Consider the following 57671-nt stretch of genomic DNA (forward strand, 5'->3'; position numbering starts at 1 on the left):
CAGCGCCCTGAGCCCCCGGAGGGCCTTCCGTCTTATATATTTGCAATTTTCAAGGTTCGTTTGAGCCTGTTTTTTTCGGCCCAGTTTTTCATAGATTACTTGACACTACCCTCTCTTTTGTTCTCTGTTCGCCTACTTGTTATTTTTATCATTCCACGTTATAATTGAATACAAAATGATGTATATGGAGGAAATGATTATCATGAAGAAAATTACCAGTTTTACCATAGACCACCTCAGACTGATTCCGGGGCTCTACGTTTCCAGGAAAGATTTTGCCGGTGACTGCCCTGTGACCACCTTTGACATTCGTATGACCAATCCGAATGAAGAACCGGTTATGAATACGGCTGAAGTTCATACTATTGAACACTTAGGTGCCACCTTCCTTAGAAATCATGAAGTTTATGGAGATCGGACACTTTACTTCGGTCCGATGGGATGCAGGACCGGTTTTTATCTCCTTCTGACCGGCGATTACGAATCCGAAGATATCGTGCCACTGATGAAGGAAATGTTTACCTTTATAGCAGAATATACCGGAGATATACCGGGTTCCTGTGCGAAGGACTGCGGAAATTATCTGGATATGAATCTCAGAATGGCAAATTATCTTGCCAGAAAATACCTCGATGAAGTTCTGAATGATATCACCGAAGAGAGACTGCATTATCCTGCATAAATATGAGATTCTGTCACGATACAGTCCGGTTTCAGATCAAACGGTTCTGCCGGAACCTGTTCCACGATTTGCAGGTCATATGCAGCAGCTATTTTATAAACTGAATCATATCCGGCGAAATACCGGTCGTAGTAACCGCCGCCGTAACCGATTCGGTTCCTGCTGCAGTCAAATGCGACTCCCGGCATAATAACAACTGTCCTGCTGTCATGTTCACGGATAACAGGGCAGTTCTTTTTCGGTTCCGGGATTCCCCATTTACCCGGGATCAGGTCCTTTTCCGACTGGATCCGGGCAAATACCATTTGTGAGCCGATGAGCCTGGGAGCAGCGACATGTTTTCCCATTTTCTGCGCTTTATCCCAGATCAGACCGGTCTCCACCTCATGATTAAAATCAAGATAAAGAAGGATGATCTCTGCCTGTACAAATTGCTCACAGGAAACAATTTTCCGGCAGATTGCTCTACTCTTATCCGCTACTTCATCTTTAGAAAGTGCGGATCTTCTTTTCAAAATTTCTGTCCTAATTTGCTTTTTTGTTTCCATACTTTTCTCCGAGGTTTGTGATTGTTCCATCCTTTTCCTGAATCGAAATATTATTCAGCTGCCCCCGGAGGCTCATTTTAAATGCTTCAATATATTCACGGCGCAGAATCTGCTGTTCTTTTTTTTCTTTTTCCGTCAATCCTTCTGCTTTTGATTTATGATACAGCTCGTTAATACGGGCAATTTTTTTTTCATCCATTTTCTTTTGTTCCTTTCTGTTATGTCATCCGGAGGTCCGGCGAACTTTAGCTGGAATAATTTTCCAGAAATCCATAGAGTTTTTCCGTTCCTTCGATGATCATTCCATTTTTGATTTCATTCTGATACGTATCGGGCAGATCAGAAATCAAAATATTTGTATATTCATAAACCGTTGTTCTATCGTTCATATAGACGACAACGTAACCGTTCAAATCTTTCAGATAGTACAGTTCATCTTTCTGAGCATTTCCCTGTGTACTTACCGTTTTTTCCTGACTGATACTGTTTTCAGTCTGCTCTTTTTCCCCTTCTTCCACAAGTTCCTGAGAATATCGATATTCTGCCCGATATCCGTAAGTGACCACAGCCATAAGAACTAAAGCGATTGTGAAAAGGCCAATACCATATTTTTTCCCCATAAGGACAACTCCTTTTTGTATACAGTATCAACCATTTTCACAGAATTATACAATCTTAGTATGCACTGTCGTTCAATAAATGAAGTTTACGGCAAATGCTGATCAGTGTTGCGCCTTTCGGCATGGATAAAAGTTCATCTTCCGTAAGTCCTCCCATTTTCAGCAGGCACACGGCATAGACAATCACAGCCGTGAACAGTGCAACTAACGTCGCAAATCTTCCGCCAACAAAAATATCGAGTATCAAGTGTGCGAGGTATGCCGCGATTCCCATGATACCGGCTGCGATTCCCGGAATCACAAAGGTTCGCTGGCGTTCCTGAACATATCCGCATGCTTCACGGATATCATGCGAATTCATGATACACATGCTAAGCGAGAAAACGATCTTGCTTACAATCACTGCATAAAGTCCCCACTTAAATACGACCATCATGATAAACAGGGAGACCAGATGAAGGATCAAAGACACCGTTGCATTCTTCACCGGTTTCATCATTCGGTTCAGTCCCTGAAGTACGGCATTTGTAATGGTGGAAAGTGAATAGAAAATCAGCGAGATCGCACCGATCTTCCAGATCATGTTCTGCATCGAATTATCCACGCTCGGCCAGATGAAATTCATGATCGGTTCTCCGAGTACAAAGAATCCAACCGCACTTGGGATTGCAATCAGCATCGTATATCTGGCCGCCATATAAATCCGGTTATGTACCAGTTTGCGCTCATGGCTCTCATACGCACGGACCAGCCCCGGAATCATGGAAGATCCAAGCGCATTTGCGACGGCAAGAGGAACATTGAATAAAGTATAATACTGACCTAATTTACCAAGTAAGGTAACACATTCTTTTTCCGAAAATCCCTGCGCTGTCATAATCTTGTTGAACATGGCACTGTCAACGACATTACTTAAATTATATACGGTCGTACTCAAGATGACAGGTGCGATCGTAAGAAGCAACAACTTGAAGATCGTCTTATAATCCTCAGTGTGCTTTGATCGGTCCATGCGAAGCTGTTTCTTCTGAATAGACTTATAAGCACAATAACTGAATCCCAGAAATACAAGGCCCATCAGAGCACCTGCCACGGTACCAAGGGTACCGCCTGCCGAAGAATATGCAGCCGCCAGAAGTTCGTTGCCCTGGGTCTTTGCTACACTTTCTCCATACTTCAAAAGCATCGCAGCACCGACAACGCTGACTACCGCATTCACGATCTGCTCGAGTATCTGGGAAAGTGCAGTCGGAATCATGGTTCCGAGTCCCTGAAAATATCCTCGCAGTACACCCATGATCGATACGATCAAAAGTCCGGGTGCCAGTACCTTAAGTGCATAGGAACTGAGCTTCGCCCCCATAATATTTGTTGCAATCGTATCTGCCCCTAATAGTACGACCAGTGTGATCAATCCTCCTGCCACAAAGGCAAAAAGCATAGCTGCCTTGAAAACACGATATGCATTTTTTCTTTCTCCTTTTGCCATTCTGGCAGAAACCAGCTTGGAAACAGCGAGCGGTAAGCTGTAGGATGATATTGTAAGAGCAATTGTGTAGACCTGGAAAGCGATATCGTAATATCCCTGTCCATCGAGCCCCATAAAATTCAGCATCGGGATCCGGTATATGAAACCTATGATTTTTGTGATGATACCTGCCGATGCAAGGATGATTCCTTGTGCAAGAAATCCTCCGCCTTTCGATTGTTTCTTTTTTGCCATATAGCACCTCATTTATCTCATTTCCAGATTATCGGGTTATTCCCAGTCCGTCGAGAATTTCCCGCTGTTTCTTCTCCATCACCGCACGTTCCTCTTCTTCCATGTGATCGTACCCCAGTAAATGAAGCATACTGTGCGCGATAAGAAATGCATATTCCCGCTCGACTGTATGTCCGTATTCTTCTGCCTGCTCGACCACTTTCTGTTTGGAAATGACAATGTTTCCAAGCATCAGTTCTCCGGTGTCCGGATCAAAACAACTCTCATCTTCTTCCAGAAATGCAAAATCCGCGGGAGACTCATATGCGATCATCGGGAAAGAGAGTACGTCTGTTGCACGGTCTATATCCCGGAATTCCCGGTTCATCTCACGGATCTCTTCATCCATGGTCAAAAGGAGCTCCACTTCGGATTCATACGGACACTGTTCATAATCCAGGACGGCATCCCCGACTCTTTGGGCGACTTCCTGATAATTGAGATCCAATTCCAGATCTCCTTCATTTTCTAAATAAATTCTCATCTTTCGTACCGTTTCCTTCTGTCCTTGCTTCTCTTTTTCTTAAGTTCCGTTTTCTGTTCATAATCTTCATATGCTTTGACGATCTTCTGTACCAGAGGATGCCGAACAACATCTCGGCTGGTCAACTGACAGATGGAAATTCCATCGATATTCTTTACTACGTTGATTGCCACATCCAGACCGGATGTCTGACCGGATGGAAGATCTTTCTGTGTCGAATCACCGGTAATCACCACTTTGGAGCCAAAACCGATTCGTGTGAGGAACATTTTCATCTGAGCCGGAGTTGTATTCTGTGCCTCATCCAGAATAATAAACGCATTATCCAGTGTTCTTCCACGCATGTAGGCAAGCGGTGCAACTTCGATCAAGCCTTTCTCCGAATTCTTCTGAAAACTCTCCGCACCCATGATCTGGTACAATGCGTCATAAAGTGGACGCAGGTAGGGATCGATCTTACTCTGCAGATCTCCCGGAAGGAAGCCAAGCTTCTCACCAGCTTCGATTGCAGGCCGCGTCAGAATGATCCTGCCCACTTCATTCTGCTTAAATGCGGTGATTGCCATTGCCATCGCAAGATAAGTCTTTCCTGTTCCTGCAGGGCCCAGACCAAAGGTAATCATATCTTCCCGAATGGCATCTACATATTTCTTCTGTCCAAGCGTTTTCGGTTTGATCGGCTTACCCTGAAGTGTATAACAGATTAGATCTTTGTCAATCTCCAGGACACTTTCGGTGCTGTCATCCATTGTCAGTGATAGGGTATAGTCTACATTCTGTTCCTGTATAACATTCCCGCGGCGAGACAATTCTGTAAGCTGGGTAAGTGTCCTCTCTGCACGTTCTACATTACGCTCATCACCAAGAATCTTCACTTTTCCGTCTCGTGCGATTAACGTCACATGTAATGTACGTTCTATCTTTTTGGCAAAAACATCGAACTGTCCGAAGACATTCCGTTCGTGTTCTGCCGGTATCTCGATTTCAGTCTCAAGAATTCCCATATCTCAATTTCCTTCCTGTTGCGTATCTTTAGCATCACTTGATGGCAGCTCCTTTTTTGCAGTCAGGTGTTTCGAGCCAATTGTTTCTGCAAGTGTCAGAGTACCCCTGGCAGATGCACGCGCAGTATCACTGTATATTTTAACATTATTCTCCAAAATTTGAACCCCTTTTTTCTCTAAATTAAGACAGAATTTTTGAAAATCAGCAGACAATTTTTCCTGATACTCTTTTTCCTGATGTTTTTTATTGAGCGGCTGATATTCCTCGATCACATCCATGCCCAAAGTGACAGGAAGCCAGAAATGTTCACCAATACAAAAACGCTTCTCAAGTGTAGTATATGTTTTGTGTGCAAATTCATTCTTTCCGGTTCCCAGTTTGAATAAATACTGATCCGTTTCTATCCAACATACATATTTCTTATTTCCTGTCCTTTTTTTTATCTCATAAGTGATCGGCAGACTGTCTTCATAGGAATATACTGTTTGCGCAGTAATATCAGCATCAGCCTGATGGTACTGATATCCAATGACTTCTTTTGCATCATTAAGAATTTCAACTGTACCACTCACAAGGATATCTCCTTTTTGTACCGAATCTCCCTCGTGAACCATTGGAACACCTTCCCGCGTTATGATTTCAAGAATGATTCCGTCCTTTTCCGCAATAATATCTGCCGGCTGTCCATTTGCACGATCCAGCTCAGAGTCTTCTGTTTCCTCCATGACCCGGTCTGTATTTTCTTTCACACGGATCATGAGACGTGTTCCGGTTACATATGCCGACGCCCAGATTACATTATCGTATTCCTTCCGGATATCCCTAACAATCTGGTCACAGTCTACTTTCGATTTTAACATTCCATGGTAGATTCCTTCTGATTCCAAAAATTCCAGCATGGTCTCGTCTGTCCGCGAAAGATTCCCGTCGATATGGATATTCCATACAAAAAGCGACATGACATAAACAAAGATAATACAGAAGAAGATTCCACCGAAAAACAGCTTCCGTTTTCGGTATTTGTGTAAAAAAAAAGGAAAGCCTGCCCGCTCCATGATCACAACCTTCGTTCTCGTTTTGCGTATAACAGGCTTTAATTCGCGAAATCCACGGACACTGATATTCATTTCGTATGCGTGTCCGCACGGTTTTAAATTCCATAGATAGATTCCATGATAACTGCAGAGATTGATGAAACGCTCCGGCGAATATCCTTCCACCCTGATTCTGAGATATCCGGAAATATATTGTAAAACGGCAATCAGCATACACTTTTCAGCCCTTTCTGCTATAGATACTCAACCTTCTCCACTCGTCCCGTGATTTTCATCTCGTCATTTGTGTAATAAGCAATCTGAAGATTTTTTCCGGTGATCCTAATCTGTCCGCATTTACTCTTTATGCGGATCAGGATATCTGTATACTCCAGAATCCCGCGATAATTCTCAACGTTTACTTCCAACTGCCCTGTCATGGTCACTATGGGGACACCAAGCATAACATCTTTCGGCATATTTGCCGCATCCGCAATTCGATATCCCAGCATTTTCCCATTCTGGTCTGATTCCCGTCTCATAGTTCTGCCATTAACCATTTTGTTGTAAATATATGTTGGTCACTGGCTTTATATATCTGCTTTATTTGAAGTTTTTGAATTTTTCCGGCAGCATTTTTCCTGCTGATGTATGAATTTCAATATATCCCATCTCAGATGCGATGAACCGTACACAATGTTCGCTGTCTTCTGCGGGCTGTACCGGACTTCCTATCGTAATCGTATTCTTTTTCACATTCGTCGAAAATGCATACTCACTTCCAGGTCCAAGCATACAGATCGGATTCCCGTTAAGGAAAAACGAATCCTGACATCCCTCATATCCTCCCTTTTCTGAAATGATATGAATTGTCGCCGGCATTTCCAGACAGTCGGCATCATTGACCGGGTTTTGTTTTACAGCTTCATTCTGCTGCTGGGCATCCCATGGATTCTGCGCCTGATTCCACTGGTTCTGCGCCTGATCCTGGTCGTTTGGCTCTCTGTTTAAACGATAGCCCTGGTTATTCTGAGAAGGATTCCATTGGTTCTGTACCTGATTCCACGGATTGGATGTCTGTGACGTCTGATCCACTTTCGGAGAATTCTTCGCTGCCACATAAGACATGTATCCTCCGATCACTGCTCCGACACAGCCTAAAATAAACGCACCTGTGAAAGGATCATCATTCGGGAACAACAAAGCCATGAGGATCGCCCCTGCGAAGCATCCGGTAAATTCCATTCCGAACCATAGCGCAAGTGTCATAATACGATATTTTCTCGGGCTCTGCCCATTTGCTGCGGCATTCTTACCATTTACACGCCACAGCCATATTAAACAAACAATCTCTAACATATGAATCACTCCTTTTCTTTTCCATTCTTCTGCTTCTCTGTTTTGATTCTGCAGCAGATCTGTTTTTGACCATTTTCTAAAGGTAATTTCTTAACTTCATAATCCCCAAGAGAACGAATAAATGGTGTGAGCTTGGAAAATCCATAATTACGTACATCAAAATCCGGCATCCTCTTGGAAAGCTGATCTCCTAATTTCCCGGTATAAATCCACCCTTCATCATCAGAAAACTTCTCGATGATTGCATTGATCGTTCTTCGTACCCGCTTTAAGTCTTTCTTCTTTCGTTTGCTCTGTGAAGATTTCTGATGAACTTTCTCAGTACTCTTCGCGTCGTCTGCCTTTTCACACATTTCCTCTTCCTGCTGGCTGGCACAGATCAGATCCAGATACTTGAATTGATTGCATGCCGAAATGAAAGGCTGAGGTGTTTTCTCCTCTCCCATTCCGATCACCTGCATACCAGACTCTCTCAGTCTCGAAGCAAGACGGGTGAAATCACTGTCTGACGATACAATACAGAACCCGTCTACATTTCCGGAATACAGAATATCCATCGCATCGATGATCATCGCCGAATCGGTCGAATTCTTGCCGGTAGTATAGCTGTACTGCTGCATCGGTATGATTGAATTCTCCAGAAGTACATTCTTCCATGATGCAAGCCTCGGGCTCGTCCAGTCTCCATAAATTCTCTTATATGTGGCGATACCGCTGTTCGCTGTCTCGTCCAGTATCGTCTTAATATATTTATCTGAAATATTATCCGCATCAATAAGGATTGCGAATCTAAGTTCACTGTCCATCCTGTTATAACCTGCCTTATTCATTTTTTATACTGACATTATTCTATCATTTTCTTTTACCATAGTCACATAAAATCTCTATAAATTTTTATATATAAGAAAAAGAGACATGATTCTATTCCAAAATCATGTCCCCGGCTTAATTTATGATTCTATCTTTCGACATTTTTTCCCACAAGAATTCTACGGCATGCACTGACCGGATACCAGCTGCACCCCTCACAGATGTCCTCCAGCATTTCCGGTGTCATTTTCCTCGTTGTACCCTTTCCCGCTATATGCCTGCGTGCATAATAAATGATGCGGTCTTAATTCCATTGTAATGCCGCTCCCAGTCTTTTATGAATCTGAAGTCCAAGCACAGATGCAAGAACCGCCTTAATAATCGCCGTAGGAATAAACGGAAGAACACAGGCTGAAATTCCTGTCCATACCGGCGCTTTCGCAATGATACAGAACATGATAACGCCAACAACATAATTGGAAACCGTTCCAAGAATCAGCATCAACGTAAACATTCCTTTTTTATCTTTGTGTTCCACTCCGATTCCGATAATAAATGCCATGATTGGGAAGGAAATGATGAATCCGCCTGTCGGTCCGATCAAATTCTGGATTCCACCACTGAATCCCGCAAATACCGGAATTCCCACTGCTCCCATCAGTACATAGACCAGAATGGAAAGTGCACCTTTTTTAGATCCAAGGATGACAGCGGCAAGTGTAATCGCAAAGGTCTGCATCGTCATCGGAACCCCCATCGGCATCGGAATCGAAATCTGTGCCATAACCGCCGTCAGCGCCGCCATGATTGCAATACTGCATATATCCTGAACTGATAATTTTGATTTTTGCATATCAATATGCCTCCATTTCTTTTTGTATGTTCACAGTATATACAAACGCGGGCTGATTGTCAACCTATAATTCTATAAAAGTTAACAATTGCAGAGCGTTAACTAAACTTGAATAAACATCATTTCTTTTTCTGAAGAATGTTCTTCACTATACCGGAACCCCATACCAGAAAATTGCTTCACGACATTCAGATCCTGTGCATGTTCATTCGCGAGAAAAGCGACCATCTGACCTCTTGCCATCTTCGCTTTCGTTCCTTTGGTGATCAATTTATCACCGGAATACTCTGCAAAGACGCATGTGACAAATCGGATATTCGCTTCAACAAATGGTTCCACAGCCTGACTGTATTCTTTTGATGCAAGATTCAGGATGATCGGTTCTATTCCCTCTGATACATCCTCTCTCACTTCATCCGCAATTCTCCGGTAAAGACTGTCTCCCCAGAAATCATATAAATCCTTAGCTCCGTCAATTCCAACTCTTGTCTGCATTTCCAGACGATAGGGGACGACACCGTCAGTTGCATTCAATATTCCATAAAACCCACTTAGAATTTTCAGATTCTTCTTTACATACTCCCACTGCCCGTCCGTAAAGACCTGCGGCGCCATGTTGTTGAATGCAAGTCCATTATACGAAAGGACAGCCGGTGTCAGGCCTTTTCTAAGATCCATATTCTGGTAACGCTGGAAATTCTCTTCCGTAATCTTGTCATTTGCGCGGAAGAGCTTCTTCAATTCTGCCCGGTCAAACTGTTTCATCTGACGGAGAATTCGTTCCGTGCGGTCTAGCATCACAGGGAGTGAGGTGGCTGCCATAAAATCGTGATTCTCTTTCATCTGTTTTGCAGGGGAAATGATAATCTTCATTGGTATGTATACCTGCCTTTATCTTTATCTTTCTTTTGCATTGTAACAGAATTTTGCAAAAAAATCACCACCATTTCCGAGTATAAGCTCTGATATGGTGGTGATTTTTCATTTATGGTTTATTTGTTCAAATAGAATTCCATCGGATAAGTAGGATATGCAATCTCCTCCAGCTGATCCATTGTTACCAGTCCGGACGGTGCACGTAATACAGACGGAATACGATTTACAATTGTTGCACAGGTGTGTTCAACGGTTGCCGGTTTCACAACATGAAATTCTGTATCCGGTTCGCCGGTAATCTTCCAGTCACACATATCTCCATCATCCGGTCCATAGACTTTACCAATGCACTGGGTTTCGATGACCGGTCCCTGGAATGTCTCGGTTGTTACAACTGCAGCCATTCCAATACAGTTTCCTTTCGGAATGGTATCACCCAGCGTAGATGAATACAGATCACTGTCATGGAAATACGGAACGCATTTCTGTGTCTGGCTCTTGATCGTCCATCCCATCTTGGAAGCGAGGGCTTCGTTTGAATTCCATACGTAAGAAGGTTCGATTTCTTCCGGATGAGCGATCTGCTTTTCAAATTCTTCCGGAGTCAGTCCTACTCCATGCGCTTTTGCAAGTGCAAGTCCGTAATCTTCTACATTATAACTTACAGCACCTTCAATTTTCTCAATCTTATGACATCCTCCGGCAACCATGCCTACCATATTTACCCAGAAAATATCTTCCATACCACTTCCTACAAATGTACATCCGTGTTCTTTTGCTGTTACATCAAGAAGATTTGCACGAACCGGATCAGTCGTCCAACAATAAGTAGCTTCCTCACAGGTGGAAATGACACTAATTCCTCTTTCCAGACACTTCATATAATGCGGGAAGCAGTCACTCACCAGACTGAACAAAGTCACAACCGCAATATCCGGATCCGTATTATCGAGCACTTCGTCTGCTTTATCACTGATCAAAACTCCTGTTTTGATTCCAAGTCCTGCATAATCGCCTACGTCCATTCCTACAATAGCCGGATTCGTGTCAATGGCACCTACGATCTGACAGCCTGTTTCGTAAAGATAACGAAGCGTGTATTTACTCATCTTACCACAACCATACTGAACAACTTTAATTTTTTCCATAAGAAAAACCTCCTTTGATTGATTGTTCATCACTTATTAACTTACTTACATGATATCGTCTCATGCAAGGTGAGAGTCAAGGAGGTTTCTAAAATTATTTTATTAATTATTTTTGTACTATTTTGAGAAACTTACAGGAACCTGCAGGCGCAGATACATGGACCTTTTTTCACAATCAAAAACGTTAAACTCTGTAAGCACTTCACAAATATAATCACCTGTAATTTCAAACTGCTCATCTTTACAATGTCTAAGCAGCAGCTCGGCATACTCTTTTTCTGAATCAAACTCATCCAGATAAATGCAGGCATACATATTGTTTTCTATCACTTCTGTCTGATGAATCAATGGAAAATGCTCATCTACAAATACAAAAATCTTATTGGAAATATATTGCTTCCGGATGAAATCTTCTTTTTTCATAAGAGTACCGGCATTGCAATAATAAACCGGCGGGACGTCATGATCGATCAGTTTATGTTTTAATTGCTTGAGAATTTTTTCATATGTATCGATATCATGATCATAGAAATTTACATCCGTATCCATCGAATAGATCCGCCTGGCCGGTATATATTCCAATGTGATCGTTCCCCTGCTTGGAGATTTGCTGTATCTTTCAATACTGCCGATGGCCCGATCGATTGCATCTCGCTGGATTTTCAAATGTTCGATATCCTGTATGGTCTGTTCTCTTTTCCTGATAAGAACCGATTCAATCTTACGCAAATCTTCCGAATCCAGGACTTCCCGGATTTCCTTTAATTCCATCCCCAGTTCTTTCATATACTGAATCATGTCAAAGCGGGCGTTTTGTTTGATATCATAGTATCGGTAATGGGTTTCTGGATCGGTATAGTATGGTTTTAATAGTCCAAGCGAATCATATAATCGGAGTGTCGGGACTGTTGTGTTATTAATGTGGGCCATTTCTCCAATACTAAGATAATTTTCTCTCATAATACAGATGCTCCTTCAAACAAAATACACCGTGTTTTACTGCCTCTAACTCTCATCTTACTACAGAGTTTCAAGATTGTCCAATTGGAATCATTACTCGATCAGACGTGACAGATTCGTAAGCTGGTCATCAGAACAGCAAAGAAGAACAAAACAACATATGCAATCCTGTCCCGCTTTTGATACACCAACGGGTACATTTTAGAAGTTGGCTTATCTCCGGAATATCCTCTTGCTTCCATCGCCATCGCAAGATCAGATGATCTTCTTACTGTTGACATGAATAATGGCATCAGAAGCGTCAGCACATTTTTGCACTTTTTCAAAACAGAGCATTTTTCAAATTCTACACCCCGGGCCGCCTGAGCATCCATAAGAACGTTGATCTCTTCCAGAAGAATCGGAATAAAGCGAAACGCAATCATGACGATCACCGTCATGTCATGCACCGGTATATGAAACTTCTCCAATCCAGAAAGTGCTTTTTCCAGTCCATCTGCCATCTCCTTTGGTGTTGTTGTATAGGATAACAAAGATGCACCCAGAATCATTAATGCGATTCTGGAGGTAAGGCTGATGGCTTTTATGATTCCTTCTTCCGTGATTTGAAAAATCCAGAACTTTGCTACTACATTCCCTGGTGTACAAATCAGGCGAAAGCAGAACGTAAAAATCAGCAGAATTATTATCCCCTTCAGTCCTTTCAGCATAAATGAAAGCGGAACCTTTGAAACGTGATATAATACGAAAACAATTCCAAGATATACCAGGTACAGAAGGGGGTTTTTCACCAGAAAAAGAGTAAGCACATAAACCAGTACCCCCATCAATTTTGTACGGGGATCCATGTTATGGACAACCGAGGTATTTGCATAATACTGTCCGATCGTAATATCTCGTATCATCTGCGCTCTCCTTTCCTTTTTTGAAGCACTTCGAGAATCATTTTTTCAGCCTCATCCACAGTAATAGCCGCATGTTCAATCGGAAAACCGGACAGACGAAGTTTCTCTGTAACATCTGTGATCTGAGGTACACCGATTCCAATGCTTTTCAGATAATCAATCTGGTTGAAAATCTCTCTGACCGTTCCTTGTCTTACAAGCCTGTGATCATGAAGCACAAGCACTCTATCCGCATATTCTGCCACATCCTCCATATGATGAGAAACAAGAACAACTGCAATCTGCCGCTCCTTTTTGATTCTTTCTACCAGCTGGTAAATACTCCTGCGGGTCCCCGGATCCAGTCCGGCAGCAGGCTCATCCATAACAAGAATCTTCGGGTTCATCGCAAGAACACCTGCAATGGCGACACAGCGCTTCTGTCCTCCGGATAATTCAAGAGGACTTACATAGTAATAGTCCGAATCAATTCCAACCAGTTCCAGACTCTCTTTTGCCGATTTTTCCGCATCTTCGTGCGACAATCCCATATTCAGCGGGCCGAAACTGACATCCGCAAGCACCGTGTTTTTAAAAAGCTGTTGTTCGGGATATTGAAAAACAAGACCAACCTCTTTCCTCAATTTAGATAATACATATTTTTTATCGTAAATACTTTGTCCATGAAACAGAATATCTCCAGAATCAGCTTTCAAAAGTCCATTCAAATGTTTGATCAGTGTTGTTTTCCCAGATCCTGAAGAGCCAATCAGGCCAATCAATTCTCCTTCTCTGATTTCAAACGAAATATCATCCAGAACCTTGCATTCATTTACAGTCTTCTTCCCATATGTAAAAGTGAGATTTCTTACTTCCATCATTTTCGGATTCCCCCTTCCATATGGTTCTTTATTTTCATCATCTGTTCCAAAAACTGTTCCTCCGTCAGAACCGGAAGTTCCAGGGGAACACCGTCCTGATAGAGTCTTTGCGCAAGTTCCGTCACCTGTGGCACATCCATTTTTACGCTTCGAAGCAGCTCCAGATCCTGAAAAATCTCTGTTGGAGTTCCCTTTTTTATAATGTGTCCCTTGTCCATCACAATAATCTGATCTGCATCTACTACCTCATCCGTATGATGGGTGATCAGGATCACGGTTATTCCTTTTTGTTTATTTAATTCATGTACCACTTGTAAAACTTCTTTTCTGGATTTCGGATCAAGCATGGCTGTCGGTTCATCTAGAACAATACATTTTGGCAGACCTGCCAGAACACCGGCAATGGCAACCCGCTGCTTCTGCCCTCCCGACAACCGGAAAGGAGAGGCTTTTCTCTTTTCAAGAAGTCCGACTTCTTTCAGACTGGTTGTCACTCTTTTCTGGATCTCATTCGGTTCCAGATTCTTATTTTCCGGCCCAAACGCCACATCTTCTTCCACACTGGTTCCGATGATCTGGTTGTCCGGATTCTGAAAAACCATACCGACTTTTTCTCTAATTTCCCATAAAGCTGCTCTGTCCTCCGTTTTCTTTCCATCGATCCAGACCGTTCCTTCATCCGGTAACAGAAGCACATTCAGATGTTTGGCAAGCGTCGATTTACCGGAACCATTTGCACCTAATATTGCCACAAATTGACCGGATGGGATATCTAATGATATCCCATCCAATACTGTCTTTTTGCTTTTTTCGGTTTCGGACTCCCATACTGTATATTTGTGTATTAAGTCTTTTATCTTAATCATTCTTATTCCTTACTGCTCTTTTTTGAAATTATCCAGGAATCGCGCCGGCATTGCCTTAATCAGTGCCCAGCCGATAATACAGGTTCCAACCTTATCGATCAGGTTAGAAGCGATATTTCTCAGGAATGATGCCTGGAAAATACTCTTTCCTCCCTGTACTAATGCTGTAACTAGCATATCTGATACAGAACCGTTCAGACCACCATATACATAAATACCGATCGGTGTTCCGATTGCAGGACAGATCACACTTAATGCAAGACCTGTTACAATTGCCGGGATAATAGACCATGTGAACTTCTTGGCAACAAGACCAACGACCAGACCTACCGCCATATTTACAAGGAAGAACGGAATATCTGTAACACTGTACATAAGTCCTGTAATAATATTGCTTAATGATCCCACGATCATACCCGGAACCGGTCCAAGAATCGCTGCAGAAAGAACTGTTCCCAAAGTATCAAGGTACAGCGGAATTCCAAGTGCTGCTGTAATGATACCGAGAACGATATTCATCGCCACACACACTCCGCAAAATGCTGTTACATACACTTTTCTGTTTTTCATAGTTGTTTCTCCTTCTTTCTCATCCTATAGATGTATGTTACTGTTCTGGTTTTTTCAACAATTCTTTTTGCTTGTTTCCTTACCAGAAACGGAGTCTAACAACTGAATTGTATCTTTCATATTGTAAATCGGTACCTGAAGTTCCCGTTCTTTTAATTCTTTTTCCAGAATTTCCATCAATACTCCCGGTTCCTTCACGCCTTTACAAGTACCCACCTTAACTGAAACTTCATCCATATTTCCGGATAATTCTCCGCCCCAGTTCCCCCTGCAGGTAAGACCATAACCGCAGCTTGGGCTGCCATCCACAGATACGATTCCCAGTACCTGGTAGTCAGCCGGATACTTCAGATATTCCTCCAGCTGCATGAGAACCGGTTCTAACATCTTGCGGCACTCTTTACGAAAATGCGGATGATCAAACTGATCTTTTACGTGTCCCCATCTTCTTGAGCCATACAGGATGAATTCCGGGCAGGGGAGCTGCAGAAGCTGAATATCGTTTTCCATTACCTTTGTCATCAATGTAAGTCTCAATTCGTATTCCTCTTGAAGCTCTTTTTCATCCATTGCCACTTTGGAAGCTGTATTCAGAATACAATGTGATACAATTAACAGTCTTTTCATGTTATACCTCCACCTGCTCTATGCTATCACGATTCCTATAAAGAGTCCAATTGGTAATAGTAATATACACTTCCATTTATAGATAATGTCTATCAATATTTCGAAAAAAGATATAAATCCATATAGTTATGAAAAAATCTATTTCCCATTAAAAACCTTCTTCCCCTGAAATGCAAATCCATAACAACGTATATGATCTCTCTTAATTCCACGGGCAGTCAGCTTTGACATTTCATTTCTATATTTTCTTACATTTCGTGAGCAACCCCATTTATGCGCACAGCAATCGGATCACCGTCCAATTTCGTCACCTTCACATGATTATCATGATTCACAATGATCTCTAGCCAGGCACCTCGATAATGAAGCCGGAACGTAAGACACTCCCATTCTTCCGGCATCTTTGGAGAAATGCTTAGGACTCCATCTTCTTCTACCGATACACCGGCAAACCCAAAAACAACTGTCTGCCATACTCCACCGGTATTAGCCGCATGAATCCCTTCTCTCGTATTCTTTTGCAAATCCAGAAGATTGATAAATGCAGATCTTCGCAGATAGCGATACGCTTTGGAAGTATCTCCTGTTCTAAGTCCCATTATGGCGTAAATACTTGGACTTAAGGACGATCCGTGCAGAGTGCGTTTTTCATAATATATATAGTTTTCCCTTATGGTTTCTTCGTCAAATTCCTCTCCCATGAGATATAAGAGCATAACCACATCTGCCTGTTTGATAATCTGAGTCTGACTCTTGCTCATTTCATTCAGCTTTTTCGGCCGGATTGGCCAGTCATTCTCATCATACTCTTCAATCAGCACTTCTTCCAAATCAAAATATCCTTCAAACTGCTCCAGAAGTCTGGTCCCTTTTTTTTGGAAGATACAGATTCTGCTGCACCCGATCCCAGAATTCGATTTCGTCATCTGTAAGGCCGGTTTTCTGAATAAGCGAAATGTACGCTTCCCGATCTTCATTTATCATTTTACGCACAAGAGAAATGACATAGCGAAGATTCCATCGTGCCAAATAATTTGTATAAACATTGTTATCAACCGGTTCATGCCATTCATCCGGTCCGGTAACCTGAAGAATATCGTAGCGGTTTTTCTCTGGTATGTAGTTATATCGGCTTGCCCAGAATCTTGCTGTTTCTGTCAGAATCTCTGCTCCTTTTGAAAACAAGAATTCCTGATCACCGGTTATTTTTGCATAGTTGTAAATTCCGTATGCAACCGCTACCGTCACATGGTGCTCATAAACCGCCACATAGCATCGGGTACAGTTCCCGTCCGATTCGATCGTCCAGTCCGGGCATTGCTCCGTACCGTCATCTGCGGACTCCCAGGGATACTGTGCGCCCCTAAAACCATTTTTAACTGCATTTTCCCGGGCCGCATCCAGCAGATGAAATCGGTAATTCTCTAGATTTTGTGCCGTTTTCGGAAAAACAAAGGCGAAATAAGGAAGCATAAAAAGTTCTGTATCCCAGAAAGCATGTCCGCCGTACTCTTCGCCTGACAGCAGCTTGGCTCCCAAATTTACACGATCACATCGTTTATTTCCCGTACTCATCAAATGGAAAATATTGAAACGGACTGCCCGATCCAGCTCCCAGTCACCTACAATTCGTACATCTGCCTGCTGCCACATGCGCTCGTATACTTCTAAATGGCGGGAAAGTTCTGCACTATATCCCTCTTTCTCAAATCCACTCAGTTCTCTATAAACTGCTTCCTGCAGCGTTTCTTCCGGACAGCCCATTTCCGTATACATGGAAACGAATTTTACAAGTTCCACACATCTTCCTTCTTCTGCTTTAAAATCCGCAAATTCAACTGCCTGTTCTCCAAAAGCATGGAATATACGGTTACGAAGTATATTTTTTCCATCACAATACGCTTCTATAAAGCATCCGACTCCCACGTGAAAATGCCTGTTTCTGGTTTCCACCTCCATATAAATGCCACTTTCACCAAGACTCTCATTCGCGGTAATAGATGGTAAACAGACTTTCATATTTTAGGTTCTGTTCTGGATTATAGTTTTCCTGCAGGATCAGCCAATCATCAGTGCTCATCACAGAAGCAACTGCATATGATAAGTATCTTCTGTTGCAATTCAAAGGACCTGCACATTCTAAAAATGCTCCGGACATATTGAATACATTCATCAATCCTGTAATTGATTATCTAATTAGCAATCAATATACCTCAGGATGTGAGTACTGCGGAACATTCGCAGAACCTGTAGATTGTTATGAGATTAATGACAGGCCACATAATCTTTGTCAGAAATGCAAGGATGAAGTTCTGGATTCGCTCCGGCAAAATCAGCAGTCTGTCATTGCACGGAAAAGTAATCTTGTAGCCGGTCTTGTTGGAGCTTTTCTGGGTTCGCTTCTTGGCTGTATTCTGTGGGTACTGATCTATAAGCTCGGATACATTGCAGGAATAGCAGGTGCGGTCATCGGAATCTGTGCTATGAAAGGATATGAACTTCTTGGCGGACGTCTGGATAAGAAAGGGGTCATAGGTTCCGTAATTATTATGATCGTCATGATTTATTTTGCAAATAATGTTTCCTGGTCGTGGGAAATATATGATGTATTCAAGGCAGATTATGATATTACATTTTTTGATGCATACGTCAGCATGAAAGATGTTCTGATTGAATCTGATTTGTTGGGAAGTTATTACGGTGATCTGATTATCGGTTATCTGCTCACTGCGGTTGCAAGCTTTAGAAATATTATGAATGCATTTAAAGTAAGTACCGGAAGCTTTACCATGAAAAAAATAAATAGTTTCTGTTTTTTTCTGAAATTTTAAATTTTCGATAAATTAGTGAAGCATAGATGGGGCGTCGGATATCCCGACAGCCCCATTCCATTTGATTTTGCAGATTAGTTTTTAGTAATTTGGTTTCGTTGCCACGACACCTTCCGTAATCATTTCAAACAATTCAAACGGTATTCCCACTCCCATATCATTTTCATCCCATTTACAAAGCATTCTGGTACTTGGACATAAAACACTTACATTCATTTCACCTGTAAGGTATGGAGATACTGTCAGTTCAGAGCACATTCCCTGCATTGCCCCCATATCGATCATTGGTTTCTTGCCTGTGAAATACTCATAACCCTGAATCAATCGCATCGTCTGCAAACTGTTCGTCATTACAATAATAACATCCGGTGTTCTTGTGCACTCTCGAAGTGGTACAATCGCAAGCCCATAGGTGGAAACAGGCATTCTATGAAGGCTCTTTATTCCTTCACGCATTCTTCTCGCTACTGCTACTGATGAATATAAATTATAAGAGAAATACTCCATACCGCTTTCAATTTTCTCTGTACTCTCCTCCAATGCAAAAGCCGTTGTTGCACCATCGCATTTATGATGCTCTAATCTACATTTTATCCCTTTCTCCTGAACAACTGCCTGCTTTACCATAACGCAATATGTAGTTGCAACAGTTGTTTCTTCAATTGGGTATTCTTCATAGTCTTCTTTTGTAAAAAGAAGCGTGATTCCAACCGGTTCTCTTTTCAAATCAATGACTTCTTTTAAAGAATCAATACACTCATTGATTCTTTCTCTTGGATATTCTTCATGTGGTAATCCATATTTTATGTTTGGATGATTGTATGGCATAGTTTATGATCCTCCTTTATTTTATTGATGCAATATTAAACTTAAATAAATCCAATTTCATCAAAATAAATGCAATTGTAGCATATATCAATACCGATACGGCTAAAAATATCCAGTCTGTTTTATCGATACAGATTTTTTTATAAAACGTACGTTCATTCTCTCTTCCTAGTCCACGGCTTTCCATTGCACAAGCTATTCGTTCTCCTCTTCTTGCAGCAACACAAAACAGGGGAAGTGCTACTCTGAAGGGGGAAGAAAATCTCGAAATAATGCCTTTATTCCACGGAATCCCCCTGATTTCTTGTGCCAAATGAATCGTGTCAACCTGAGACTGAAGTTCTGGAAGGAACCGATAGGTTGCCATTGTTGCATATCCATGAAGAATTGATATTTTACATTGCATAATCAGACTAAGTACTAAATCTCGTGGACGAGTTGTTAATACAAATCCCATAGACATTGTAACAAGTGCAAGAATTCGAAATCCCAAAGTGATTGCATGCACAATGTCTTTTTCTGTCCATTTAAGAATCCCTAAAGTTAATATGATTCCTGGTTCATTATCAAATCCTCTTAATATTAGCATTGACAGCATAAATAAAAAACTAATGACAATAAACATGAATAATCTTCTAATCAGATTGTCGATTGGAATCCTTCCACCGATCCAAATAGTAAAAAAAGCCAAGATAAACGTTAGAATCGGAAAAACCGGATAGTATGATAAACACACCAAAATCGTCATAAATGCTATCACAACTAGTTTAATCATTGGATTTCTACGATGTAAAAACGAATCTAATTCAATATAAGCAAACATATTTTATCCTCTGTTAATCTCAAAAAAATCTGACGTAGAGACATCTTTCACAATCGTTCCGTTTTTGATTTCTACTACCCTTGTCGCATATTGCTTTACCAACTGTAAGTCGTGCGTAATCATAACGATCGTTATTCCTCGTTCGAGAAGTTTCTCCATATCTTTCATAAGTTCCTGCCTATTTTCAAAGTCCTGACCATATGTAGGCTCATCTAAAAATAAAATTTCTTGATTTGTAAGCAGCATACTGGCAACACTCAATCGTCGCTTCTGTCCCTGGCTTAAAACAAATGGGCTTTTTTCCTTTTCTTCTTCCAGATGAAATTGTTCCAACATTTTTTGCACAAGTTGTTCTTTTTCTTCTTTAGAGATTTTTATTCTTTTTAGGCTGAACATCATTTCATCCCAAACAGTATTGGTGACAAATTGGTTCTCCGGATTCTGAAAAACTAAACCGATTTTGTTGTACAATTCTTTATTTTTATAAGCTTTTAATTGTTTTCCCAAAATAGACACTGTTCCACTATCCGGCGTATTCACTTTAAAAATCAATTTCATAAGAGTTGATTTTCCTACACCGTTCTCCCCTACAATAGCAAGAAGCTCATTCTTATAAATATTTAAATTAAAATCCTTTATAATGGCCTTTCCTTTTTCTTTTTTCTTTCCCGGTATAGGATAAGCAAATGCAAGATTATTGATTTCAACAATCGGGGATTCTTTTCTTATAATAGATGATTTTATTTTTATTTCAAAATCAAAAGAATTCTTTTTCTTCCAATCAAGAACTTTCGAATCACCTTTTTGACAGTTTATTTCTAAGTTTCCTTCTTTATCAAGAGCGTAAAAATAATCCACTTCATCAATGATTTCCATAATATTGTGTTCGACAATAATTACTGTAATATTTTCCTGCTTTGATAATCTTACAATAAGATCAAAAATCTGCCTTCTGCTTTCCGGATCAAGATTTGCTGTCGGCTCATCTAAAAGAAGTACTTTCGGTTTTGTAACAAGAACGGAAGCAATGGCGATCTTCTGTTTTTGACCACCAGATAAGTTGTCTAATTCCGTTTTTTCATACCCTTGCATTCCAATATATTTCAGCACTTCCTTGATTCTGGTTCCCATTTTTTCTTGTGAAACACCTAGATTTTCCATTCCAAATGCTAATTCTTCCTCTACTGTAAAAGTACAAAACTGACTTTCCGGATTCTGCATTACAAACCCAATCTTCTCACAACGATATCGCGGAAGCATATCTGTAATATTCTCATTATCCAGGAGAATCTTTCCTTCCAGTTTTCCTTCATACATGTGTGGAATTAATCCATTAATCAAATACAAAATAGAACTTTTACCGCACCCACTTGGGCCACTAATTGCATGTATTTTTCCTTCAAAAAAGGCACAAGAGAGAAACTTCCAAACTGGAAGTTTCTCTCCTTCATACGTGTAAGTCACATTTTGTAATTCAAGAATTTTTTTATTTGTTGTATTCTCTATTTTACACATGCAAATCCTTTTAATACTCCTGTTTTCTGTAATGCTGCAGCGATTATCTTAACTAAAAGAATTCCGATAACTGTTGCGCTTAACAAACGAACAACAACTACTCCGATAGCAACTGTAATTCCATAGCCCCATGGTGAATTCCAGAAAAATGTATCTCTGCATAATACCAATATTGCGGAAAGAATAGAACCAATTACCATTGTTTTAATGGATCCGTCATATTTTCCAATTGCATATGCAATTTCCATTCCGATTGCCTGCAAAAGTCCTGCCAGAACCAACTGTAAGCCATATGGACTTCCAAGTAAAAGGTTAACACCAGCCGTTACAAGGCCCCCAAAAATTGCAAACCCAGGTTTTCTTACCAGATACATAGGCACTGAAGCAGAAAGCAAATAAATACCGAACGTAAGTTCCATGAATACAGTTCCTAATACAGCAGATAGTGGCATATAAGCGTAATCGAGCAATGTATAAATTACTCCAATTACAGCAGCAACCATAGCTACAATGACAACTTCTTTTGTGTTGAATTTTTTCTCCATTCCTTTAATCTCCTTTATGATTATTTTTTGTCATAAAAAATCATATCATTACGGCACTCTATAGTCCAATTATTAATTTCTATTTATATATAGAATATATCTATATATAATCATATCTTTATGTAAAGTTACTCATATCCACACGCCTCTGTAAAGCTGAAAACAGAGAAAAAAGAGGGAGTGCAGCCCCAATATCTTTACTTAATGATATTGAATGCGCTTCCTCTCTTTTCGTCTGTATTTCTTTCAATTAATTCTTCTGCAATACCGCTCTTCCCAGGGAATCAGCCACAACAATCGCATCATAAAGCTGTGCAGGAGTAACATCTGCTACCATATTATGGATGGATTCTCCTTCCACACAAGATTTTTCTGCAATTACTTTGATTTCTTCTTTGGTAGTCACTCCAATTTCTTCCAGCGTAACCGGAAGTCCTACTTCCCGGCAAAAATCCTGTACTTCTTTGAACTCTTCTTTTGAAGCACCTTCCAGGACAAGCTGTACCAACGTTCCAAAAGCAACACAATTACCATGCGGTGCACTGTGTCCTCCAAGTGCTGTTAGACCATTGTAAAATGAATGGGCTACTGCAAGTCCTCCGTTGTCAGCGCCCACACCTGACAAATATACATTCGCCTCAATAATTGCATCCAACGCAGGGGTTACTACCTGATTCTCACATGCATGTTTTGCTGCTGCTCCATATTCTTTCAATGTCTCATAACAAAGCTTGCAGAGCGCCATTGCAGATCTGGTAATTCCTCCAAATTCAAGACTTGGCGCATCTGTTCTTTCACATGCTCTTGCTTCAAAATAAGTACCAAGTGCATCCCCCATACCTGCAACCAGGAATTTCACAGGTGCTTTTGCAATTATATCACTATCTACAATGACAGCTTCCGGATTCTTTGGATAGAACAAATAACTGTTAAACGTTTCATCATCGTTATATATTACGGAAAGTCCTGTGCAAGGAGCATCCGTTGCTACCACGGTAGGAACAATCACAACAGGTAATTTTTCATAATATGCTGTAGCTTTTGCAGTATCGATTGCTGATCCACCACCAACACCCACAACAACATTGATTCCATTCTCTTTTACGAGTTTACGCATTCTTTCAATCTCACCGGTACTGGAAATTCCACCGAAGATTTCATAAACGCGAAGATCCTCCGTTCCATCAAAACTCTTTTCAATTTTGTCATGGCACATCTTATGCCCACTTTTTGAACAGATAAATAACCATTTATCTCCCAGTTCTTTCATCTCTTCATGAAATTTGAAAAGAGCATCTCTTCCTTGCACATATTTCTGTGGTGCACGCATCATTCTAAGTCTTGCCATTACAAATGCCTCCTTGCTTGTTAATCTTTTAACATTCTCTATTATAGTCTCATTTTTTTAAATAACAAGGTGTAAAATGTACAAAAAAGAGGGAGAAACCTGACAAGGATTGGGCAGTATAATCAAATTTTGTAGTAGATTTTCTTGCTATTATTTATGATACGGCTCCCCCGAAATAATCCTGTAGCTCCGGTAAATCTGCTCCAGCAGAATCACCCTCATCAATTGATGCGGAAACGTCATTTTCGAAAAACTAAGCGCAAAATCCGACCGTTTTATCACATCTTCCCCGAGTCCGATCGACCCGCCGATAATAAACATAATATGACTGACTCCGCGTATTCCCAGAGTATCGATCTTCTCTGCCAATTCCTCAGAAGTCATCATTTTCCCTTTAATTTCCAGCGTAATCACAAATGTATCATCTTTGACATATTTCAGAAGTCTTTCTCCTTCTTTATCCCGTATTACATTTTCTACAACTTCACTTGCATTATCCGGAGTTTTTTCATCTGCCACTTCGATGATCTCCAGCTTGCAATATTTACTCAGCCGTTTTGAATATTCTGCGATTGCGTCTTTCAAGTATTTTTCTTTTATTTTACCTACTGTAAGTAACGTAATTTTCATATTTTACCATCCTTTTTCATATAGTCCGGAACTAATTATAGCAGAAAAAAGGTATCAGTAAAACTACCGATACCTTTATACTATCTATTTATTTATCATGAATCATACAGTGAAGTTCCTGAAGGGATCTGACTTCTCCGCATCCCTGCTTCTTCATGGATTTGATTCCGCTTACGGTTGCCTTTGCTGCCGCAATTGTCGTCATGTAAGGTACTTTCTTCTTGATTGCCGCTTTTCGCAGGTAGCTGTCATCCCAGATCCGGTCTTTTCCGATCGGAGTATTCACGATCAGATCGATCTTTCCGTTTGTGATCAGATCCAGCATGTTCGGTCTTCCTTCCTGCAGCTTGTTGATCATCTCCGCCTCGATTCCGTTTTCGCGAAGAAGTTCGCAGGTGTGTCTGGAAGCGATGATCTTGAAGCCGGTTTCTGTAAATTCACGTGCCAAATCGACAACTTCCGGTTTGTCCTTATCATTTACGGAGATCAGTACAGTGCCTTCCAGAGGAAGTCTGGTCTGGGTAGCTTCCTGTGCTTTGAAGAAGGCTTCTCCGTAAAATCTGGAGAGTCCGAGCACTTCTCCGGTAGACCGCATTTCAGGTCCGAGTACCGGGTCAACTTCCTGGAACATATTGAACGGGAATACGGCTTCTTTGACTCCGTAATATGGAATGTTCTGCTCTTTCAGTGCCGGTACCGGTGACGGTCTTCCGGTCAGTTCGGATGTCACGATATCGATGGCCAGCGGCACCATACGGATGTTGCATACTTTGGATACGAGCGGTACCGTACGGGATGCGCGAGGATTTGCTTCGAGCACATATACTTTGCCGTTCTCGATCGCATACTGCATATTCATAAGGCCGCGGACACCCATTTCTTCTGCGATCCTTCTGGTGTATTCCTTGATCGTCTGTACATTTTCTTCGGAAATGTATTTAGATGGAACGATACATGCAGAATCACCGGAGTGTACACCTGCAAGTTCGATGTGCTCCATAACTGCCGGAACAAATGCATGGGTTCCATCGCTGATTGCATCGGCTTCGCATTCGGTTGCATGTCCGAGAAAACGGTCGATCAGGATCGGTCTGTCCGGTGTCACACCGACTGCAGCCTGCATATATTCTACCATACTTTCTGCGTCATAAACGACTTCCATTCCACGTCCGCCGAGTACGTAGGAAGGACGTACCATTACCGGATAACCGATTTCTTCAGCAATAGCGAGTGCTTCGTCTACCGTAACCGCCATTCCGGATTCCGGCATCGGGATCTCAAGCTTCTCCATCATTGCACGGAACAAATCCCGGTCTTCTGCCATATCGATTACAGACGGAGCAGTTCCGAGAATCTTCACACCATTTTTCTCCAGGTCCGCAGCCAGGTTCAGCGGTGTCTGGCCTCCGAACTGTGCGATTACACCGACCGGTTTCTCTTTTTTGTAAATGCTGAGTACATCTTCCAGTGTAAGCGGCTCAAAATACAGTTTGTCAGAGGTATCATAATCCGTAGAAACAGTTTCCGGATTACAGTTGACAATGATCGTCTCAAATCCAAGCTTCTTCAGTGCAAGGGACGCATGTACACAGCAATAATCAAACTCAATTCCTTGTCCGATGCGGTTCGGTCCGCCGCCGAGGATCATGATCTTCGGCTTGTCATTATTTACCGGATTCTTATCTTCGGCATTGTAGGTGGAGTAGTAATATGCGCTGTCCTTGGTACCGCTTACATGAACGCCCTCCCATGCCTCTTCCACGCCGAGACTGATTCGCTTGTTCCGGATGTCTTCTTCCGGAACTTCCAGAATCTGGCTCAGATATTTATCGGAAAATCCATCTTTCTTTGCCGTGATCAGCGCTTCATCAGAAGGAAGCTGGCCTTTATTCTGCATCAAAGCCTCTTCCTCTTCCACGAGTTCCTTCATCTGCTCTATAAAATAATGTTTTACTTTCGTAATTTCATGAATTTCTTCTACTGTTGCACCTTTCCGGAGTGCCTCATACATCACAAAATGCCTTTCACTGGACGGAGTGATCAGAAGTCTCAGGAGTTCTTCTTTTGACTTGCTGTCGAAGTCTTTCGCATGCCCCAGTCCGTAGCGCCCTGTTTCCAGGCTTCGGATTGCTTTCTGGAACGCTTCTTTGTAAGTCTTACCGATACTCATGACTTCACCGACGGCGCGCATCTGGGTGCCCAGTTTATCTTCCACACCTTTGAATTTTTCAAATGCCCAGCGTGCGAATTTGATCACGACATAATCGCCGTCCGGTACGTATTTATCCAATGTGCCGTATTTTCCGCAAGGAATGTCTTTCAGCGTGAGGCCGGTTGCCAGCATTGCTGAAACAAGAGCGATCGGAAATCCGGTTGCTTTGGAAGCAAGCGCGGAAGAACGGGATGTTCTCGGGTTGATCTCAATGATAATGTCACGATCGGTCTTCGGATCATGTGCCCACTGCACGTTGGTTCCACCGATGACCTGGATGGATTCCACGATTTTATAGGACTTCTCCTGAAGACGTTTTTGAACTTCTTCGGAAATCGTAAGCATCGGTGCGGAACAGAATGAATCACCTGTATGGATACCCAGCGGGTCTATATTTTCTATAAAACATACGGTGATCATGTTATTCTCAGAGTCACGCACCACTTCCAGCTCTAATTCTTCCCAGCCGAGGATCGATTCTTCGACCAGCACCTGTCCTACAAGACTCGCCTGAAGGCCACGAGCACAGACCGTTTTCAATTCCTCTACATTGTATACAAGTCCGCCGCCGGAGCCGCCCATCGTATAAGCCGGACGAAGGACCACCGGATAACCAAGTTTATCAGCAATCGCAAGTGCTTCATCAACCGAATAGGCAACCTCACTTCTTGCCATCTCGATTCCAAGGCCTTCCATTGTCTTCTTGAACTCGATACGGTCTTCCCCACGTTCTATTGCGTCTACCTGTACACCGATTACTTTTACATTATATTTATCAAGTATTCCTTTCTGTGAAAGCTCGGAACAAAGATTCAGTCCGGACTGTCCTCCAAGATTTGGGAGCAGTGCATCCGGTCTTTCCTTCGCAATGATCTGTTCCAGCCGTTCCACATTCAGCGGTTCAATATACGTAACATCCGCAATCTCCGGATCTGTCATAATTGTAGCCGGATTTGAATTAACAAGTACAATCTCATACCCCAGATTTCTGAGTGCCTTACATGCCTGTGTGCCTGAATAGTCAAACTCACACGCCTGTCCGATGATGATCGGCCCTGAACCGATGATCAGTACTTTATGGATGTCTTCCCTCTTTGACATACTCGTTTCCTCCTATATGTATCATTTTATTTTTGCCCAATCATATTATACATGAAACCATATAGGCTGGCAATGTAAAATCTTCAGTTGTTGCATAACGATAACAATATGTTCCAAGACAGAAAGAGAGATACAGATCTCTTTAAAACTGTACCTCTCTTTTATATGTTTCAATCGCAATGTTCAATTAGAAATCTACTTCTGTTCCGTAGTATGTACATGTCAGAAGTTTTTCCATTGCTTCCGGATCGATCGCTCTTGGGTTGGATCCTGTGCAGGCATCTCCAACTGCAAGCTCGGCAATCTTAGCAACTTTTTCTTTGAATTCTTCTTCATTGATTCCGAATTCTTTCAGAGTCTTCGGGATATTCAGTTTGACGTTAAATGCATCGATCTTTTCACATAAGCTGTTAATCAGAGCTTTTTCAGAGGTTCCCGGAAGTCCCATTCTGCGTGCTATTTCTGCATAGCGTCCTGCTGCGACTTTGTCATGTGCATTGTATTTGATTACATACGGCAGATAAATTGCATTTGCACATCCGTGTGGAATATGTCCTGTTGAGAATGCAGCACCTGTCTTATGTGCCATAGAATGTACGATACCAAGTAAAGCATTGGAAAATGCCATACCTGCAAGGCACTGTGCATAATGCATCTGTTCTCTGGCATCCATATCACAGTTGTAAGAAGCCGGAAGATAATCAAACACCATTTCAATTGCCTGAAGCGCAAGTGGGTCTGTAAAAGGTCCGTTCAATGTAGATACATAGGCTTCGATAGCATGGGTAAGTGCATCCATACCTGTGTAAGCAACCTGTTTAACAGGAAGTTTTTCAACAAGTTCCGGATCAACGATTGCAACGTCCGGTGTAATATTGAAGTCAGCAAGCGGATATTTCACGCCTGTCTGATAGTTGGTAATTACAGAGAATGCTGTTACTTCTGTAGCAGTTCCGGATGTTGTCGGGATAGCACAGAATTTTGCTTTCTGTCTTAATTCCGGGAAATTAAACGGAATGCAAAGCTCTTCAAATGTCGTATCCGGATATTCATAGAATGCCCACATTGCTTTTGCAGCATCGATCGGAGAACCTCCGCCCATGGATACGATCCAGTCCGGCTCGAATTCGCGCATAACTTCTGCGCCTTTCATAACGGTTTCTACAGACGGATCCGGCTCCACACCCTCAAACAGTCTGACTTCCATGCCTGCTTCTTTTAAATAACTTACAGCTTTATCAAGGAAGCCCTGGCGTTTCATAGAACCTCCGCCTACTACAAGGATGGCTTTTTTCCCTTTTAAGTTCTTCAGTTCTGCCAGACAGCCCTTTCCATGGTATACATCTCTTGGTAAAGTAAATCTGCTCATTATTAGCATCTCCTTTTCTTTGTTAATATTTTAACCATATTATATATCTGTTAAATATTTAACGCAATAAGAATAACTAAAATAATTGTACTAAATTCAATACAAAATTGGTAGGAATTTATGCGTTCAAGATGATTTCTGCTACTTCTGCAGTTGTCTTGGCAATATAGTCCGCTCCGGCTTCTTCCAGTTCTTTCCGGTCACCGTACCCGTATAAGACCCCCATACAGGATAATCCGTTTTCTTTTGCTCCTAGGACATCGTGCTCCCGGTCTCCGACCATAAGTACCTGATGCTTTTCTTCTTCCGTGATTTCTAACGTATTCAGCGCATATCGGATCACATCAGCTTTCCGGATACGCGCCTCATCCATGGTTGCGCCACACACGCAGGCATAGTCCCCGGTAAATCCGAAATGCTCTGCAATTCTTCTCGCAAACGGTTCCGGTTTCGAAGTTGCCACTGCCAATATGAGTCCTTGTTCCTTCAATCTTTTTATACTCTCATCAAATCCGTCATATACAGAATTTTCAAAGATACCTTTTTCTGTATAATATTCTCGATAATACCTGACAGCTTTCGCGGCATCTTCTTCACTCATTCCATAGTATTTCATCATCGAATCGGTGAGTGGCGGACCGATAAATCTTTTTAATTTTTCTCTGTCTTTTTCCTCATACCCCATTTTCTCCAACGCATACGCCACCGAATTCATGATTCCAGGACCGGATTCTGTAATCGTCCCGTCCAGATCAAATAAAATATATTTAAACTTCATTCTTTTCCTCTTTCCTGCTCGGTACTTTCAATTTCTTTAATTCTTCTTTTTCCTCTTGAGAAACCCGGTAGGATTCTCTTATTTTCTGGATTGCTTTATTCTGTGTAAATGTATCCAGATGATTGTGCTCCAGAAATGCTCTGGTTTTTTCGGGGAATTTCACATAGCACATGGAAATCGCCCAGGCAATTGCCATTTTTACATAATATCCTTCATGTTGAATCTTATCAAAGATTTTCAACAAACGATCTATGTATTCCTCATTTATAAAATAATCCATAAGCCCAACAACACCGAAACGGATGCTGAACTCGGTACCCTCCTCGACTTGCTGCCGCAGATAAGAATACCATATTTCTGGTTTTTTCTGCATGAATTTGTAAGTGCTCATGCAGCTGTCACAGACGGCCCAGTTATCGATCTCGGGTACAAACCGGTTCAGATACTGCATTCTTTCTTCATCATCCATCTTTGCGTACCCGATGATCATACCACGGATCATCACTTCCTCGTAGGTGTCAGGGCAACACTTCTCTAAATAATTTCTCCAATCCTCTTTAGCGGCACTTCTTGCAATTTTACGCAGCTCGGGAATGCGTACTCCCATAATATTTTCTGTTCCCGGCACCAGTCCCGAATGAAATTCCCTGTACTTTGGATCTGCTTTTTCAAGAAGTTCCGATTTTATTCTTTCCGATAAATTGTCCATTATACTCACCTTGTAAAAAATGAGCCTCTCTTTTGGAGAGAGACTCATTTGATCACGATTATGAATCATTCAGATTATTTGTTTGAAAGGAATTCGTGAATACCTTTTGCTCCTGCTTTACCAGCACCCATTGCAAGGATAACAGTTGCTGCACCTGTAACAGCATCACCGCCGGCATAAACACCTTCTTTGGAGGTCTTTCCGGTTTCTTCATCTGCTACGATACATTTCCACTTGTTAACTTCCAGACCTTCTGTTGTAGAAGAAATCAACGGGTTCGGAGAAGTACCAAGTGACATGATAACTGTGTCAACATCGATCACAAATTCAGAACCTTCTACAGCTACCGGGCGTCTTCTTCCGGATGCATCCGGCTCACCAAGTTCCATACGTACACACTTGATTCCTTTTACCCATCCGTCTTCTTCAAGGATCTCTACCGGATTAGTAAGAAGATCAAACTGAACACCTTCTTCTTTTGCATGATGTACTTCTTCTACTCGTGCCGGAAGTTCTTCTTCAGAACGACGGTAAACGATATGTACTTCTGCGCCAAGACGAAGTGCTGTTCTTGCAGCATCCATTGCTACGTTACCACCACCGACTACAGCAACTTTCTTTCCTGCTACAATCGGAGTATCGTAAGAATCATCAAACGCCTTCATAAGGTTACTTCTTGTCAGGTACTCATTTGCTGAGAACACGCCGTTCGCGTTTTCTCCTGGAATACCCATGAATTTCGGAAGACCTGCTCCTGAACCGATGAATACTGCTTCAAATCCTTCATCTTCGATTAACTGATCGATCGTTGTAGATTTGCCGATTACAACGTTGGATTCGAATTTAACACCGAGCTCTTTCACTTTATCGATTTCTTTAGCAACAACTTTCTGTTTCGGAAGACGGAATTCCGGAATACCATATACCAGTACACCGCCCAGTTCATGAAGTGCTTCAAATACAGTTACATCGTAACCTAATTTAGCAAGGTCGCCGGCACAGGTAAGACCTGCTGGACCGGAGCCGATTACAGCTACTTTGTGTCCGTTCTTGACTTCTGCTCCAACCGGTTTGATATCATGTTCCAGCGCATAGTCAGCTACGAAACGCTCCAGTTTACCGATTGAGATCGGCTCACCTTTGATACCGCGGATACATTTACCTTCACACTGTGATTCCTGAGGACATACACGTCCGCAAACAGCCGGAAGTGCGGAAGACTGTCCGATAATCTTATAAGCTTCCTCAATATTGCCTTCTTTTACTTCGTGAATGAATCCAGGAATATTGATTCCTACCGGACATCCCTTTACACACTGTGCATTCTTACAGTTGATACAACGGGAAGCTTCTGCTGTAGCTTCTTCCTGATTATATCCATAACATACTTCTTCAAAATTTGTTGCACGTACCTTCGGATCCTGTTCTCTTACAGGTACTTTCTTTAATACGTCTGCCATTATTCGTCACCTCCGCAATGACCGCATCCACCGTGATGTGTGTCACCTTCCTGTAATTTTAACAATGCTCTGCCTTCTTCAGTCTTGTACATCTGCTGTCTCTTCATTGCTTCGTCAAAGTTTACAAGATGTCCGTCAAATTCCGGTCCGTCTACGCATGCGAACTTGATCTCATCACCAACATGCAGACGACATGCGCCGCACATTCCTGTACCGTCTACCATGATCGGATTCATACTTACAATGGTAGGAATCTCCAGTTTCTTGGTAAGCAGGCAGACAAATTTCATCATGATCATCGGTCCGATTGCTACACAAACGTCATACTTATTGCCTTCTTCGATCAGTTTTTCGATCTTGGTTGTTACCATTCCGGCATGTCCGTATGTTCCGTCATCTGTACATGGATAATAATTTCCGGCAACGGCTTCCATTTCTTTCTCAAGAATCAGCATGTCCTTTGTCTTTGCTCCGACAATAACATCTACATCGATTCCGTGTGCTTTCATCCACTTAACCTGCGGATAAACAGGTGCAGCACCTACACCACCGGCAACAAATAAGATTTTCTTATTCTTCAGGCTTTCCAGATCTTCTTTTACAAATTCTGATGGGCATCCAAGCGGACCTGTGAAATCTCTGAAATAATCCCCTTCTTTTAATGATGCCATCTTCTCTGTAGAAGCGCCAACTGACTGGAATACAATCGTGATGGTTCCTGCTTCTCTGTCGTAATCGCAAATCGTAAGCGGAATTCTTTCCCCTTTGTCATCCATCTTAACGATTACAAACTGCCCCGGTTCACAATGCTTTGCAACACGAGGAGCTTCAACATCCATAAGATAAATCTTATCAGCTAATTTTTCAGCTTTTGTTATCTTGTACATTGCTTATGCCTCCTAATTGTTTTACTCTCTTTATGATAAATTATAAACAATTAAATATCAAGTACTTCTTCTACTTTTATTCTGATAAAATCAACTCATATTTTCGAATCGTGACATCGCTGATCCGTCCTTTTTTATTTACAAGCACTGCTTTAAAGGTAATACTTCCCTCAGGCATCGTGATCGGACCTGTATACTTCACCGTAGTGGAAGACGATGGATCCGGATCACTTCCATCCGTCGTATAATAACCTTCATAGTTTTCAGGTACCACGATTTCAATGCTTTGCACGGTATCATACGATCCCGTTGACGGCGTCACAGACGGCGCATCTTCAATCGGAAACTCGATCGTGTAGGTCTTCCTGGCAACCAGACTGGGAATTCCTTTTTCGTTTACGGAAATTGCTCTGATCTCCGTTACTCCTTCGTCAAGCCGAATCGGTTCCGTATACTTCAGACTATTCTGAGTCGGATCGGTTCCATCGGTCGTATAGTAGATGGCCGTTCCTGTGCCGGTAAGTTCCAATGCCTGAATTTCTTCATATTCTTTCATCTCATCCAGACTGTATTCCGGTTCTTCCGAAATATAATCACTACATGCTGAGAGAACCTGTTCACTTGTACACTGATCAAGAAGAACGGACACCTTCATCTTCTGATCCGTATCTATGTAGAATTGAATCGCTTTTTGATAAATTTCCGTGTTCGAAGGCTGTTCTTTGATTGCATTCAGAAAAACCTTTTCTCCGCTTTCTGTATCATTCTGTGCCAGATAGACCTTCGCAAGTCCTTCATAGGCCTCACCACGCTTCTCATTTTTAGAAACAGCCTTTTCAAAGCAAAGAAGTGCCTCCTTGTATTTGCCGTTTTCCAACATCCGGTAGCCTTTATTCACTTTACCGGTATAAGAATTCAAATATACAATTACACCGACGATCAAAGCCAGGATAACCCCGGAAAATAAAATGATTCGTTTTCGGATTTTCTTTTTCTTTGCAATCTGTTTCTTTCGTTCTATTCTCTTCTTTCGCTCTCTGAGTTCTTCCGGAGTCAAATTACCGCTACGACCTTTTCCCGTATTTCTGCGAGGATTGGCTTTCCCGCTGCTTACCTGACCGGCTGAAGTTCTCTCCGAGGTACTCCTTCTTCCGTCCCTTGCGTGTCCTACCGGATCAAATGATTCCGTTACAGCACCTTTTACCTGAGCTGCGAGTACGTCATCAAGCGGATTATAGTCAGGCACGATTTGTATTTCCCGGCCGCATCGGGGACAGATCAGACGATCGTCCGAGATTTGCGCTCCACAGTTCATACATTTCATTGTCTTTCGTCTCCTTCCGTTTTTCTAAACGTATTCTTCTATATATTGTTCAAATTCTTCCATCGACATCAGCACTTTTCTTGGTTTTGTTCCTTCTTCCTCGCCTACAACCCCGGCTTCTGCAAGCTGATCCATAATTCGTGCTGCACGGTTAAATCCAATCTTGAATACTCTTTGAAGCATGCCGATCGATGCTTTATCTTTCTCAATAATAAATTTGCCTGCTTCCACGAAATAAACATCCCGGTCATCCGCTCCTCCGGATGCCTGAGCAGCCGACGGATTCAGATTAACGTGGTTCTGGATATCTTCGTTGTAAGTGATCTTGCCACTGTTTTCTTTCAGATACTCGACAACATTCTGTACTTCTTTGTCAGAAACAAATGCTCCCTGAACACGCACAGGTTTCTGATATCCTGCCGGATAGAAAAGCATATCACCTTTTCCGAGAAGTTTCTCTGCCCCGTTCATGTCAATAATCGTTCTGGAATCGACCCCCGATGAGACGGAAAATGCGATTCTTGACGGCATATTTGCTTTGATCAGACCGGTAATGACATTAACCGATGGTCTCTGTGTCGCAAGTACCAGATGGATTCCGGCTGCACGTGCAAGCTGGGCAAGACGGCAGATCGATTCTTCCACATCTCCCGGTGCAACCATCATGAGATCTGCAAGCTCATCTACGATAATCACGATCTGCGGCATCTTCTGCGGCTTATCAGGATCGTCAATATCTTTGATATTTTCTACTCTGTCATTGAAACCTTTGATATCTCTTACATTGTATTCAGCAAAAAGCTGATACCGCTTATTCATTTCTGCAACCGCCCAATTCAGCGCACCTGCCGCTTTCTTGGGATCCGTTACAACCGGGATCAGAAGATGCGGAATCCCGTTATAGACACTTAGTTCTACTACTTTCGGGTCTACCATAATCAGTTTTACTTCATCCGGTTTTGCTTTATAAAGAATACTCATGATCAATGTATTGATACAGACGGATTTTCCGGAACCGGTTGCTCCTGCTACAAGAAGATGCGGCATTTTCGCAATATCAGACACAACAACCTTTCCGGCAATGTCCCGACCTGTAGCAAATGCAATTTTTGATTTATTCTTTTTAAACTCATCAGACTCCAGCAGATCACGCAGCATGACTGTAGAATTTTCCTTATTCGGAACTTCGATTCCAACCGCCGCTTTTCCCGGGATCGGTGCTTCTATTCGGATATCGGCAGCAGCAAGATTCAGCTTGATATCATCGGCCAAGCCAACGATTTTACTGACTTTCACGCCCATTTCCGGCTGCAGTTCATATCTGGTAACAGAAGGTCCACAGCTGATGTTCGTAATTGTAACATTGACCCCGAATGTCTGGAGTGTCTTCTGAAGCTTCATGGCAGTCTCTCTAAGATACTTATCGGAATCCCCGCCGCTTCCTGATCCCTTCTTAAGAAGAGAAATGGGTGGGAAGCTGTACTCTTTCGGCATCTGTGTCTGTGATATGATTTGTTCCACATCCGCTGTTTCTTTCGAGACATCTGCCTTCATTTTTGATGAATTGCGTTTATTCTGAGGAACATCCGCCGTATGATCCTGAGCTGTGATTCTTTCTGAAACAGTCTCCGGCTGTGTTTTCCCGGATGCTGCCTTTGCTTCTTCCATCGCATCTTTCAGGAAATCCGGGACATGCTCAGCCGGATTTACAGACGGTTCCGGTTCGGGCTCCGGTTTCAACTCTACTGCAGAAAGCGGCATTGCACGGTTAATTACAACATCGTCAAGTGCAATCTGACCAGTCTGCTCCATGATATGCTTCGCTGCTGCCTCTTCCGCCCCTGCAATCACCGTGTTAACATCTTGTTTCGAACGCTTTGTTGCTTTCACTCTCGATGTGCGTTTTTTCTGTTCTTTCTTATCGGTTTCCGATTCGGTTTTCGGCTCTTCCAGCTTCCTGTCCAGTGTGGTATTAAACGACACACCGGAGACTTGGTGATCCATCCGCTTCTGTTCCCTTTCCTGTTCGCGAATCTGCTCCTTCTGCATCTTCTTCTCGATAGATTCTTCTCTGTGACGCTGCATATCTTCACGCGCGCGGTCATAAGCCTTCTCGCTTCCCTTTCTCACTCCGCGTAAAACAGAGCGTTCTGTGATCAACACAATGCAGATGATCATCAGAATCACTACGACAACATATGTACCGGCCACTCCGATCGCAGGCACCATCAGATCTGCAATACCTTCACCAATCAGTCCGCCTCTGTCATTCAGAAGCTGAAGAAGCACACACAACAGAATTGTAAGTACGGCGGCGGCCGATATTTTTATATATGCAACCGAATTTCCTCTATTAGAAACCACAAAAGCAACTCCGCAAAATAACAGGATCGGAAATACATACGCCATCCATCCGATATATTTCTGCATCACTCCAGCGATCTTCGCTCCGACAAATCCTGCCAGCCCGAAATTACTGATTACAAGGAGAATACTCACTGCCAATGTCACCCAAATCAGAATCTCTCCTGCAATAAAACTGTTCTGAGAGGCAGCTGCAGCTGTTTTTGTCTTTTTTGCTCCCCCGGTATTCCCTGTTTTCTTTTTTGTCTGACTTCTCCCCTTCGATTTAGAAGAGGTGGAAGTCCTTGACGTTTTTTTCTTTCCCTCTGTTTTTGAAGCCATAAAACTTCCCCCTTATCAAATATACCCCTTTTATCTTTGCCGGTTTAATAATCGGCTGATTTTATACATACTATACTATTATAGCATTAGCCGCCGTTCGTGTCATTACTTAATTTTCATCAGACTTTTTTTGTTTTTCCCGGATCATTTCATGCAATTTTTTCAAAGCCTGACTGATTCCGCCTACTTCATCAATGAGACCTTCTCTCACGGCCTGCTCTCCGTCGAGCATCGTACCTACATCTTTTACCAATTGTGTCGGATCCAGCATCAGTTCTTCAATGCGTTCCTGACTCATCTTTGAGTGGGCAGCCAGAAATCCGGTAATCCGATCCTGCGTCTTCTCCATATTTCGAAGGCTCTGCATGACACCGATAAACATACCGCTGGTTCTGACTGGATGAATGATCATGGTGCCACTCGGAACAATGAAAGAATAATCCGCCGAAACCGCCAGTGGCCCTCCAATAGAATGACAGCCGCCAAGTACCAGCGAAACGGTCGGTTTACTGAGGGAAGCTATCATTTCTGCAATGGCTAATCCTGCCTCCACATCACCTCCGAGTGTATTAAGAAGGATCAGTACTCCGTCAACTTCCTCACTATTTTCGATCTGGGCCAGCTTAGGTAGAAGATGTTCATATTTGGTTGCCTTCGTATTTCCGGACACCGCTTCATGTCCTTCAACTTCTCCTATCACCGTCAGAAGTTCAATCCGGTGTGCATGACCTTCTTCAAGCGGAAGTGTTCCCATTTCCCGGATATGAATGTCTTCCTCCGATAGATTTTCCGGTTCTTTCTTGTCATTTGCCTCTGTCTCACTCATGTTGGATCGCTTACGTATCTGATATTCTTTCACATCACTGTCTTCCATTATTGCTCCCTCTCTTTCTATACACATTTCATTCAGAACACGGTTCTCTGCAAATAAAAGTATGCACAGGGGAAGGAAATACTATACTCAAAAATGGTTCGCGGGATCATTTTTCTCATCTGCATGGCAACAAAAAGGGAGACTGCTTTTTCACAATCTCCCTAAATCATTTTATTAACTATACTGCTTCCAGTGCCTGTTTCAGGTCATCAATAATATCGTCAATATTTTCAATGCCCACACTGAAACGGATCAGATCCGGCTGTACTCCTGCTTCCAGAAGTTCTTTATCATTCATCTGACGATGTGTATGGCTTGCCGGATGAAGAACACAGCTTCTCGCATCTGCGACATGAGTCACAATCGCAATCATCTTAAGACTGTCCATCATCTTCACAGCTGCATCGCGACCACCTTTCAGACCGAATGTAATGACACCGCAAGTACCGTTTGGCATATATTTCTTGGCAAGATCATAGTATTTATCACCTTCCATAGATGGGCAGTTCACCCATGCAACTTTTTCCTGGCTCTTCAGGAACTCAGCAGCCTTCAGCGCATTTTCGCAATGTCTGGGCATACGAAGATGCAGTGTCTCCAGGCCGATATTGAGAAGAAACGCATTCTGCGGTGACTGGATAGATCCAAGATCTCGCATCATCTGGGAAGTCGCTTTTGTAATGTACGCTCCTTTACCGAAACGCTCCGTATAAACCAGCCCATGATATGTCTCATCCGGAGTGGTAAGTCCCGGGAACTTATCCGCATATTTTGTCCAGTCAAAGTTACCGCTGTCAACGATCGCACCGCCGACACAGGATGCATGACCATCCATATATTTGGTGGTGGAATGTGTAACAATATCCGCGCCCCATTCAAACGGGCGGCAGTTGATCGGTGTTGCAAATGTATTATCAACGATCAGCGGGACTCCATGTGCATGTGCTGCTTTGGCAAATTTTTCAATATCCAGTACAGTAAGTGCCGGATTGGCAATCGTCTCACCGACAACAGCTTTCGTGTTCTCCCGGAAAGCTGCATCAAGTTCTTCCGGTGTGCAGTCTGGATCAACGAAAGTTGCCTGGATGCCCATCTTGCGGATCGTATGTGCATAAAGATTGTATGTACCGCCATATACGGCAGAAGAACAGATAATATGATCTCCTGCTTCCGCAATATTCATGATTGCGTAGAAATTTGCCGCCTGTCCGGATGACGTTAGCATCGCTGCATATCCGCCCTCCATATCACAGATCTTTGCTGCGACAGCATCATTGGTTGGATTCTGCAGCCTTGTGTAGAAATATCCGGAAGCTTCCAGATCAAACAATTTTCCCATCTGATCGCTGTCGTCATATTTAAATGTTGTACTTTGATAAATCGGCAGAACACGCGGTTCGCCGTTCTTCGGTGTATATCCTGATTGAATACACTTCGTCTCAATTCTGTAATCGCTCATGTTGAGTCCCCCTAAGAATATAAGTATTTTGTCTTCAGAGTGCGTACCATATCGATGTACACTTCCTTACACTCTGCCGGTTTTCCATCCTCTATCAGCCTGACACATGGTTCAAGATACTGTTTCCAGATTTCCAGATAAACCTCTCCCGCATCTGTGCTGCGTCCAAGCCTCTTAACAATAGTCGGCGCTATATCATAGTATTCTCGAATGATCTGCATACCACCTTCGGAATTTGCCAGATATCCGTCACGGTAATTTCTCAGTGTTTCCAGTTCATAACAATGATCCGGCTTGCCGAGGCCCTCACAGACTGCAGTGGTTATATAGCACATCCGTGCTTTGAATCCGCCCTCAATATCTTCATATGATGATTTGCCAAGATCCATCTCCAGCCCGTTATCGTTCCACAAAACAATCATACGGTCTACGACTTTCTCACACACAGGTGTCCTGCCGTAACGCATCATCGGGATAATGAAAGACACCATTCCCATATTGTAATTCATCAGAATTTGTTCTTTCTTACGTTTGGATCCGGCTTTTTCCAGAATCTGATGCATGGCATCGGGAATCACGGACGCTACCTCTTCCACCGCCTCATCCGGATTATCAGCTTCTGCACACTCCCGTTCAATTGCATCAAAAAGGGGCTTGAATTCCTCATATTTGCTCTGGAACAAATCAGAATATGTACGTTTGTTAAATTCCTTCGCAAGAGGAACAGCCAGTTCGAACAATCTCTCCAGTTCTTCCTTCGTGTTATGAGTCATATCTGATTCCTCCATTCCGGAATTATTCTTCCCAGTTGTGGTACACTTCCTGCACGTCGTCATCATCCTCAAGAAGATCTAAGGTCTTCTGAATATTTTTGATATCTTCTTCACTTTCCAGTGTCACCCATGTCTGCGGGATCATGGTCACCTCCGCACTTGCCATCGGGATTCCTGCTTCCTCAAGTGCAAGACGGACCTCACTGAAATCATCCGGTGAAGTAAGGATCTCAAAGCTGTCTTCTTCCTCTGAGAAATCTTCTGCACCTGCATCCAGTGCCTGCATCATCAGATCATCCGCATCCAGTTCACATTCTTCCTTATCGATAATGATCTGTCCCTTCTTGTCAAACATGAAGGAAACGCAGCCGGAGGTTCCGATATTGCCTTTTCCTTTCGTAAAAGCGCTTCGTACATTTGACGCGGTACGGTTACGATTGTCAGTCAGCGCATCGACAATGATTGCTGTACCGTTCGGGCCATATCCTTCATAAACGATATGTTCATAATTGTTCGCGTCTCCATCTCCCGCTGCTTTCTTGATGCTTCGTTCGATATTGTCATTCGGCATATTATTTGCCTTTGCTTTTGCTATTGCATCGCGAAGTCTGCTGTTATTTGCAGGATCAGCTCCGCCGCCTTCCTTTACAGCAACTGCAATCTCACGGCCGATCTTCGTGAAGATTTTTCCCTTCGCAGCATCATTTTTTTCTTTTTTATGCTTGATATTCGCAAACTTTGAATGTCCAGACATTGTATTTACCTCTCTGTTCGTATAGTATTCACTAAAATATTAATCATTTTATTTTAGCACTCTTTTCGGTTCCTGACAAGAACCAACTGTTACTTCATCTTCATAATCCGTACTTTGCGGATGGTATTGTTATCAACTGACAGTACCTGGAACACATATCCTTCAAATTGTACCGTGCATTTTTCGTCTTCAGAGGGAATTCTGTCAAGGCAATCGATCAGATAACCATTGATCGTGTCATAATCCTCTTCTTCAAAATTAATGCCCAGTATTTCTTCCAGATCTTCAAGCTGTGCCATTCCGTCTACGATATATGTACCGTCCGGCTGACTTGTGATCAGCTCCTCTTCTTCATCATATTCATCCTGAATATTGCCGACGATCTCTTCGATGATATCCTCCATCGTAACAATTCCCACGGTCTGTCCGTATTCATCGAGAACGATGACCATGTGCCGTTTGTCTTTCTGCATCTGCTGAAACAACTTATCGATACTTTTTGTCTCAGGGACAAAGCTTACCGGCCGGATGATCTCTTTCAGATCCTTGATCCGGACATTTCTTAAAGAATCATCCAGATAACATTTCATGGCATCTCTGAGATGGACGATCCCGATAATATTATCAATATCCTCCTCATAGACCGGAAACCTGGAATTATTCTCTTCAAGAATAAATCTGATTGCATCTGAAAGTGTTGTATTTCCGTCCAGGCCCACAATATTTTTACGATGGGTCATGATATCTTTTGCTTCAGAATCCATATATCCGAAAACATTACAGATCATCTTCATTTCGCGCTTTGCAAGAACACCTTTCTGATAGCCTTCCTCAATCTTCTCTATAATTTCTTCAGCCACCCGCTCCTGATCTTCATTTTCCGAAAAGACTCTTCTCATTTTCTGAAGTAAACTATTGCCTTCTTCCATAATTATTTCAGTTTCTCCTTTACTATGTATGAAGCATCAGACTGACACACAATGCCTCATCAACTTTTCTCATCAGTTCCCGGTCCACATGACAGACTAAATCTTTCAGTCGCTGCTTGTCGATTGTGCGTATCTGCTCCAGCAGGACTACAGAATCCTTCACGATTTTGTACCGTCCCGAATCGATTTCAACATGTGTAGGCAGTTTTGCCTTATTCATTCGGGATGTTATAGCTGCACAAATCACAGTTGGGCTGTGCCTGTTGCCTATATCGTTCTGGATGATCAGCACCGGACGGATGCCTCCTTGTTCTGAGCCGACTACCGGACTTAAATCTGCATAATAGATATCTCCACGTCTTACCTGCACTTCATTCACTCTCCGATTTCAAGATACAAGAAGTATTCCCATCTTTCATCAGAAGTATTCCATGCATACTTTTCATTCTTATAATATTCTATTCAAAATAATCTATCTGCCTTACTACCTCTCCGCCGCGAATATATTCCCGGGGAACACGTTTATTGATGTCACAGACAAATTCATAATTAAACCTTCCGGATAATTCACTTAACGTTTCAACCGGAAGATACACCCCTTCATTTTCACCAATCAGGGTAACCTTATCTTCAAACTTCACATCGGGAATATCTGTCACGTCAACCATGAACTGGTCCATGCAGACTCTTCCAACGATCGGCGCTTTCTTCCCATGAATCAAAACATATCCTTTATTGGACAGACTCCTGGGATACCCGTCACCGTACCCGGCCGGTACTGTTGCAATCTGCATTCTCCGATCCGCTACAAAGGTTCCACCATAGCTGACGGCAGTCCCTTTTTCAATCCATTTCAAATATGTGATATGGGAAATCAATTCCATAGCCGGTTTCAATGGAACCGAATCTTTTCTCACTTCCTCAGAAGGGTACATACCGTAAGTAGATATGCCCGCTCTCACAAGATTCAGATTCAATTCCGGCTGATCGATGATCGCAGCACTGTTTGATACATGAAGTAGTGGAAAATGGATACCCCTTTTCTCCAGTTCTTCTTTAACCCGGATATATGAAGTAAATTGCTGATCTGTGATCTCCTTATTTTTCTCATCAGCCCGCGAAAAATGTGTAAACATTCCTTCCAGCTCTACACATGGAAGATGACTGATCTTTTCGATTGCGTTCACGCTTACGTCATCCGGCGCAAATCCGAGTCTGGACATTCCGGTATCAATCTTAATATGAAAGATTGCATTCATTCCCAGTTCTTCTGCTTTTGCCGATGCCAGAGCTGCCAGTTCACCGTCATAGACCGTCATACGGATCTGATGCCGAATCATCGCTTCCATCTGATCCGGGAAAATGCATCCGAGGCAAAGAATCGGTTTTCCAATCCCAGCTTTTCGAAGTAGGATCCCTTCTTCCAATGTTGCCACAGCATATCCCCATACGTACTCCACATCTTCTAACATTTCTGCAATCGGTACGGCACCATGTCCGTATCCGTCCGTTTTCACGACAACGATCATCCGCGCATCGTTTTTAATATTACGATACATCATTTGCATGTTATACATTACTGCATCAAGATCGATCACTGCACGCAGTCTGTTATATGTCTTCATTTCAAGTTTTCCTCCAAAGTTTTTAGTGTTCTGCCAAGCCCCCGGATGAGATCTTCAGCAAGCACACTGTAGGATCCACATTCTTCTCTTGCCGTATCTCCGGCAAGGCCGTGCAGATATACTCCCAACACAGCCGCGTCAAAAGTCGGGAGGTTCTGAGCCATCAGGCCTGCAATCGTTCCTGCCAGCACGTCACCGGAACCGGCCTTCGCCATTGCTGCATTTCCGGATGAATTCAGAAACGTCGGATGTCCGCAAGCTGCGACGAGTGTTCTGCTGTCTTTCATGGCACAAACGACCTGCATTTTTTCAACAAACTCACGTAGAAGAGCGTTCCTATGATTCTTTAGTTCTGCAACAGGATATCCTGTCAATCTTGACATTTCTTTCATATGAGGTGTCAGCACATACTGTTCTTTCTGGCGCGCCCATTTTCTTCGCTCTTCTTCGGTAAATTCCGCAAGAAGATTGAGACCGTCCGCATCAATCACACACGGCTTCCGGTTCATTTCCAGCGTCATTTTAAAAAGTCTCCGCGAATACTCTGAAATTCCAAGTCCGCATCCGATGCAAACCACATCTGCCCATTGAAGCAGATCTGGAAGTTCCCGGAAACAATCTAAGGCCATCTCATCATAAGTCGTGATAATAGCTTCCGGCAGAAGCTGCTGAAGAATCTGTCTGTTGGATTCTTCCGTGTATATCCGTACAAGGCCTGCGCCTACCATGTACGCCGCATGGGCACTTAAGTACGCTGCCCCCGACATTCCCCTACTTCCGGCAATAAGAAGAACCCTTCCATAGCTTCCTTTATTGGAATCCGGCTTTCTCTCCGGCATCCTGGAAATCACATCCTGTTTTTCCAGCATAAAATAAAGATCGTCCCGGTTTTCAAAGCCCGGATCCGTAATGCCGATATCCTTTACCAGTACTTTCCCCGCATACTCGGAACCCGGAAAGAAAACCTGACCTGCCTTAGCGTATGCAAACGTGACTGTCAAATCAGCCCGGAACGCACATCCCAGTACTTCCCCGGTGTCAGCGGAAATTCCGGACGGAGTATCAATCGCAACTTTGTATCCCTGATACCGGTTCATTTGTTCAATCACATTCTGGTAATGTCCTTCGATATTTCGGCAAAGCCCGATTCCAAATACGGCATCTATAATAACACTATATTCCTTCTCCGGTAAAGTGTTTCCTACAGACACGCCCAGATTTTCCAGAATATGCATCTGCTGCTTCGTTTCTTCACTCCTGGATTCCAATTTTCCGGCAAAACACACATCGACCCTTTTTCCTTCTTCGGCAAGCAGTCTTGCCACCGCGAATCCGTCTCCACCGTTGTTGCCGGAGCCGCATACCACCAGTGCATAGGACAGATCAATCTGCTCTTCTTTCATTGCAGCCATACACTGAAGCGCCGCACGTTCCATCAGTACCAGCGAAGGAATCCCGATCTCATGAATCATTCTTCCGTCCGCCGCTTTCATCTGTTCAGCTGTCAATATATATTTCATATTCTCACCTTCCAATACGCAATAAAGAGCCCCGCAGCCGGAACTCTTCTCTCATTACGCCGATTCAGGCAAAATGTGTGTAACACATTCTGTCGAATTATGAATTATCTGTATGTTCCATATTATAACGTGTTATATTGTATGAAAGTCTCATCAGACTCTCCGATAAATGCACGTTCTCAACAATAATATTATCCGGAAGATTCAAATCTGTATGTGCAAAATTCCAGATCGCCCGCACACCATTATCAACCAGAACATTCGCAACATCTATGGCTCTTGTCTTCGGAATCGCAAGTACTCCGATTTCAATATCATTCTTCTGAATAAAATCACTCAGTTCATCCATCATCCGGATCTCCACACCGCGGATCGTAATTCCCACAAGTCGTGGATTCACGTCAAATAATCCTTTTAATACAAAACCTCTTTTTTCAAATGCTGCATAATTAGCCAGTGCCTGTCCAAGATTACCGGCACCGATAATGACCATGTTATGTTGGTTGTCCAGTCCCAGAATTTTCCCTATTTCCGTATATAAGTATTTTACATTATACCCGTATCCCTGTTGTCCAAATCCACCAAAATTATTAAGGTCCTGACGAATCTGGGATGCAGTTACTTTCATTCTCTTGCTCAAATCGTTGGAGGATATTCGTTCCACACCGTGTTCCAGCAATTCGCCAAGATAACGATAGTATCTCGGAAGTCTTCTGATTACTGCCTGAGATATTTCTCTTTCTTCCACCTGACATCCACCTTCCATTCTTATTCTAAATTTCATTATATAAAAATGACATAAAAAAGTCAAACTTAATAGTTGTTTTTTATTGTATTTCCGATATAATGAGGTAGACAGTACCTATTTCTACAGTATAAGGAGGTTTGAAAATGATACTGGCATGCCACAATTTAACGAAATCCTTTGGGGAGCAGGTTATTGTGAATAAAGGCTCCTTTCATATAGAAGACCGTGAGAAAGCGGCGCTGGTCGGTCTGAACGGCGCCGGGAAATCCACAATTTTGAAAATGATCGTCGGTGAATTGAATAGTGATGACGGTGATGTAATTCTTACCAAAGGAAAAACAATGGGCTATCTTGCCCAGCACCAGGACCTGATGAGCGGGAATACCATTTACGAAGAAGTCCGCACCGCCAAATCTGAGATTATCGAAATGGAACGTCAGATTCGTGCACTGGAACTGGAAATCAGTACGCTGACCGGTGACGCACTTCAGATGAAACTTGACACTTATCATAGACTTACCGCTGCATTTGAACGTGCTGACGGCTATTCTTATAAAAGCGAACTGGTCGGTGTTCTTAAAGGCCTTGGGTTTACTGAGGATGAATTTCAGAAACCGGTGGACGCCCTTTCCGGCGGCCAGAAGACACGTGTTTCCCTCGGCAAACTTCTGCTGACGAAACCGGATATTTTGCTGCTGGATGAGCCTACCAATCACTTGGATATGAATTCAATCGCATGGCTTGAGAACTACCTGCTGAATTACTCCGGTGCAGTGCTCATCGTCTCCCACGACCGTTATTTTTTGAATCGTGTCGTAACGAAAGTGCTGGAGATTGAAAACGGTACACTGATGACATATATGGGAAATTATTCAGATTATGCCCAGAAGAAACAGCAGCTCAGAGACGCAAGGCTGAAAGAATATCTGAATCAGCAACGGGAAATCAAGCATCAGGAGGCAGTCATCGAAAAGCTTCGTTCCTTCAACCGGGAGAAATCAATCCGACGTGCGGAAAGCCGGGAAAAGCTGTTAAACAAAATCACACCTGTTGAAAAACCGGTTGAGCTGAATACCGATATTCATTTAAGCCTGGAGCCTTCCTGTGTGAGCGGGAACGACGTGCTTCGCGTTGAAGGCCTTGGAAAATCATTTGCTCCCCAGGTCCTTTTTCAGGATGTCAGCTTCGAGATTAAGCGAGGTGAACATGTAGCCATCGTAGGTGATAACGGAACAGGGAAAACGACACTGCTTAAGATTTTGAACAATGTGATCGCGGCGGATTCGGGAAGCTTTACACTGGGAACCAATGTACATATCGGTTACTACGATCAGGAACATCACGTACTTCACATGGAAAAAACGATCTTTGAAGAGATCTCCGATGATTATCCGACACTTACGAATACACAGATCCGGAATGTTCTAGCTGCATTTTTATTCACAGGCGATGATGTATTTAAGATGATCGGTGATTTGAGCGGCGGAGAACGCGGACGAGTATCTCTTGCAAAGCTGATGCTCTCCGAGGCGAACTTCCTGATTTTGGACGAGCCTACGAACCACCTGGACATCGCTTCGAAAGAAATTTTGGAAAATGCATTGAATGAGTACACCGGAACCGTACTTTATGTGTCCCATGACCGTTATTTCATCAACCAGACAGCCACGCGTATTCTTGACCTGGTGAACCATACTTTTGTAAATTATATTGGAAACTACGATTACTATCTCGAAAAGAAAGAGGAACTCACGACGGCATACGCCGGTGGCAATATTTCAGACAAGCAATCTACGAATGAAGGCACTTCTTCAATGTCCCAGTCCAAAATGAGCTGGCAGGAACAGAAAGAAGAACAAGCAAGAATCCGGAAGCGTCAGAACGAACTGAAAAAGACGGAAGAACGCATTACCCGGCTGGAAGAACGAAACCAGGAGATCGATACGCTTCTTATGCAGGAAGAAATCTATACCAATTCCGTCCGGTGTCAGGAACTGGCAAAGGAAAAGGCTGCAAATGAAGAAGAGCTGGAAGAACTCTATGAAAAATGGGAAGAGCTGGCTGAATAACTGTTAAAAACGCGCCTTATCGGCGCGTTTTTCCTGTTTTTATTTACAATCTCTCAGCGATCGCTTTGATAAAATCTTCGCTGTTCAATACAGTCGGATTTGGAAGCGTCGTGATCAGTGCAAGATCTTTAGTCATATTTCCGCTTTCAATTGTATCGATCGTTGCCTTTTCCAGCTTATCGGCAAAATCCATCAGCTCCTGATTTCCATCCATCTCACCACGTTTTCTGAGTGCCCCCGTCCATGCAAAGATCGTTGCCACGGAGTTAGTAGATGTTTCTTCTCCTTTCAGGTGCTTGTAATAGTGCCGCTGTACCGTTCCGTGTGCTGCCTCATATTCATAGTATCCTTCCGGAGATACCAGCACGGAAGTCATCATGGCCAGTGATCCGAATGCGGAAGAAACCATGTCACTCATCACATCACCGTCATAGTTCTTACATGCCCAGATATAACCGCCTTCAGACTTCATCACACGTGCTACGGCATCGTCGATCAGCGTATAGAAATACTCGATTCCGGCTTCTTCAAACTTCTCTTTGTAATCTGCATCAAAAATCTCCTGAAAAATATCTTTAAAGGTATGGTCGTATTTCTTGGAAATCGTATCTTTCGTTGCAAACCAGAGATCCTGTTTCGTATCCAGTGCATAGTTAAAACAGCTTCTTGCAAAACTCTCGATTGACTGATCAATATTATGCATGCCCTGAACAATTCCGGATCCGGTAAAATTATGAACCAGCTCTCTCGTCTCGGTTCCGTCCTCTGCGGTATAAACCAGTTCTACCTTTCCGGCACCCGGGATCTTCATTTCAGAACCTTTGTAAACATCCCCGTAAGCATGTCTTGCAATCGTGATCGGCTTTTTCCAGTTCTTTACACAAGGTTCAATTCCTTTTACAACGATGGGTGCACGGAATACAGTACCGTCAAGGATCGCACGAATGGTTCCATTCGGGCTCTTCCACATTTCTTTCAGATTATACTCTTTCACACGGGCTGCGTTCGGAGTGATCGTTGCACATTTTACTGCAACCTTATATTTCTTCGTTGCGATTGCAGAATCCACAGTAACCTGATCGTTTGTCTCGTCTCTGTGTTTCAGGCCCAGATCATAATATTCTGTCTTCAAATCAATATACGGAAGAAGAAGATGCTCCTTGATCATCTTCCACAGGATCCTTGTCATCTCATCTCCGTCCATCTCAACAATTGGTGTCGTCATCTGAATCTTGCTCATGCTTACTCTTCCTTTCTTTTGCCTGTTATTCCTGCTCAATATGAAGATTCTCCATAACATTCAGGATATGAATATGTGCCAGTTCTTCTGCACGGTCCGCATCTCCGGTCCGTAGTGCATTCAGGATCTCCCGGTGTTCTTCCAGAGATTTTTTTGCCCTGTCTTCTTTCTTCACGGATCGTTTTCTTGCCACCTGAACATATTTATGAAAATCAGAAAGAATATGTCTGAGTATCCGGCTCTGACTTGCGTCATAAAGAACCTCATGAAACTTTCCGTCAAGTTCTGCAAGCTGTTCGGCATTTCCACGATCCAAGTGGTATTCTGTAAGAAGCAGGACTTCTTCCATTTCCTGAATCTGCTCCTCTGAAATGTGCTCAGCCGCCCAACGTGCACATAGGCCTTCAAGCATGGAACGCGTCATATAGATATCATGCACGTCCTTCTCCGTAATGCCCGTCACATAGGCCCCTTTGTTCGGAATAATGTGAACCAGCCCCTCCAGCTCCAGCTGACGGAGTGCTTCCCGAACCGGCGTCCTGCTGACTCCAAGTTCCTTACCCAGTGTTGCTTCTCGTAATTCTTCATTTTCCTTAAATTTGCCTTTCAGAATGTCCTCGCGGATCTCCTGAAAAACCTGTCCCCTCAGTGAATATTTATCCATGATTCTGCTCCTGAAAACTATATTTTTTGTTGGGGTCAATATAAAATCTGACCCAAGTAAACCTGGCCCATTTTTGTATCATTGTATACAACGATACATTTATTGTCAATAGGCTAGATTATTTTTTCTGCTACATCCGTTTTTCATACTTCATCAATGTCTTGATGTATTTTACCAACTGCTGGTATCGCATTTCCATCGTCTGTGCATTTTCTGTAAAATCCATACTCTGCGCAGCGGCGGAAAGGAATTCATCTGTGAGTTCTGTTTTATATTTTTGAAGGAACCGCAGTTTTTCTTCGTTGCTGCTCAGATCAAGAAATCGCATGATCAGACTCTGTTCCTCCTCATCCGCCACTGCGGTCTCTTCCTCCAGTTCAAACCGATATTCCTGATCTGCATCCGGGAATTTTCTCTTATCGACCTGCTCCAGAAACATTTCCAAAGGTCGTGCAAATACCGGATGTTCTCCGTAAAGTCCTTCATAGACGACAAGCTCTTCTGCACGCTCTGTATGCTTTGCAATTGCAAGTACGCGATAACGATTCCCTTTAAAATGTCTGTAACACTCACCGACTTTCGGCATTCTGCCTTGTTTCATGATTCTCATCCCTTATCTAATAGAGTTTGGCACTGATTGTTTTAGGACGGAATCCTTCTCGCTCCAATGCCTGAATAATTCTGTTTTTGTGTTCCGTTCCAAATGCTTCCATGGTGACTCTGAGTTCAACGGCAGCATTTCGATTAATGCTGACAAACTGATTATGCTCCAGTTTAATTACATTTCCCTGTTCATCAGCAATTGTCTTTGCGACGCGCACAAGTTCACCCGGTTTATCCGGAAGAAGTACGGATACAGAAAAAATACGGTCTCTCTGAATCAATCCATGCTGTACGATGGATGACATGGTAATGACATCCATATTACCGCCGCTTAAGATACAAACAACCTTTTTGCCTGTCAGATCCATCTGTTTTAAAGCAGCCACAGAAAGAAGTCCTGAGTTTTCGACAACCATTTTGTGATTCTCGACCATATCAAGGAATGCACCGACCAGTTCATCATCTTCTACTGTAAGGATATCGTCTACATTTTCCATAACATACTGAAGCGTCTTTTCACCAACTGTTTTTACAGCGGTACCATCTGCGATCGTATTTGCGCTCGGAAGAGTCACAACATGGCCTGCCGCTACGGCCGCTTTCATACTGGCTGCTGCTGCCGGTTCCACACCGATCACTTTGATCTTAGGATTCAGCATTTTCGCAAGTGTAGAAATACCCGTGATCAGTCCGCCTCCGCCGATCGGCACAAAGATATAATCGACCGTCGGAAGTTCCTGCACGATTTCCATCGCGATCGTTCCCTGTCCTGTTGCAACATCAAGATCATCAAACGGATGAACAAATGTATAGCCGTGCTCCTCCGCCAGCTCATAAGCCTTTGCACAGGCATCATCATAGACATCTCCGTGAAGTATCACTTCCGCTCCGTAACTCTTGGTACGATTGACTTTGATGAGTGGGGTAACGGTCGGCATAACGATGGTAGCCTTACATCCAAAGGCTTTTGCGGCATATGCGACACCCTGTGCGTGGTTTCCTGCGGATGCAGCGATCAGTCCTCTGGCGCGTTCTTCCTCTGACAAGGTACTGATCTTATAATAAGCGCCTCTGAGCTTATAGGCACCTGTATACTGCATGTTTTCCGGTTTCAGATATACTTTAGCTCCGGTCTGTGCGCTTAAATGCTCACTGTAAACCAGTTTGGTAGGTTTGGTGACCCGTTTTACAATCTCGCTTGCTTCTTCAAATTTCTCTAACGTTAACATGTCTCTTCTCCTTCTTCTGTCGTAAATAAAGCGTTTACAAACTGATCTGAATCAAATTTCTGCAGATCATCAATGGATTCTCCCACTCCGATATATTTAACAGGTATTCCGAGTTCTGCCTGAATCGCAACGGCAATTCCTCCTTTTGCGGTACCGTCCATCTTCGTCAGAATGATACCGGTAATGTCTGCAACTTCACTGAATTCTCTGGCCTGTGCAAGTGCATTCTGACCGGTCGTTCCATCCAGCACGACCAGAGTCTCGCGGTACGCTTCCGGATATTCTCTCTCCAGCACACGATTGATCTTCTTCAGCTCTTCCATCAGATTCTTTTTATTATGAAGTCTTCCCGCCGTATCACACAGCAGTACGTCGGCCTTTCTCGCTTTAGCAGCCTGGACCGCATCATAAACGATGGCTGCCGGATCCGCTCCTTCCTGCCCGCCGATCAGATCGGCCCCGGAACGGTTTGCCCATTCTCTCAGCTGTTCACCGGCTGCCGCACGGAATGTATCTGCTGCCGCAAGGACAACTTTTTTGTTCTGGTCTCTCAGTTTTCCCGCTAGCTTTCCAATGGTTGTCGTCTTGCCAACCCCATTTACTCCAATCACCAGAACTACCGATGTTCTTTCTTCAAATTCATAAGCCGTCTCTCCTACATACATCTGTTCTTTGATGCTGTCGATCAGAAGCTGCTTACATGCGATCGGCTCTTTGATGTGCTGCTCTTTAACTTTTTTGCGCAGATCCTCAAGAATCGCATAAGTGGCCTTTACTCCCAGATCTCCCATGATCAGAATTTCTTCCAGCTCTTCATAAAAGTCTTCGTCAATATTGGTAAATCCGTGGAAAATACTGTCAATGCCCGATACAATATTGTTTCTGGTCTTAGTAAGCCCGGACACAAGTCGTTTAAAAAATCCCATTTTCTCTTCAGCCATATAATGCCTCCCATTCTACTGATCCAGTTCATTTTCCAGAAGATCGACAGACACAAGCGTAGACACGCCTTTCTCCTGCATGGTAATACCGTAGAGGCGGTCTGCCGCCGTCATGGTACCTCTACGATGCGTGATCACAATGAACTGTGTATATTTTGTAAGTTTATGTAAATACTGTGCAAATCTGGTTACATTGGAATCATCCAGTGCTGCTTCGATCTCATCCAGCAGACAGAAGGGCGATGGTTTCAGATTCTGGATCGCAAAAAGCAGCGCAATCGCGGTCAACGCCTTCTCTCCACCGGAAAGCTGCATCATATTCTGCAGTTTCTTGCCCGGTGGCTGTGCGATGATCCGGATGCCCGCTTCCAGAACATCTTCATCCTCCATCAGCTCCAGTGTACCCTTTCCTCCACCAAATAGTTCTTTGAAAACCTGATTGAATTCCTGCGCGATACGCCCGAACTGCTCGGTGAACTGTTTTCTCATCGCTTCATCCAGTTCCTCGATAATCTTCGTAAGTGTTGTCTCCGCTTCGACCAGATCGTCATGCTGACCTTTCAGGAACTCATATCGTTCCGCAAGATTTTTAAAATCCTCTATTGCATTGACATTGACCGAACCGAGTGCTTTAATTTCTGCCTTCAATTCCTGGATCCGCTTCTTCATCATAGACAGATCTGTCAGATTTTCATCTCGTATCTCAAGAGCCCTGTTGTAAGTAAGTTCATACTCTTCCCACATATAATTGATCTGTTTTTCAGATGCTTCCTCATAGCCGGTTTTCCGGCTGTCCAGACGGAAAACTTCCTTGTCCAGTTCTGCCATATGTTTCGACAATTCGTCCCTTTTTCCAAGGAAAGCCTTGTTCTTCTGATTCAGTTTCTCGCGTTTTTCACGCGATTCTTCAATCTGGGTTTTCAATTCCGTAAAGAGTTCTCCTGAATCATCGATGGTCTTTCGAATTTCTGCGATCTGCTTTTCTTTCTCTTCAATTTCACCGGAGTTCTCGCCCTTGCTTGCATCTAAGGATGCCAGTTCTTCCTCAAATTTCACAATTTCTTCACTGATACGATTCAGATTCTCCTCAATGAATGCATTCTTCTGATCCAGGGCTGCATAAGTCAGATGGATATTTTCATTTTTTTGTACGGCAGTGCTTTCTTCCGCTCGCTCTTTTTCCAACTGCATCTGCAGTTCATCGACTTTTGTTGAAAGCTCTTTTTCCAATTGCTCACTGGTTTCCAGTTCTACCTGAATAGATTCCTGGTTTTCTTCGATTTCATGCACGCGGTGTTCCAGTTCTTCCCGCTCTTTATGCATGCCTTCTGTATTTTCTCTGGTGTACTTCTGTTTCGCATCCACCTGATCCAGATTCATTTTTGCAGTATTCTGTTCGACATAATCCTTCTGCAGGTTTTGTTGTATTTCTTCTACTTTTGCATAAAGCTCCGCACGCTTCGAACGGGCAGCATCGACTTCCGCCTGTGCTCCCTTCATCTCGTTCTCAAGGAGCAGTACTGTTTTCTCAAACTCTTCGATTTCGCGCCTTCTGCTGAGCAGATTGCTGCTGTTCTTAAATGCCCCTCCACTCATAGCACCGCCCGGGTTCATAAGATCTCCTTCCAGAGTTACAATTCGCAAAGTCTGATGGTATTTCCTTGCAAGTGCAATTCCAGTATCAATATGGTCCACCACAAGCGTTCGCCCCAGAAGATGAGCTGCAAGTTTTTCAAACTTCGGCTCCACGCTGACCAGTGTGTCTGCTGTTCCGATCACACCTTTTTCTTTTAATACTTCCGGTTTCCCGATTCCCTGTCCGGGCCGGATAGCAGTCAGTGGGAGAAAGGTTGCACGTCCAAATTTATTTTTCTTCAGATAACCGATCATCTCTTTAGCAGTTTCTTCATCCGAAGTTACAATGTTCTGGATACTTCCGCCAAGAGCCGTCTCGACAGCGATTTCATATTTTTTATCTACTTTGATGATATCTGCAACAACTCCGACGAGCCCCGGAACACTGCTTTTTTTCTCCATAACTTTCCGGATGCTGTTTCCGTATCCATCATAGCGATCGGTAATATTTTTCAGAGACTCAAGTCTGGACTGTTCCCTGTGAAATGCAGTCTGCCCAATCCGGAGTTTTTCATTCTTATCCGCAATTTCCTTCTGCATTCTCTCAATATCAGCTTCATAAGCTTTCACTTTATTCACAGAATCTACGATTTTTTGGGAAATGCGTCTCAGTTCATCCTCATAGATCTTACGCTCGTCACGATGCCGCTGGGCATCACTCTCAGCTTCTACCAGTCGTTTATAAAGCTGCGCTCTCTGCACCTTGATCTGTTCCAGCATCGTATCATAATGCTGGAGTTTCGCTTTCGTAGAAGCTCGGCCGTTCAGTACTTCCATGATTTCATTCTGATGGTGTTCAATCTTCGCGGTGATCTGTGCAATCTGGGACTGAACTGAAACAAGTACAGTCTTAGCCTGTTCCTGCCTTGCCTCTTCCGAAGACAGCTTCTCTGCGATTTCTTTATGTTCTTTTTCCAGTGTCTTTTTCTGTTTTATACGTTCTTCCAGTTCGAGATCAATCGTTCTGGCCCGCTTCTCATAATGTTCATCATTCATGCGGGCACTCTTGATCTGCTCCTTAAGGAGCTCGATCTGGCCTTCCAGCTGCTGCTTCAAGAGTGTCGTCTCATTCAACTGACTCTTTGCCTTCTCAATAGACGCATCGATCTCATCTACCTGATTCTCAATGAGCTCGTATTCGTTCTTCATATCCTCATACTGCTGATTTGCCTCATCAAGCTCATTCTTTGCAATTGTAAGCTTCTGGTCCACATCTTTCATCTGCTCTTTCAGACGCATCGTTTCCATAAGAAACATATTGATGTCGTACCGCTTCAGTTCTTCTTTCTTCTTCAAGTAAATCTTCGCTGTCTCTGCCTGTTTCTGCAAAGGCCCGAACTGTTTCTCCAGCTCTCCGAGAATATCATTGACACGAACCAGATTCTGCTGCTCTTCTTCCAGCTTTTTCAGAGACATATTTTTCCGTCGTTTAAACTTTACGATACCAGCCGCTTCATCAAAGAGTTCTCTTCGTTCTTCCGGTTTACCGTTCAGAATCTTATCAATCTGTCCCTGCCCGATGATCGAATATCCTTCTTTACCGATACCCGTATCGTAGAACATCTCATTAATATCCTTAAGACGGCAGGCGCTTCCATTGATCAGATACTCGCTTTCCCCTGAACGATACAGTTTTCTCGTAACCTTGACCTCTTCAAAGTCCACCGGCAGTTTATGATCCGAATTATCCAGTGTAATGGCAACCGACGCATAGCTGAGCGGTTTCCTGTTCTCTGTCCCCGAAAAAATAACGTCCTGCATACTTCCTCCGCGAAGCTGCTTAATTCTTTGTTCTCCAAGAACCCACCGAACGGCATCCGATACATTGCTCTTTCCGCTCCCGTTTGGACCCACGATTCCAGTAATACCGTTATGAAACTCAAATACAATCTTATTCGCAAACGATTTGAATCCCTGTATCTCTATACTTTTTAAATACATGCTTCACCTGCTAAGCCTTTCTGTTTTTCAGTTTCAAAATCGCCTGATAAGCAGCCTCCTGTTCCGCAGCCTTCTTGGTGCGGCCGATTCCCTGTCCGTAAGTCGTATCCCCGATCCGGACCTCCACCTGGAAGGATTTATTGTGATCCGGTCCCACTTCACCGACAAGCTCGTAACAGATTCTCTTCTCTGAATTTCCCTGGACAAGTTCCTGCAAGATAGTCTTGCTATCATAAAAGAGTCTTTTTCCTTCCAGATCATTTAACACATGGTTCAAAATGAACTCTTTTGCATTAGCAAAACCACCATCCAGATATATAGCGCCGATCAAGGCCTCCAGCGCATCCGAAGTGATTGAATCCCTCTTCCTTCCCCCGGTTGCATCTTCTCCCTTTCCCAACAGAAGGAAATCTCCCAGATCCAGATCACGCGCACAGAAAGCAAGCGCCTTTTCACATACCATACTGGCACGAAGCTTCGTCAGCTCCCCTTCCGGCATCTTTGGATTTTCGAAAAATAAATATTCACTTGAGACCAGTTCCAGTACTGCATCCCCCAGGAATTCCAGCCTTTCATTGCAGTCTGTCTTTTTCAGGCGTTTTTCGTTCACATAAGAGCTGTGCGTCATCGCATGTTTCAGAAGACCTTCATCCGAAAAACTGTAACTGATTTTTTTCTCCAATTCTTTTAAATTTCTGCTCATATTATCCTCTTCTAAAAGAAAAAGCCCTATTACGGGCTTTTCCTTTATTATGCCTAATTAATTGCGTTCTTAATCTGCTCAACTGCGTCACCGACAGTTGCAATCTTCTCCGCATCTTCGTTATCAATTTCAATATCAAAAGTATCTTCAATTCCCATAATAATCTGGAAAATATCCAAGGAATCTGCTCCCAGATCGTCCACAAATGTTGTGTCCGGAGTAATTGTATCCGGGTTGCATCCTAATACATCGGCGATAATTTCTTTTAATTTCTCAAATTCCATAACTGTTGCCCTTTCTTTCCTTACATATTAGCCGGTTCTTCACCAGCCTGAATACATTCTTTGATTTTTTCATTGATACGCTGTTCCTTAAATGTCACGCACTGTAAAATAGAATTGCAGACTTCTTTAGAAGTGGAACTTCCATGCGTCTTCACAACCAGTCCGTTAAGACCAAGCAGCGGAGCGCCTCCATATTCACTGGCATCAAAATCCTTCATCGTGGATTTCAGCGCCGGCTTCACCAGAAGTGCGCCAATTTTGCTGCGGAGGCTCGTCATCATTCCTTTCTTCATCTTACTGATCAGAACAGAACCGACTCCTTCGTACAGTTTCAGAATAACATTGCCGACGAACGCTTCACAGACGATCACATCGGCCTGACCATGCGGAATCTCTCTCGCTTCAATACTTCCCGTGAAATTGATATCCCTGCATTCTTTCAAAAGCGGAAATGTCTCCTTCACCAACGCATTCCCTTTTTCTTCTTCCGCACCGATATTCACGATTCCAACCTTTGGATTCTTGACACCCATCACGTGTTTCATGTAAATGGAACCCATTTTTGCGAACTGTACCAGATGCGATGGTCTTGCATCCACATTCGCTCCACAGTCGATCAGAAGAGCAAATCCCTTCTCCGTTGGAATCAGCGGTGCAAGGGGCGGC

At 43.0% G+C, this 57671-nt stretch carries 55 protein-coding genes and 1 pseudogene (1 of these 56 running past the window's edge); 3 read left to right on the forward strand and 53 right to left on the reverse strand.

The annotated features are described in order from the left end of the window. Positions 1-202: 202 nt before the first annotated feature. Entirely contained in the window at positions 203-682 is a 480-nt protein-coding gene (locus ACTNBF_RS08240) for an S-ribosylhomocysteine lyase (protein WP_427806548.1), read from the forward strand. Here ACTNBF_RS08240 and ACTNBF_RS08245 read toward each other — a convergent pair. The 21 genes and pseudogenes from ACTNBF_RS08245 to ACTNBF_RS08345 form a co-directional block, all read right to left on the reverse strand. After that, positions 670-1197, reverse strand: a complete 528-nt coding sequence (locus ACTNBF_RS08245) for a 5-formyltetrahydrofolate cyclo-ligase (protein ID WP_441089051.1) — start codon at positions 1195-1197, stop codon at positions 670-672. The two genes, ACTNBF_RS08240 and ACTNBF_RS08245, sit on opposite strands and share 13 nt — an antisense overlap. 10 nt (positions 1198-1207) lie before the next feature. Further along, a complete protein-coding gene (locus ACTNBF_RS08250; RefSeq protein ID WP_427806546.1) occupies positions 1208-1429 on the reverse strand; it encodes a DUF896 domain-containing protein in 222 nt (73 codons plus the stop codon). 46 nt (positions 1430-1475) lie between these two features. Beyond that, a complete protein-coding gene (locus tag ACTNBF_RS08255; protein WP_441089052.1) occupies positions 1476-1850 on the reverse strand; it encodes a hypothetical protein in 375 nt (124 codons plus the stop codon). A 55-nt stretch (positions 1851-1905) separates the two neighbouring features. Continuing rightward, positions 1906-3573: a putative polysaccharide biosynthesis protein gene (locus tag ACTNBF_RS08260; RefSeq protein ID WP_441089053.1), complete on the reverse strand. Its 1668-nt coding sequence runs from the start codon at positions 3571-3573 to the stop codon at positions 1906-1908. 28 nt (positions 3574-3601) lie between these two features. Continuing rightward, positions 3602-4096, reverse strand: a complete 495-nt coding sequence (gene ybeY / locus ACTNBF_RS08265) for an rRNA maturation RNase YbeY (protein ID WP_427806542.1) — start codon at positions 4094-4096, stop codon at positions 3602-3604. Further along, on the reverse strand, positions 4093-5100 hold the full coding sequence (locus ACTNBF_RS08270) for a PhoH family protein (protein ID WP_427819822.1): 1008 nt from the start codon (positions 5098-5100) through the stop codon (positions 4093-4095). The genes ybeY and ACTNBF_RS08270 overlap by 4 nt, the downstream gene beginning before the upstream one ends. Positions 5101-5103: 3 nt before the next feature. Continuing rightward, positions 5104-6369, reverse strand: a complete 1266-nt coding sequence (yqfD, locus tag ACTNBF_RS08275; RefSeq protein WP_427819821.1) for a sporulation protein YqfD — start codon at positions 6367-6369, stop codon at positions 5104-5106. 20 nt (positions 6370-6389) lie between these two features. Next, on the reverse strand, positions 6390-6695 hold the full coding sequence (gene yqfC / locus ACTNBF_RS08280; protein ID WP_441089054.1) for a sporulation protein YqfC: 306 nt from the start codon (positions 6693-6695) through the stop codon (positions 6390-6392). 43 nt (positions 6696-6738) lie between these two features. Beyond that, positions 6739-7494: a hypothetical protein gene (locus ACTNBF_RS08285; RefSeq protein ID WP_441017019.1), complete on the reverse strand. Its 756-nt coding sequence runs from the start codon at positions 7492-7494 to the stop codon at positions 6739-6741. 5 nt (positions 7495-7499) lie between these two features. Next, entirely contained in the window at positions 7500-8324 is an 825-nt protein-coding gene (locus tag ACTNBF_RS08290; RefSeq protein ID WP_427806535.1) for an NYN domain-containing protein, read from the reverse strand. 284 nt (positions 8325-8608) lie between these two features. Then, positions 8609-9157 carry a biotin transporter BioY gene (locus ACTNBF_RS08295; protein ID WP_441017017.1) on the reverse strand — a complete coding sequence of 183 codons (549 nt, stop codon included), beginning with the start codon at positions 9155-9157 and terminating at the stop codon, positions 8609-8611. 102 nt (positions 9158-9259) lie between these two features. Then, positions 9260-10030, reverse strand: a complete 771-nt coding sequence (gene yaaA, locus ACTNBF_RS08300; protein ID WP_427819818.1) for a peroxide stress protein YaaA — start codon at positions 10028-10030, stop codon at positions 9260-9262. 119 nt (positions 10031-10149) lie between these two features. Beyond that, positions 10150-11181: a dihydrodipicolinate reductase gene (locus tag ACTNBF_RS08305; RefSeq protein WP_427819817.1), complete on the reverse strand. Its 1032-nt coding sequence runs from the start codon at positions 11179-11181 to the stop codon at positions 10150-10152. Between the two features lie 117 nt (positions 11182-11298). Next, positions 11299-12141, reverse strand: a complete 843-nt coding sequence (locus ACTNBF_RS08310; RefSeq protein ID WP_427819816.1) for a MerR family transcriptional regulator — start codon at positions 12139-12141, stop codon at positions 11299-11301. A gap of 101 nt (positions 12142-12242) precedes the next feature. Next, complete coding sequence (locus ACTNBF_RS08315; RefSeq protein WP_427806532.1) at positions 12243-13046, reverse strand: energy-coupling factor transporter transmembrane component T family protein; 804 nt, start codon at positions 13044-13046, stop codon at positions 12243-12245. After that, positions 13043-13906 carry an energy-coupling factor transporter ATPase gene (locus tag ACTNBF_RS08320; RefSeq protein ID WP_441017011.1) on the reverse strand — a complete coding sequence of 288 codons (864 nt, stop codon included), beginning with the start codon at positions 13904-13906 and terminating at the stop codon, positions 13043-13045. Before ACTNBF_RS08320 ends, ACTNBF_RS08315 begins: the two co-directional genes overlap by 4 nt. Further along, positions 13903-14778: an energy-coupling factor transporter ATPase gene (locus tag ACTNBF_RS08325; protein WP_427806614.1), complete on the reverse strand. Its 876-nt coding sequence runs from the start codon at positions 14776-14778 to the stop codon at positions 13903-13905. Before ACTNBF_RS08325 ends, ACTNBF_RS08320 begins: the two co-directional genes overlap by 4 nt. A gap of 3 nt (positions 14779-14781) precedes the next feature. Then, positions 14782-15342 (reverse strand): CD3073 family putative ECF transporter S component, encoded by a 561-nt coding sequence (locus ACTNBF_RS08330; RefSeq protein ID WP_427806530.1) that lies wholly within the window; start codon positions 15340-15342, stop codon positions 14782-14784. 54 nt (positions 15343-15396) lie between these two features. Beyond that, complete coding sequence (locus ACTNBF_RS08335; RefSeq protein ID WP_441089055.1) at positions 15397-15969, reverse strand: CD3072 family TudS-related putative desulfidase; 573 nt, start codon at positions 15967-15969, stop codon at positions 15397-15399. A gap of 248 nt (positions 15970-16217) precedes the next feature. Beyond that, on the reverse strand, positions 16218-16370 hold the full coding sequence (locus ACTNBF_RS08340) for a glycosyl hydrolase family 65 protein (protein WP_441089065.1): 153 nt from the start codon (positions 16368-16370) through the stop codon (positions 16218-16220). Positions 16371-16496: 126 nt separating this feature from the next. Then, positions 16497-17988, reverse strand: a pseudogene (locus ACTNBF_RS08345) (glycoside hydrolase family 65 protein); the annotation flags it as partial. A gap of 53 nt (positions 17989-18041) precedes the next feature. Between ACTNBF_RS08345 and ACTNBF_RS08350 the strand changes: the two are divergent. Then, positions 18042-18800 carry a hypothetical protein gene (locus ACTNBF_RS08350; RefSeq protein WP_441089056.1) on the forward strand — a complete coding sequence of 253 codons (759 nt, stop codon included), beginning with the start codon at positions 18042-18044 and terminating at the stop codon, positions 18798-18800. A gap of 81 nt (positions 18801-18881) precedes the next feature. Here the strand turns inward: ACTNBF_RS08350 and ACTNBF_RS08355 are convergent, their stop codons facing one another. From ACTNBF_RS08355 to ACTNBF_RS08465, 23 genes are all read right to left on the reverse strand, one after another. Continuing rightward, a complete protein-coding gene (locus ACTNBF_RS08355) occupies positions 18882-19628 on the reverse strand; it encodes a DUF169 domain-containing protein (RefSeq protein ID WP_427806525.1) in 747 nt (248 codons plus the stop codon). A 16-nt stretch (positions 19629-19644) separates the two neighbouring features. Next, positions 19645-20451 (reverse strand): energy-coupling factor transporter transmembrane component T family protein, encoded by an 807-nt coding sequence (locus ACTNBF_RS08360; RefSeq protein ID WP_427806524.1) that lies wholly within the window; start codon positions 20449-20451, stop codon positions 19645-19647. 3 nt (positions 20452-20454) lie between these two features. Further along, positions 20455-21966, reverse strand: coding sequence for an ABC transporter ATP-binding protein (locus tag ACTNBF_RS08365; RefSeq protein WP_441016999.1), 1512 nt, complete (start codon positions 21964-21966; stop codon positions 20455-20457). Next, positions 21954-22511 carry an ECF transporter S component gene (locus ACTNBF_RS08370; RefSeq protein WP_427806521.1) on the reverse strand — a complete coding sequence of 186 codons (558 nt, stop codon included), beginning with the start codon at positions 22509-22511 and terminating at the stop codon, positions 21954-21956. The genes ACTNBF_RS08365 and ACTNBF_RS08370 overlap by 13 nt, the downstream gene beginning before the upstream one ends. Positions 22512-22761: 250 nt before the next feature. Next, positions 22762-23859 carry a glycerol dehydrogenase gene (locus ACTNBF_RS08375; RefSeq protein ID WP_427806520.1) on the reverse strand — a complete coding sequence of 366 codons (1098 nt, stop codon included), beginning with the start codon at positions 23857-23859 and terminating at the stop codon, positions 22762-22764. 150 nt (positions 23860-24009) lie between these two features. Next, a complete protein-coding gene (rlmH, locus tag ACTNBF_RS08380) occupies positions 24010-24489 on the reverse strand; it encodes a 23S rRNA (pseudouridine(1915)-N(3))-methyltransferase RlmH (protein WP_441089057.1) in 480 nt (159 codons plus the stop codon). Positions 24490-24577: 88 nt separating this feature from the next. Continuing rightward, positions 24578-27802, reverse strand: a complete 3225-nt coding sequence (gene carB, locus ACTNBF_RS08385; RefSeq protein WP_427819811.1) for a carbamoyl-phosphate synthase large subunit — start codon at positions 27800-27802, stop codon at positions 24578-24580. Between the two features lie 187 nt (positions 27803-27989). Beyond that, entirely contained in the window at positions 27990-29171 is a 1182-nt protein-coding gene (locus tag ACTNBF_RS08390; protein ID WP_427806517.1) for an iron-containing alcohol dehydrogenase, read from the reverse strand. A gap of 118 nt (positions 29172-29289) precedes the next feature. Then, a complete protein-coding gene (locus ACTNBF_RS08395; RefSeq protein ID WP_427819810.1) occupies positions 29290-29949 on the reverse strand; it encodes an HAD family hydrolase in 660 nt (219 codons plus the stop codon). Further along, the gene (locus tag ACTNBF_RS08400; RefSeq protein WP_441089058.1) at positions 29939-30658 is read right to left on the reverse strand and encodes a DNA alkylation repair protein; all 720 of its coding nucleotides are present in this window, start codon (positions 30656-30658) and stop codon (positions 29939-29941) included. The genes ACTNBF_RS08395 and ACTNBF_RS08400 overlap by 11 nt, the downstream gene beginning before the upstream one ends. A gap of 74 nt (positions 30659-30732) precedes the next feature. Beyond that, the gene (gene gltA, locus ACTNBF_RS08405) at positions 30733-32118 is read right to left on the reverse strand and encodes an NADPH-dependent glutamate synthase (protein WP_427806514.1); all 1386 of its coding nucleotides are present in this window, start codon (positions 32116-32118) and stop codon (positions 30733-30735) included. Next, complete coding sequence (locus ACTNBF_RS08410; protein ID WP_427806513.1) at positions 32118-33005, reverse strand: sulfide/dihydroorotate dehydrogenase-like FAD/NAD-binding protein; 888 nt, start codon at positions 33003-33005, stop codon at positions 32118-32120. The genes gltA and ACTNBF_RS08410 overlap by 1 nt, the downstream gene beginning before the upstream one ends. A 76-nt stretch (positions 33006-33081) precedes the next feature. Beyond that, complete coding sequence (locus tag ACTNBF_RS08415) at positions 33082-34329, reverse strand: FN3 associated domain-containing protein (protein ID WP_441089059.1); 1248 nt, start codon at positions 34327-34329, stop codon at positions 33082-33084. A gap of 24 nt (positions 34330-34353) precedes the next feature. Continuing rightward, positions 34354-37014, reverse strand: a complete 2661-nt coding sequence (locus tag ACTNBF_RS08420) for a DNA translocase FtsK 4TM domain-containing protein (RefSeq protein WP_441089060.1) — start codon at positions 37012-37014, stop codon at positions 34354-34356. A gap of 109 nt (positions 37015-37123) precedes the next feature. Further along, complete coding sequence (locus ACTNBF_RS08425) at positions 37124-37768, reverse strand: ClpP family protease (RefSeq protein ID WP_427806612.1); 645 nt, start codon at positions 37766-37768, stop codon at positions 37124-37126. A gap of 298 nt (positions 37769-38066) precedes the next feature. Further along, positions 38067-39347: an O-acetylhomoserine aminocarboxypropyltransferase/cysteine synthase family protein gene (locus tag ACTNBF_RS08430; RefSeq protein WP_427806510.1), complete on the reverse strand. Its 1281-nt coding sequence runs from the start codon at positions 39345-39347 to the stop codon at positions 38067-38069. Positions 39348-39358: 11 nt separating this feature from the next. After that, entirely contained in the window at positions 39359-40120 is a 762-nt protein-coding gene (locus ACTNBF_RS08435) for a CFI-box-CTERM domain-containing protein (protein WP_427806509.1), read from the reverse strand. 22 nt (positions 40121-40142) lie between these two features. After that, entirely contained in the window at positions 40143-40874 is a 732-nt protein-coding gene (locus ACTNBF_RS08440; protein WP_427806508.1) for a YebC/PmpR family DNA-binding transcriptional regulator, read from the reverse strand. Positions 40875-40963: 89 nt separating this feature from the next. Continuing rightward, entirely contained in the window at positions 40964-41803 is an 840-nt protein-coding gene (locus ACTNBF_RS08445) for a hemolysin family protein (RefSeq protein ID WP_427819805.1), read from the reverse strand. A gap of 22 nt (positions 41804-41825) precedes the next feature. Then, positions 41826-42173, reverse strand: a complete 348-nt coding sequence (locus ACTNBF_RS08450) for a type II toxin-antitoxin system PemK/MazF family toxin (RefSeq protein ID WP_427806611.1) — start codon at positions 42171-42173, stop codon at positions 41826-41828. 88 nt (positions 42174-42261) lie between these two features. Beyond that, positions 42262-43428 (reverse strand): alanine racemase, encoded by a 1167-nt coding sequence (gene alr, locus ACTNBF_RS08455; RefSeq protein ID WP_427819804.1) that lies wholly within the window; start codon positions 43426-43428, stop codon positions 42262-42264. Further along, positions 43425-44948: an NAD(P)H-hydrate dehydratase gene (locus ACTNBF_RS08460; protein ID WP_427819803.1), complete on the reverse strand. Its 1524-nt coding sequence runs from the start codon at positions 44946-44948 to the stop codon at positions 43425-43427. Before ACTNBF_RS08460 ends, alr begins: the two co-directional genes overlap by 4 nt. A gap of 97 nt (positions 44949-45045) precedes the next feature. Continuing rightward, positions 45046-45696, reverse strand: coding sequence for a redox-sensing transcriptional repressor Rex (locus ACTNBF_RS08465; RefSeq protein ID WP_427806504.1), 651 nt, complete (start codon positions 45694-45696; stop codon positions 45046-45048). Positions 45697-45839: 143 nt separating this feature from the next. Here ACTNBF_RS08465 and ACTNBF_RS08470 point away from each other — a divergent pair, with 143 nt between their 5' ends. Beyond that, complete coding sequence (locus ACTNBF_RS08470; protein ID WP_427806503.1) at positions 45840-47765, forward strand: ABC-F family ATP-binding cassette domain-containing protein; 1926 nt, start codon at positions 45840-45842, stop codon at positions 47763-47765. Between the two features lie 43 nt (positions 47766-47808). On the opposite strand, the gene ACTNBF_RS08475 is transcribed toward ACTNBF_RS08470, so the two are convergent. The 9 genes from ACTNBF_RS08475 to plsX form a co-directional block, all read right to left on the reverse strand. Further along, positions 47809-49005, reverse strand: coding sequence for an NADP-dependent isocitrate dehydrogenase (locus tag ACTNBF_RS08475; RefSeq protein WP_441016987.1), 1197 nt, complete (start codon positions 49003-49005; stop codon positions 47809-47811). 25 nt (positions 49006-49030) lie between these two features. Beyond that, entirely contained in the window at positions 49031-49669 is a 639-nt protein-coding gene (locus ACTNBF_RS08480; RefSeq protein WP_427819801.1) for a GntR family transcriptional regulator, read from the reverse strand. 130 nt (positions 49670-49799) lie between these two features. Continuing rightward, positions 49800-50270 (reverse strand): DUF1653 domain-containing protein, encoded by a 471-nt coding sequence (locus tag ACTNBF_RS08485; RefSeq protein WP_427819800.1) that lies wholly within the window; start codon positions 50268-50270, stop codon positions 49800-49802. Positions 50271-50286: 16 nt separating this feature from the next. Further along, entirely contained in the window at positions 50287-51501 is a 1215-nt protein-coding gene (gene ilvA / locus ACTNBF_RS08490; protein WP_441016984.1) for a threonine ammonia-lyase, read from the reverse strand. Beyond that, positions 51495-52442 carry a signal recognition particle-docking protein FtsY gene (gene ftsY / locus ACTNBF_RS08495; protein ID WP_427806498.1) on the reverse strand — a complete coding sequence of 316 codons (948 nt, stop codon included), beginning with the start codon at positions 52440-52442 and terminating at the stop codon, positions 51495-51497. The genes ilvA and ftsY overlap by 7 nt, the downstream gene beginning before the upstream one ends. 15 nt (positions 52443-52457) lie before the next feature. Then, positions 52458-56018, reverse strand: a complete 3561-nt coding sequence (gene smc, locus ACTNBF_RS08500; RefSeq protein ID WP_441089061.1) for a chromosome segregation protein SMC — start codon at positions 56016-56018, stop codon at positions 52458-52460. Between the two features lie 10 nt (positions 56019-56028). Next, positions 56029-56721: a ribonuclease III gene (rnc, locus tag ACTNBF_RS08505; protein ID WP_441028427.1), complete on the reverse strand. Its 693-nt coding sequence runs from the start codon at positions 56719-56721 to the stop codon at positions 56029-56031. Positions 56722-56774: 53 nt separating this feature from the next. Beyond that, a complete protein-coding gene (gene acpP, locus ACTNBF_RS08510) occupies positions 56775-57005 on the reverse strand; it encodes an acyl carrier protein (RefSeq protein WP_427806495.1) in 231 nt (76 codons plus the stop codon). 20 nt (positions 57006-57025) lie between these two features. Continuing rightward, positions 57026-57671 carry the 3' portion of a phosphate acyltransferase PlsX gene (plsX, locus tag ACTNBF_RS08515; RefSeq protein WP_427806494.1) on the reverse strand. 380 nt of this gene lie beyond the right edge of the window, so the window shows 646 of its 1026 coding nt (coding positions 381-1026); its start codon lies beyond the right edge, outside the window — the gene reads right to left on this strand; it ends in the stop codon at positions 57026-57028.

This window comes from Bariatricus sp. HCP28S3_A4, from assembly GCF_052066395.1.
In the GTDB taxonomy this organism is placed as follows: domain Bacteria; phylum Bacillota; class Clostridia; order Lachnospirales; family Lachnospiraceae; genus Allocoprococcus.

Excerpts from the sequence above, each read along its gene's own strand:
- ACTNBF_RS08390 (WP_427806517.1), bottom strand. The coding sequence starts at position 29,171 with ATGAGCAGATTTACTTTACCAAGAGATGTATACCATGGAAAGGGCTGT.
- ACTNBF_RS08320 (WP_441017011.1), bottom strand. The coding sequence starts at position 13,906 with ATGATGGAAGTAAGAAATCTCACTTTTACATATGGGAAGAAGACTGTA.
- ACTNBF_RS08440 (WP_427806508.1), bottom strand. The coding sequence starts at position 40,874 with ATGTCTGGACATTCAAAGTTTGCGAATATCAAGCATAAAAAAGAAAAA.
- ACTNBF_RS08310 (WP_427819816.1), bottom strand. The coding sequence starts at position 12,141 with ATGAGAGAAAATTATCTTAGTATTGGAGAAATGGCCCACATTAATAAC.
- rlmH (WP_441089057.1), bottom strand. The coding sequence starts at position 24,489 with ATGAAAATTACGTTACTTACAGTAGGTAAAATAAAAGAAAAATACTTG.
- yaaA (WP_427819818.1), bottom strand. The coding sequence starts at position 10,030 with ATGAAGATTATCATTTCCCCTGCAAAACAGATGAAAGAGAATCACGAT.
- ACTNBF_RS08400 (WP_441089058.1), bottom strand. The coding sequence starts at position 30,658 with ATGGACAATTTATCGGAAAGAATAAAATCGGAACTTCTTGAAAAAGCA.
- gltA (WP_427806514.1), bottom strand. The coding sequence starts at position 32,118 with ATGGCAGACGTATTAAAGAAAGTACCTGTAAGAGAACAGGATCCGAAG.
- ACTNBF_RS08475 (WP_441016987.1), bottom strand. The coding sequence starts at position 49,005 with ATGAGCAAGATTCAGATGACGACACCAATTGTTGAGATGGACGGAGAT.
- ACTNBF_RS08485 (WP_427819800.1), bottom strand. The coding sequence starts at position 50,270 with ATGAAACAAGGCAGAATGCCGAAAGTCGGTGAGTGTTACAGACATTTT.
- ilvA (WP_441016984.1), bottom strand. The coding sequence starts at position 51,501 with ATGTTAACGTTAGAGAAATTTGAAGAAGCAAGCGAGATTGTAAAACGG.
- ACTNBF_RS08315 (WP_427806532.1), bottom strand. The coding sequence starts at position 13,046 with ATGATACGAGATATTACGATCGGACAGTATTATGCAAATACCTCGGTT.
- ACTNBF_RS08480 (WP_427819801.1), bottom strand. The coding sequence starts at position 49,669 with ATGGATAAATATTCACTGAGGGGACAGGTTTTTCAGGAGATCCGCGAG.
- ACTNBF_RS08330 (WP_427806530.1), bottom strand. The coding sequence starts at position 15,342 with ATGAAAAACAGAAAAGTGTATGTAACAGCATTTTGCGGAGTGTGTGTG.
- ACTNBF_RS08410 (WP_427806513.1), bottom strand. The coding sequence starts at position 33,005 with ATGTACAAGATAACAAAAGCTGAAAAATTAGCTGATAAGATTTATCTT.
- ACTNBF_RS08255 (WP_441089052.1), bottom strand. The coding sequence starts at position 1,850 with ATGGGGAAAAAATATGGTATTGGCCTTTTCACAATCGCTTTAGTTCTT.
- rnc (WP_441028427.1), bottom strand. The coding sequence starts at position 56,721 with ATGAGCAGAAATTTAAAAGAATTGGAGAAAAAAATCAGTTACAGTTTT.
- yqfC (WP_441089054.1), bottom strand. The coding sequence starts at position 6,695 with ATGGTTAATGGCAGAACTATGAGACGGGAATCAGACCAGAATGGGAAA.
- ACTNBF_RS08430 (WP_427806510.1), bottom strand. The coding sequence starts at position 39,347 with ATGAGCGATTACAGAATTGAGACGAAGTGTATTCAATCAGGATATACA.
- ACTNBF_RS08250 (WP_427806546.1), bottom strand. The coding sequence starts at position 1,429 with ATGGATGAAAAAAAAATTGCCCGTATTAACGAGCTGTATCATAAATCA.
- ACTNBF_RS08290 (WP_427806535.1), bottom strand. The coding sequence starts at position 8,324 with ATGAATAAGGCAGGTTATAACAGGATGGACAGTGAACTTAGATTCGCA.
- ftsY (WP_427806498.1), bottom strand. The coding sequence starts at position 52,442 with ATGGCTGAAGAGAAAATGGGATTTTTTAAACGACTTGTGTCCGGGCTT.
- ACTNBF_RS08445 (WP_427819805.1), bottom strand. The coding sequence starts at position 41,803 with ATGGAAGAAGGCAATAGTTTACTTCAGAAAATGAGAAGAGTCTTTTCG.
- ACTNBF_RS08295 (WP_441017017.1), bottom strand. The coding sequence starts at position 9,157 with ATGCAAAAATCAAAATTATCAGTTCAGGATATATGCAGTATTGCAATC.
- ACTNBF_RS08415 (WP_441089059.1), bottom strand. The coding sequence starts at position 34,329 with ATGAAATGTATGAACTGTGGAGCGCAAATCTCGGACGATCGTCTGATC.
- ACTNBF_RS08340 (WP_441089065.1), bottom strand. The coding sequence starts at position 16,370 with ATGCCGGAAGAATGGGAGTGTCTTACGTTCCGGCTTCATTATCGAGGT.
- ACTNBF_RS08395 (WP_427819810.1), bottom strand. The coding sequence starts at position 29,949 with ATGAAGTTTAAATATATTTTATTTGATCTGGACGGGACGATTACAGAA.
- yqfD (WP_427819821.1), bottom strand. The coding sequence starts at position 6,369 with ATGCTGATTGCCGTTTTACAATATATTTCCGGATATCTCAGAATCAGG.
- ACTNBF_RS08240 (WP_427806548.1), top strand. The coding sequence starts at position 203 with ATGAAGAAAATTACCAGTTTTACCATAGACCACCTCAGACTGATTCCG.
- ybeY (WP_427806542.1), bottom strand. The coding sequence starts at position 4,096 with ATGAGAATTTATTTAGAAAATGAAGGAGATCTGGAATTGGATCTCAAT.
- ACTNBF_RS08270 (WP_427819822.1), bottom strand. The coding sequence starts at position 5,100 with ATGGGAATTCTTGAGACTGAAATCGAGATACCGGCAGAACACGAACGG.
- alr (WP_427819804.1), bottom strand. The coding sequence starts at position 43,428 with ATGAAGACATATAACAGACTGCGTGCAGTGATCGATCTTGATGCAGTA.
- smc (WP_441089061.1), bottom strand. The coding sequence starts at position 56,018 with ATGTATTTAAAAAGTATAGAGATACAGGGATTCAAATCGTTTGCGAAT.
- ACTNBF_RS08260 (WP_441089053.1), bottom strand. The coding sequence starts at position 3,573 with ATGGCAAAAAAGAAACAATCGAAAGGCGGAGGATTTCTTGCACAAGGA.
- ACTNBF_RS08355 (WP_427806525.1), bottom strand. The coding sequence starts at position 19,628 with ATGCCATACAATCATCCAAACATAAAATATGGATTACCACATGAAGAA.
- acpP (WP_427806495.1), bottom strand. The coding sequence starts at position 57,005 with ATGGAATTTGAGAAATTAAAAGAAATTATCGCCGATGTATTAGGATGC.
- ACTNBF_RS08370 (WP_427806521.1), bottom strand. The coding sequence starts at position 22,511 with ATGGAGAAAAAATTCAACACAAAAGAAGTTGTCATTGTAGCTATGGTT.
- ACTNBF_RS08460 (WP_427819803.1), bottom strand. The coding sequence starts at position 44,948 with ATGAAATATATATTGACAGCTGAACAGATGAAAGCGGCGGACGGAAGA.
- ACTNBF_RS08360 (WP_427806524.1), bottom strand. The coding sequence starts at position 20,451 with ATGTTTGCTTATATTGAATTAGATTCGTTTTTACATCGTAGAAATCCA.
- ACTNBF_RS08335 (WP_441089055.1), bottom strand. The coding sequence starts at position 15,969 with ATGAAAAGACTGTTAATTGTATCACATTGTATTCTGAATACAGCTTCC.
- ACTNBF_RS08435 (WP_427806509.1), bottom strand. The coding sequence starts at position 40,120 with ATGACTCATAACACGAAGGAAGAACTGGAGAGATTGTTCGAACTGGCT.
- ACTNBF_RS08305 (WP_427819817.1), bottom strand. The coding sequence starts at position 11,181 with ATGGAAAAAATTAAAGTTGTTCAGTATGGTTGTGGTAAGATGAGTAAA.
- ACTNBF_RS08470 (WP_427806503.1), top strand. The coding sequence starts at position 45,840 with ATGATACTGGCATGCCACAATTTAACGAAATCCTTTGGGGAGCAGGTT.
- ACTNBF_RS08285 (WP_441017019.1), bottom strand. The coding sequence starts at position 7,494 with ATGTTAGAGATTGTTTGTTTAATATGGCTGTGGCGTGTAAATGGTAAG.
- ACTNBF_RS08365 (WP_441016999.1), bottom strand. The coding sequence starts at position 21,966 with ATGTGTAAAATAGAGAATACAACAAATAAAAAAATTCTTGAATTACAA.
- ACTNBF_RS08425 (WP_427806612.1), bottom strand. The coding sequence starts at position 37,768 with ATGGGAACACTTCCGCTTGAAGAAGGTCATGCACACCGGATTGAACTT.
- carB (WP_427819811.1), bottom strand. The coding sequence starts at position 27,802 with ATGTCAAAGAGGGAAGACATCCATAAAGTACTGATCATCGGTTCAGGG.
- ACTNBF_RS08375 (WP_427806520.1), bottom strand. The coding sequence starts at position 23,859 with ATGGCAAGACTTAGAATGATGCGTGCACCACAGAAATATGTGCAAGGA.
- ACTNBF_RS08420 (WP_441089060.1), bottom strand. The coding sequence starts at position 37,014 with ATGGCTTCAAAAACAGAGGGAAAGAAAAAAACGTCAAGGACTTCCACC.